General features: G+C 73.8%; 42 protein-coding genes. 29 read left to right on the top strand and 13 right to left on the bottom strand.

Annotated features, from left to right (window positions below; genetic code table 11):
• The first annotated feature begins 103 nt into the window (after nucleotides 1-103).
• The gene (locus tag ACFU5G_RS08910) at nucleotides 104-3,199 is read left to right on the top strand and encodes an FAD-binding and (Fe-S)-binding domain-containing protein (protein ID WP_377242862.1); all 3,096 of its coding nucleotides are present in this window, start codon (nucleotides 104-106) and stop codon (nucleotides 3,197-3,199) included.
• Between the two features lie 3 nt (nucleotides 3,200-3,202).
• On the opposite strand, the gene ACFU5G_RS08905 is transcribed toward ACFU5G_RS08910, so the two are convergent.
• Nucleotides 3,203-3,532 (bottom strand): cupin domain-containing protein, encoded by a 330-nt coding sequence (locus ACFU5G_RS08905; protein ID WP_377242860.1) that lies wholly within the window; start codon nucleotides 3,530-3,532, stop codon nucleotides 3,203-3,205.
• 131 nt (nucleotides 3,533-3,663) lie between these two features.
• Here ACFU5G_RS08905 and ACFU5G_RS08900 point away from each other — a divergent pair, with 131 nt between their 5' ends.
• A complete protein-coding gene (locus tag ACFU5G_RS08900; RefSeq protein WP_377242858.1) occupies nucleotides 3,664-4,278 on the top strand; it encodes a nitroreductase family protein in 615 nt (204 codons plus the stop codon).
• Between the two features lie 7 nt (nucleotides 4,279-4,285).
• Here ACFU5G_RS08900 and ACFU5G_RS08895 read toward each other — a convergent pair whose 3' ends face one another.
• Nucleotides 4,286-5,269, bottom strand: a complete 984-nt coding sequence (locus ACFU5G_RS08895; RefSeq protein ID WP_377242856.1) for an aldo/keto reductase — start codon at nucleotides 5,267-5,269, stop codon at nucleotides 4,286-4,288.
• Nucleotides 5,270-5,362: 93 nt separating this feature from the next.
• Here ACFU5G_RS08895 and ACFU5G_RS08890 point away from each other — a divergent pair, with 93 nt between their 5' ends.
• Complete coding sequence (locus ACFU5G_RS08890) at nucleotides 5,363-6,871, top strand: PLP-dependent aminotransferase family protein (RefSeq protein ID WP_377242854.1); 1,509 nt, start codon at nucleotides 5,363-5,365, stop codon at nucleotides 6,869-6,871.
• A gap of 34 nt (nucleotides 6,872-6,905) precedes the next feature.
• On the opposite strand, the gene ACFU5G_RS08885 is transcribed toward ACFU5G_RS08890, so the two are convergent.
• Together ACFU5G_RS08885 and cofD are read right to left on the bottom strand one after the other, a co-directional pair.
• The gene (locus ACFU5G_RS08885; RefSeq protein WP_377242852.1) at nucleotides 6,906-7,619 is read right to left on the bottom strand and encodes an NTP transferase domain-containing protein; all 714 of its coding nucleotides are present in this window, start codon (nucleotides 7,617-7,619) and stop codon (nucleotides 6,906-6,908) included.
• Nucleotides 7,616-8,536, bottom strand: a complete 921-nt coding sequence (cofD, locus tag ACFU5G_RS08880) for a 2-phospho-L-lactate transferase (protein WP_377242850.1) — start codon at nucleotides 8,534-8,536, stop codon at nucleotides 7,616-7,618. The genes ACFU5G_RS08885 and cofD overlap by 4 nt, the downstream gene beginning before the upstream one ends.
• Before the next feature lie 38 nt (nucleotides 8,537-8,574).
• On the opposite strand from cofD, the gene ACFU5G_RS08875 reads away from it, so the two are divergent.
• Nucleotides 8,575-8,898 (top strand): thiamine-binding protein, encoded by a 324-nt coding sequence (locus tag ACFU5G_RS08875; protein WP_121386496.1) that lies wholly within the window; start codon nucleotides 8,575-8,577, stop codon nucleotides 8,896-8,898.
• Nucleotides 8,899-8,920: 22 nt separating this feature from the next.
• On the opposite strand, the gene ACFU5G_RS08870 is transcribed toward ACFU5G_RS08875, so the two are convergent.
• Nucleotides 8,921-9,586 carry a LysE family translocator gene (locus tag ACFU5G_RS08870; protein ID WP_377242848.1) on the bottom strand — a complete coding sequence of 222 codons (666 nt, stop codon included), beginning with the start codon at nucleotides 9,584-9,586 and terminating at the stop codon, nucleotides 8,921-8,923.
• 132 nt (nucleotides 9,587-9,718) lie between these two features.
• Here ACFU5G_RS08870 and ACFU5G_RS08865 point away from each other — a divergent pair, with 132 nt between their 5' ends.
• Nucleotides 9,719-11,797, top strand: a complete 2,079-nt coding sequence (locus ACFU5G_RS08865; protein WP_377242846.1) for a hypothetical protein — start codon at nucleotides 9,719-9,721, stop codon at nucleotides 11,795-11,797.
• Nucleotides 11,798-11,814: 17 nt separating this feature from the next.
• On the opposite strand, the gene ACFU5G_RS08860 is transcribed toward ACFU5G_RS08865, so the two are convergent.
• From ACFU5G_RS08860 to ACFU5G_RS08835, 6 genes are all read right to left on the bottom strand, one after another.
• Nucleotides 11,815-12,810, bottom strand: a complete 996-nt coding sequence (locus tag ACFU5G_RS08860; protein WP_377242844.1) for a LacI family DNA-binding transcriptional regulator — start codon at nucleotides 12,808-12,810, stop codon at nucleotides 11,815-11,817.
• Nucleotides 12,811-12,929: 119 nt separating this feature from the next.
• Nucleotides 12,930-14,612, bottom strand: a complete 1,683-nt coding sequence (locus tag ACFU5G_RS08855; protein ID WP_377242842.1) for a discoidin domain-containing protein — start codon at nucleotides 14,610-14,612, stop codon at nucleotides 12,930-12,932.
• Nucleotides 14,613-14,747: 135 nt separating this feature from the next.
• Nucleotides 14,748-15,707, bottom strand: a complete 960-nt coding sequence (locus ACFU5G_RS08850; protein WP_377242840.1) for a zinc-binding dehydrogenase — start codon at nucleotides 15,705-15,707, stop codon at nucleotides 14,748-14,750.
• A gap of 55 nt (nucleotides 15,708-15,762) precedes the next feature.
• A complete protein-coding gene (locus ACFU5G_RS08845; protein ID WP_377242838.1) occupies nucleotides 15,763-16,200 on the bottom strand; it encodes a VOC family protein in 438 nt (145 codons plus the stop codon).
• Between the two features lie 40 nt (nucleotides 16,201-16,240).
• Nucleotides 16,241-17,542: a homoserine O-acetyltransferase gene (locus ACFU5G_RS08840; protein WP_377242836.1), complete on the bottom strand. Its 1,302-nt coding sequence runs from the start codon at nucleotides 17,540-17,542 to the stop codon at nucleotides 16,241-16,243.
• A gap of 77 nt (nucleotides 17,543-17,619) precedes the next feature.
• Nucleotides 17,620-18,957 carry a bifunctional o-acetylhomoserine/o-acetylserine sulfhydrylase gene (locus tag ACFU5G_RS08835; protein WP_377242834.1) on the bottom strand — a complete coding sequence of 446 codons (1,338 nt, stop codon included), beginning with the start codon at nucleotides 18,955-18,957 and terminating at the stop codon, nucleotides 17,620-17,622.
• Between the two features lie 421 nt (nucleotides 18,958-19,378).
• Between ACFU5G_RS08835 and ACFU5G_RS08830 the strand changes: the two genes are divergently transcribed.
• Nucleotides 19,379-20,794, top strand: coding sequence for an NlpC/P60 family protein (locus ACFU5G_RS08830; RefSeq protein WP_377242832.1), 1,416 nt, complete (start codon nucleotides 19,379-19,381; stop codon nucleotides 20,792-20,794).
• A gap of 68 nt (nucleotides 20,795-20,862) precedes the next feature.
• On the opposite strand, the gene ACFU5G_RS08825 is transcribed toward ACFU5G_RS08830, so the two are convergent.
• Complete coding sequence (locus ACFU5G_RS08825) at nucleotides 20,863-21,363, bottom strand: inorganic diphosphatase (RefSeq protein ID WP_377242830.1); 501 nt, start codon at nucleotides 21,361-21,363, stop codon at nucleotides 20,863-20,865.
• A 257-nt stretch (nucleotides 21,364-21,620) separates the two neighbouring features.
• Between ACFU5G_RS08825 and dacB the strand changes: the two genes are divergently transcribed.
• The 16 genes from dacB (at nucleotide 21,621) to ACFU5G_RS08745 (ending at nucleotide 42,691) form a co-directional block, all read left to right on the top strand.
• Nucleotides 21,621-23,072 carry a D-alanyl-D-alanine carboxypeptidase/D-alanyl-D-alanine-endopeptidase gene (gene dacB / locus ACFU5G_RS08820; RefSeq protein WP_377242828.1) on the top strand — a complete coding sequence of 484 codons (1,452 nt, stop codon included), beginning with the start codon at nucleotides 21,621-21,623 and terminating at the stop codon, nucleotides 23,070-23,072.
• 33 nt (nucleotides 23,073-23,105) lie between these two features.
• A complete protein-coding gene (locus ACFU5G_RS08815; RefSeq protein ID WP_377242826.1) occupies nucleotides 23,106-24,194 on the top strand; it encodes a zinc-dependent metalloprotease in 1,089 nt (362 codons plus the stop codon).
• A gap of 30 nt (nucleotides 24,195-24,224) precedes the next feature.
• Nucleotides 24,225-25,355: a tRNA lysidine(34) synthetase TilS gene (gene tilS, locus ACFU5G_RS08810; RefSeq protein ID WP_377242824.1), complete on the top strand. Its 1,131-nt coding sequence runs from the start codon at nucleotides 24,225-24,227 to the stop codon at nucleotides 25,353-25,355.
• A gap of 3 nt (nucleotides 25,356-25,358) precedes the next feature.
• Nucleotides 25,359-25,913 (top strand): hypoxanthine phosphoribosyltransferase, encoded by a 555-nt coding sequence (gene hpt / locus ACFU5G_RS08805; protein WP_121386529.1) that lies wholly within the window; start codon nucleotides 25,359-25,361, stop codon nucleotides 25,911-25,913.
• A gap of 183 nt (nucleotides 25,914-26,096) precedes the next feature.
• Nucleotides 26,097-28,136: an ATP-dependent zinc metalloprotease FtsH gene (ftsH, locus tag ACFU5G_RS08800; protein ID WP_377242822.1), complete on the top strand. Its 2,040-nt coding sequence runs from the start codon at nucleotides 26,097-26,099 to the stop codon at nucleotides 28,134-28,136.
• Nucleotides 28,137-28,149: 13 nt separating this feature from the next.
• The gene (folE, locus tag ACFU5G_RS08795; RefSeq protein WP_377242820.1) at nucleotides 28,150-28,773 is read left to right on the top strand and encodes a GTP cyclohydrolase I; all 624 of its coding nucleotides are present in this window, start codon (nucleotides 28,150-28,152) and stop codon (nucleotides 28,771-28,773) included.
• On the top strand, nucleotides 28,770-29,819 hold the full coding sequence (folP, locus tag ACFU5G_RS08790) for a dihydropteroate synthase (protein WP_377242818.1): 1,050 nt from the start codon (nucleotides 28,770-28,772) through the stop codon (nucleotides 29,817-29,819). Before folE ends, folP begins: the two co-directional genes overlap by 4 nt.
• Nucleotides 29,816-32,452: a 2-amino-4-hydroxy-6-hydroxymethyldihydropteridine diphosphokinase gene (folK, locus tag ACFU5G_RS08785; RefSeq protein ID WP_377242816.1), complete on the top strand. Its 2,637-nt coding sequence runs from the start codon at nucleotides 29,816-29,818 to the stop codon at nucleotides 32,450-32,452. Before folP ends, folK begins: the two co-directional genes overlap by 4 nt.
• Before the next feature lies 1 nt (nucleotide 32,453).
• Complete coding sequence (locus tag ACFU5G_RS08780) at nucleotides 32,454-32,939, top strand: DUF3180 domain-containing protein (RefSeq protein WP_377242814.1); 486 nt, start codon at nucleotides 32,454-32,456, stop codon at nucleotides 32,937-32,939.
• Nucleotides 32,940-32,973: 34 nt separating this feature from the next.
• A complete protein-coding gene (locus ACFU5G_RS08775; protein ID WP_377242812.1) occupies nucleotides 32,974-33,465 on the top strand; it encodes a PH domain-containing protein in 492 nt (163 codons plus the stop codon).
• Complete coding sequence (locus ACFU5G_RS08770) at nucleotides 33,462-35,015, top strand: PH domain-containing protein (protein WP_377242810.1); 1,554 nt, start codon at nucleotides 33,462-33,464, stop codon at nucleotides 35,013-35,015. The genes ACFU5G_RS08775 and ACFU5G_RS08770 overlap by 4 nt, the downstream gene beginning before the upstream one ends.
• A 3-nt stretch (nucleotides 35,016-35,018) precedes the next feature.
• Nucleotides 35,019-35,993: a Rossmann-like and DUF2520 domain-containing protein gene (locus ACFU5G_RS08765; RefSeq protein WP_377242808.1), complete on the top strand. Its 975-nt coding sequence runs from the start codon at nucleotides 35,019-35,021 to the stop codon at nucleotides 35,991-35,993.
• Nucleotides 35,990-36,910 carry a pantoate--beta-alanine ligase gene (gene panC / locus ACFU5G_RS08760; protein WP_377242806.1) on the top strand — a complete coding sequence of 307 codons (921 nt, stop codon included), beginning with the start codon at nucleotides 35,990-35,992 and terminating at the stop codon, nucleotides 36,908-36,910. Before ACFU5G_RS08765 ends, panC begins: the two co-directional genes overlap by 4 nt.
• A 4-nt stretch (nucleotides 36,911-36,914) precedes the next feature.
• Nucleotides 36,915-37,421: an aspartate 1-decarboxylase gene (panD, locus tag ACFU5G_RS08755; protein ID WP_020017944.1), complete on the top strand. Its 507-nt coding sequence runs from the start codon at nucleotides 36,915-36,917 to the stop codon at nucleotides 37,419-37,421.
• Complete coding sequence (locus ACFU5G_RS08750; protein ID WP_377242804.1) at nucleotides 37,418-39,091, top strand: L-aspartate oxidase; 1,674 nt, start codon at nucleotides 37,418-37,420, stop codon at nucleotides 39,089-39,091. The genes panD and ACFU5G_RS08750 overlap by 4 nt, the downstream gene beginning before the upstream one ends.
• A 15-nt stretch (nucleotides 39,092-39,106) precedes the next feature.
• Nucleotides 39,107-42,691, top strand: coding sequence for a hydantoinase B/oxoprolinase family protein (locus ACFU5G_RS08745; RefSeq protein ID WP_377242802.1), 3,585 nt, complete (start codon nucleotides 39,107-39,109; stop codon nucleotides 42,689-42,691).
• A 5-nt stretch (nucleotides 42,692-42,696) separates the two neighbouring features.
• Here ACFU5G_RS08745 and ACFU5G_RS08740 read toward each other — a convergent pair whose 3' ends face one another.
• Entirely contained in the window at nucleotides 42,697-44,811 is a 2,115-nt protein-coding gene (locus ACFU5G_RS08740; protein ID WP_377242800.1) for a hypothetical protein, read from the bottom strand.
• 68 nt (nucleotides 44,812-44,879) lie between these two features.
• Between ACFU5G_RS08740 and nadC the strand changes: the two genes are divergently transcribed.
• The 7 genes from nadC (at nucleotide 44,880) to ACFU5G_RS08705 (ending at nucleotide 51,495) form a co-directional block, all read left to right on the top strand.
• Nucleotides 44,880-45,809 carry a carboxylating nicotinate-nucleotide diphosphorylase gene (gene nadC, locus ACFU5G_RS08735; protein WP_377242798.1) on the top strand — a complete coding sequence of 310 codons (930 nt, stop codon included), beginning with the start codon at nucleotides 44,880-44,882 and terminating at the stop codon, nucleotides 45,807-45,809.
• A gap of 78 nt (nucleotides 45,810-45,887) precedes the next feature.
• Nucleotides 45,888-47,441, top strand: coding sequence for a lysine--tRNA ligase (gene lysS, locus ACFU5G_RS08730; RefSeq protein WP_377242796.1), 1,554 nt, complete (start codon nucleotides 45,888-45,890; stop codon nucleotides 47,439-47,441).
• Between the two features lie 38 nt (nucleotides 47,442-47,479).
• Entirely contained in the window at nucleotides 47,480-47,662 is a 183-nt protein-coding gene (locus tag ACFU5G_RS08725) for a hypothetical protein (RefSeq protein WP_121386579.1), read from the top strand.
• Nucleotides 47,663-47,836: 174 nt separating this feature from the next.
• Complete coding sequence (locus ACFU5G_RS08720; protein ID WP_020017955.1) at nucleotides 47,837-48,166, top strand: Lsr2 family protein; 330 nt, start codon at nucleotides 47,837-47,839, stop codon at nucleotides 48,164-48,166.
• Between the two features lie 112 nt (nucleotides 48,167-48,278).
• Nucleotides 48,279-49,334 carry a lactonase family protein gene (locus ACFU5G_RS08715; RefSeq protein ID WP_377242794.1) on the top strand — a complete coding sequence of 352 codons (1,056 nt, stop codon included), beginning with the start codon at nucleotides 48,279-48,281 and terminating at the stop codon, nucleotides 49,332-49,334.
• Nucleotides 49,334-50,662 (top strand): D-inositol-3-phosphate glycosyltransferase, encoded by a 1,329-nt coding sequence (mshA, locus tag ACFU5G_RS08710; RefSeq protein WP_377242792.1) that lies wholly within the window; start codon nucleotides 49,334-49,336, stop codon nucleotides 50,660-50,662. Before ACFU5G_RS08715 ends, mshA begins: the two co-directional genes overlap by 1 nt.
• 92 nt (nucleotides 50,663-50,754) lie before the next feature.
• A complete protein-coding gene (locus tag ACFU5G_RS08705) occupies nucleotides 50,755-51,495 on the top strand; it encodes a phosphoglyceromutase (RefSeq protein ID WP_377242790.1) in 741 nt (246 codons plus the stop codon).
• The last annotated feature ends 53 nt before the right edge of the window (nucleotides 51,496-51,548 follow it).

Below are 51,548 nucleotides of genomic sequence, written 5' to 3'. Positions count from 1 at the left end.
GGGCGCGGCACGCGCCCGTGAACGCCTGACGCGATCCGGCGCCTCGTGGTGCGAGAATCGCGAGGTGCCACCGCAGACCCACGACGCCCGACCCCTGAACGGCATGAACGACAAGGGTCACACCGCTGACGACGCCGAGGCCGCCCGTACCGCGCGGGAGCGGGCCGAGGCCCGCGCCGCCGAGGAGGCGGAACGCCGCCGCGCCGAGAGCGAGGAGCGGCGCGACACCGCGCGCCAGGAGGCGAGCCACGCCGCCGAGGCCGCGCGGGAGGCGGTAGCCGACGCGCTGCGCACCGTCGTCGGCTGCGAGGTCGACACGAGCACGCGCCGCCGCGCGGAGTACTCCACGGACGCGTCGAACTACCGTGTGGTCCCCGAGGCCGTGCTCTTCCCGGAGAGCACCGACGACGTCGTCGCCGCGCTCGGGGCGCTGCGCGAGCTGTCGATCCCGGTCACGGCGCGCGGCGCCGGCACCTCCGTCGCGGGCAACTCGGTGGGCCCGGGCGTCGTGATCGACCTGGGGCGCCACCTCAACCAGGTGCTCTCGATCGACCCGGAGCGGGGCACGGCGCGCGTGCAGCCGGGCACGGTCATGTCCACCCTCCAGGCCGGGGCCAAGCCGCACGGCCTGCGGTTCGGGCCCGACCCGAGCACCCAGAACCGGGCCACGCTCGGCGGCATGATCGGCAACAACGCGTGCGGCCCGCACGCCGTCGCCTACGGGCGCACCGCCGACAACGTGGTCTCGCTCGACGTGGTCGACGGCACGGGACGGCGGTTCACCGCGGGCTCCGGCGACCCGGAGTTCGCCGACGTGCCCGGCCTCAAGGAGCTGGTCCGGGACAACCTCGCGCTGATCCGCACGGAGTTCGGGCGCTTCGGCCGGCAGGTGTCGGGCTACTCGCTGGAGCACCTGCTGCCCGAGAACGGCTCGAACCTGGCCCGCGCGCTCGTAGGCACGGAGGGCACCGTCGTCACCGTCCTGGAGGCGGAGCTCAACCTGGTCGAGGTGCCCGGCGCGCCGACGCTCGTCGTCCTCGGCTACCCCGACATGGCCACGGCCGCGGACGACGTCCCCCGGCTCCTGGACCACAAGCCGCTCGCGATCGAGGGGCTCGACGCCCGCCTGGTCGACGTCGTGCGCCGGGCCAAGGGCGCGGCGTCGGTGCCGCCCCTGCCCGGGGCGGACGACCCGCAGGTCACGGGCTGGCTCATGATCGAGGTGGGCGGCTCGTCGCAGGCCGAGGCGCTGGGCCGCGCGGACGCGATCGTCGCGTCGTCGTCCGCGCTGGACTCGACCGTGCTGCCCGCCGGGCCGGACGCCACGAAGATGTGGCAGATCCGGGCCGACGGCGCCGGCCTGGCCGGGCGCACGCCCGCGGGGGAGCAGGCCTGGCCCGGCTGGGAGGACTCGGCGGTGCCGCCCGAGAAGCTCGGCCCGTACCTGCGCGACCTGCAGGAGCTGATGGACCGGTACGGCGTGGACGGGCTGCCGTACGGGCACTTCGGCGACGGCTGCGTGCACCTGCGCATCGACATCCCGCTGGAGACGTCGGGCTCGGTGCTGCGCACCTTCATGACCGAGGCGGCGGAGCTCGTCGCCCGGTACGGCGGGTCGCTGTCCGGCGAGCACGGCGACGGCCGGGCCCGGTCCGAGCTGCTGCCGCTCATCTACTCGCCCGAGGCCATCGCGCTGCTGGAGCAGTTCAAGGCGCTGTTCGACCCGAAGGACGTGCTCAACCCGGGCGTCGTCGTGCGGCCGCGGGCCGTGGACGCCGACCTGCGGCGGCCCGCCGCCGCCCCCGTGCGCACCAAGCTGCCGCTGGTCGGCAAGGGCTCCGGGCACGGCGTGCGGCGCAAGTCCGGGTACGAGGGCTTCTCGTTCGCGCACGACCACAACGACCTGACCACGGCGGTGCACCGCTGCGTGGGCGTGGGCAAGTGCCGGGCCGACAACTCGGCCGCGGGCGGGTTCATGTGCCCCAGCTACCAGGCCACCAAGGACGAGAAGGACGTGACCCGCGGGCGGGCCCGCGTGCTGCAGGAGGCCGTGAACGGCACCCTCGTGGGCGGCCTGTCGGCGCCCGAGGTCCGCGAGTCGCTCGACCTGTGCCTGTCGTGCAAGGCGTGCTCCAGCGACTGCCCGGCCGGCGTGGACATGGCGCAGTACAAGTCGGAGGTGCTCTACCGCACCTACCGCGGCAAGCTGCGCCCCGTCGACCACTACGCCCTGGGCTGGCTGCCGCGCTGGGCGCGGCTCGCGGGTGCCGTCCCCGAGCTGGTCAACGCTCTCCTGGGCGTGCGGTGGATCGGCAAGGCCGTGCTGTGGGCGGGCGGCATGGACACCCGCCGGTCGATGCCGAAGTTCGCCGAGGTGCCGTTCCGGCAGTGGTGGGCCCGCGGCGGCGCGACGCACGGCGTTCCCGGGCTGCCGGTCACGGGCGAGCCGGGGCGCGAGGGCAGGACGGCGGCGCGGCTCGCGACCAAGCCCAAGGTCGTGCTGTGGACCGACTCGTTCAGCGACGCGCTCTCGCCCACCGTGCCGCAGGCGGCGCTGAAGGTGCTGACCTCCGCCGGGTTCGACGTCATCGTGCCCGACGAGCAGGCGTGCTGCGGCCTGACCTGGATCTCCACCGGGCAGCTCGACGGCGCCCGCCGTCGGCTCCTGAAGCTCCTGGAGGTGCTGGGCCCGTACGCGGTGAACGGCATCCCGATCATGGGCCTGGAGCCGTCCTGCACCGCGGTGCTGCGCTCCGACCTGCTCGACCTGTTCCCGGACGACCCGCGCGCACAGGCCGTGGCCCGCATGACGCGGACGGCGGCCGAGCTGCTGACCTCTGACGACACCCCCGACGAGTGGGAGCTGCCCTCGCTGGCCGACGTCTCCGCCGTCGTGCAGCCGCACTGCCACCAGCACTCCGTGATGGGGTACGCGGCCGACCAGGCCCTGCTGGAGCAGGGCGGCGCGCATATCGAGGTGCTCGCGGGCTGCTGCGGCCTGGCCGGCAACTTCGGCATGCAGAAGGGGCACTACGAGACGTCGGTCGCGGTCGCGGAGAACGCGCTGCTGCCGGCCCTGCGGGACGCCGCCCCGGGCACCACCTACCTGGCCGACGGTTTCTCCTGCCGCACCCAGGCGCTGGACCTGATGGGCGTCGAGGGCAAGTCGCTGCTGGAGGTCATCGCCGACCGGTTGTGAGGGCTACTCCAGCCACTCCGTCTCGAAGCGGTCGTTCGCGTGGATGTGGACGGCCTCGTAGAGGTCCGCGCCGAGGGTGCGGAACTTGTGCGGCACCATCGCCTCGACCACGAGGATCTGGCCGCCCACGGCCTCGAACTCGTTGCCGTCCACGGTGAACAGCGCCCTGCCGGAGCGGATCACGAAGGTCTCGGAGTAGGGGTGCCGGTGCAGCCGGGGGCCGGTGCCGTCCTGCGCCACCTTCTCGAAGATGACGGACACCTCGGACCCGTGGAGGTAACCCTCGAAGTTCCCGTACGGCAGCGTCGCCTGCTCGATCGCCTGAAGAGTCATGCTGCCCAGACTGTCTGCCGGGCGACCGCCAGGCAACAGCATTCGTGGGTGGCCGAACGTAGGCCTGGTCGCACTCTGAGCGGCCATGGAGCGACTGTGCCTACGTTCGACGCCGGAGGACAATGCGGGCCATGGAGTTTCAGGATGTTGTGCGCACGCGGCGGATGCACCGCAGGTTCACCGGTGAGCCCGTCTCGGCCGACGCCGTCGACCGGATCACCCGCAACGCCGTCCGGGCGCCGAGCGCCGGGTTCAGCCAGGGCTGGGCGTTCGTGGTGCTGGACACCGCCCAGGACCGGGACCGGTTCTGGGCGGCGTCGACCCCGGGCACCGCGGAGCGCTCGGCGCGCGACATGTCGGCCTGGCTCGCCGGCATGCGCACCGCGCCCGTGATCGTGCTGGCGCTCGCGTCCAAGGGCGCCTACCTGCGGCGCTACGCCGAGCAGGACAAGGGCTGGGAGGACCTGGACGAGGCCCGCTGGCCGGTCCCGTTCTGGCACGTCGACGTCGGCATGGCGTCGCTGCTGATGCTGCAGACCGCGGTCGACGAGGGGCTGGGCGCCTGCTTCTTCGGCGTCCCGCCGGAGCACGTGCCGGCGGTGCGGGCCGAGCTCGGCATCCCGGACGAGTACGAGATCACCGGCGTCGTCGCCGTCGGGCACCCGGCCGACGGCGGGGCCAAGGGCTCGCCCACCCGCCGCCGGCGCAAGCCCCTGGACGAGGTGGTGCACCGCGGCGGGTGGTGACCCGGCGTCACGCGGCGTCGAGCCGGGCCCGCACCTCGTCGTCGAGCACCAGGTCCGCCGCGCCGAGCGCCTCGTCGAGCTGCGCCACGCTGCTCGCCCCGAACACGGGGACCACCGGCACCTCGCCGCCCAGCAGCCACGCCAGCGCCACCTGGTTGGGCGTCGCGCCGAGCTCCGCCGCGACGGCCCGGAGCTCGGTGATCCGGGCGCGGGACCCCGCGTGGTCCGCGCCGTCGTAGAAGGGCTTGTCGTCCCGCGTGAACACGCCCTGGTGCAGCGGGGAGTACGCCAGCACCGTGAGCCCCGGCCGGCCGTCGGTGCCGGCGGACCGGGCGTAGTCGAGCAGCTCGGGCGAGGCCCAGTTGGTCCGGACCGGCTGCGGCCGCGGGTACAGGTAGCTGTGGCACTGCTGTACCGCCCCGTAGGGGGCGACGCCGAGCCGGGCGGCGGTCTCCCGCGCCTCGACGACGCGCCACAGCGCGACGTTCGAGATGCCCGGGATGCCGACGATCCCCTCGTCGACCAGCTTGCCGAACGCGCCGACCGTCTCCTCGAGCGGCGTCTCCCGGTCGTCCACGTGCCCGTACAGCACGTCGATGTGGTCGACGCCCAGGTGGCGCAGGCTCTCGCGGGCCTCCCGGTCGACCGTCGCGGCGGCCAGGCCCTGGAAGTTGGTGGGCGGCGTGTTCGACAGCGGCAGCGCCGGGTCCTTCTTCGCCGCGCCCAGCTTGGTCGCGATCCGCAGGTCGTCCCGGTTGCCGCGGGCGGCCAGCCAGCGGCCCAGCACGTCCTCCGAGTCGCGGCCGTAGCCGTCGCCCCAGTCGTTGTAGTTGTTCGCCGTGTCGAGGAACGTGCCCCCGGCCTCGACGAACCGGTCCAGGATCGCGAACGACGTCTCCTCGTCGGTCCGCGTGCCCATCCACATGGTGCCCAGGCACAGCGTCGACACCTCGAACGACGTGTGCCCGTTGTCCAGCGTGCGGTACTGCATGGTCAGCTCCTTCGGCAGCTCTGGTCCCGGGGGTCGCCCGCCCGGCACGCACCACGCTAGGAGCGAATCGGTCTGGTGCTACGGTCCAATGCCATGGCGCAGGACCAGACCAATTCCGCGGACGTGCTGATCGCCCTGGCCCCCGGCACCGGCGCGCTGCGGCAGCGGCTGGAGCAGGCGATCCTCGGCGACATCGCCTCCGGCCGCCTCGCGCCCGGCACGGCGCTGCCGCCCAGCCGCACCCTCGCCGACACGCTCGGCATCTCCCGCTGGGTGGTCACCGAGGCGTACGGGCACCTGGTGGGCAAGGGGGTGCTGGAGGCGCGGACCGGGTCGGGTACGCGGGTGGCGGCGGTCGCCCCCGGGGAGTCGCTGGTCGAGCCTGTCGAGACCCGGTTTCGACAGGCTCAACCTGCCGTTCGGGGTCCGGGGCTGGAACGCGCCCCCGACCGCGCCACCCACGACCTTGCCCCCGGCGTGCCCGACCTGCGGCACGTGCCCCGCGAGGCCTGGGCCCGCGCCGCCCGCGACGCGCTCGCGGAGGCGACGAACCAGGACCTCGGTGCGCAGCCGCCCGCCGGGCACCCGGCCGCCCGCGCGGCCGTCGCGACCCACCTGCGGCGCTCGCGGGTCGTCTCCGGGCCCGACGACGCCGTGGTGCTCACCCGGGGCGCCGCCGACGGGATGTCCCGGATCGCGGCGGCCCTCTCCGCCGCCGGGCACACCCACCTGCTGGTCGAGGACCCGAGCTGGGCCGCGCTCCGCGACGTCGCCACGGGCGCGGGCCTGGTCCCGGTCCCCGTCCCGGTGGACGACGCCGGGATCTCGCCCGACCGGCTGCGCGTCGAGGCCGCCCGCACCGGGGCCCGGGCCGCGCTGCTCACCCCGGCCCACCAGTTCCCGCTCGGCGCCGCGCTGTCCGACGAGCGGCGTTCCGGCCTGCTCGACTGGGCGCGCGAGGTGGACGGGCTGATCATCGAGGACGACTACGACGCCGAGTTCCGCTACGACCGCCGCCCCGTGCCCGCGCTGCAGGGTCTCGACCCCGACCGGGTGCTGCTGCTCGGCTCCACGAGCAAGACCCTCGCCCCGGCGTTCGGCATCGGCTGGATGGTGGTCCCGCAGCGCTGGCGCGCCCCGGTGCTCGACGTCTCCGTGCGCCGCGGGCCCGCACCGGGCCCGGCCACGCTGGACCAGCTCACGCTCGCCCGGTTCGTGGCGGACGGCGCCTACGCCCGCCACCTGCGCGCGGCCCGCACCCGCTACGCCCGACGCCGCGCCGCCCTGCTGGCGGGCCTGGACCGCGAGCTGCCCGGCGCGCTGGTCGGCGGCATCGCGGCCGGGATGCACGTGACCGTGGACCTCGCCGGGGTGCGGGTCGGGGCGGACGCGGCCGCCGTCGACGCCGTGGTCGACGCCGCCGCCGTCGTCCGCGAGGGGGCGGCCCGCGACGTCGCGCTGGTGGACCTGCGGCGGTACCAGGCGACGCCGTCGGCCCGGTCGACCGCGCTGGTGGTCGGCTACGGGAACCTCGCCGACGCGCGGCTGGCCGAGGCGCTGCGGTGCCTGCGCGCGGCGGTGGAGGCGGCGGTGTCGGGCTAGATCCGGAGCGTCCCCCGGCCGGGACTCGCCCGGCCTACAGCAGCTCCGGCACCTCGTGGCGCACGGCGGACCGCACCTCGGCCGGGAGCTGCGACCAGTCGTCGGCCGTGTCCAGGTCGACGGCGGTGCCGGGCCGGTCCACGACCGAGGCCTCCAGCCCCCGCGCGTCGGCCTCGGCGAGGTGCGCCGCCAGCGACCCGACGCCGAACCGGAACCGGAAGCCCCCCTCCGCTTCGAGGCCCGAGTTTCTCCTCTTTGCGGCCGCCGAAAGCGAAGAAACCCCGGCCTCGAAGGGGACGAGCAGCAGGTTGGTGCCCGACCTGTACCGGTCTGTCGCGATCACCACTGGGGCTTCCACAGCGAGGAGGGCCGTCACGTCCGCCGGGGTCAGGGCCGGCAGGTCGGCGTGCGCGACCAGGAGACGAGGGCGCGAGGGCCCGTCGGCCTCCGCCGCCGTGCCGTCCGCCGCCAGCACCTCCCGGGCGTGCTCCAGCGCGCCGTTCAGTCCCGGCCGGTCCGCCGGCTGCTCCAGCACCTCGACCGCCAGGCCGCCCAGCGTCTCCCGCGTGAAGACCGGGTCCGCCGTCACCACGACCACCCGCTCGATCTCGTCGGCGGCGAGCAGCGTCGACACCACGTGCCGCGCCAGCACGCGCACCAGCCGGCGCCGCGACCCGGCGTCGAGCACGGCGGCGAGCCGGGACTTGCCCGAGACGCCGTCGCGCAGGGGCACCACCGCCGTCGTCACGCCAGCGCCAGCAGCTCGCGGGCCAGGCGCTCGCGGCCCGGCGCGCCGCCCATGATCGTGTCGGTGACGTGCACCGACAGGCCGAGGTCGGCCACAGGGCCGGCGAGGTGCGCGTCGCGCTCGTCGATCACCATGACGTCCACGAGGCCGGCGTAGATCCGGGCCACGCCCAGGGCCGAGACCTCGTGCCCGAGCGACTCGAGGATCTGTGCGGCCGGACCCTTGATCGCCTGGCCGCCGACGATCGGGCTGACCGCCACGCGGCGCCCGCGGGCCCCGGTCAGCGCCTCGCGGACACCCTGGACCGCGAGGAGCGGCTCGATCGACAGGAACGGGTTGGACGGCGCGAGCACCACGAGGTCGGCGGCCAGGGCGTCGAGCACGCCGGGGGCCGGGCGGGCGGCGTCGGCCCCGTCGAAGTGCAGGCCGAGGACGGCGTCCGCGTGCTGCCGCCCCACGAAGTACTCCTGGAAGCCGAGCCGCCCGGACGGGGTGTCCACGAGGGTCGCGAGCCGGTCGTCGGTGGCGGGCAGCACGCGCGGGCGCACTCCCATCGAGCGGGCCAGCTGCGCCGTGACGGCGGACAGCGGCTCGCCGCGACGCAGGCGCGCGGTGCGCACGATGTGGGTGGCGAGGTCCTTGTCGCCGAGGGTGAACCAGGTGTCCTCGCCCAGCTCCTTGAGTGCGGCGAGGGTCGCGTAGGACTCGCCGCGCAGGCCCCAGCCCCGCTCCTCGTCGTTGAGCCCGGCGAGGGTGTACAGGACCGTGTCGATGTCTGGCGAGATGGCCAGGCCGTGCAGCTCGGTGTCGTCGCCGACGTTCACGACGACGGTGAGGGAGGGGGCGTCGAGCGCGAGATCGAGGCCGTGCGCGAGCCGCGCACCGCCGACCCCGCCCGCGAGAAGGGTGACGTTCACGCGTCGAGCCTACGTGCGCCGTGGGGGAGGATGGGTGCATGGCCGTCTTCGCGTTCTCCGTTGCCCCCATGACCGCCGGCGAGTCCGTCGCCGAGCAGGTCGCCGAGGCCGTCCGCATCGTCCGGGAGTCCGGTCTCCCGAACCGGACCACCTCGATGTTCACCGAGATCGAGGGATCCTGGGACGAGGTGATGCCGGTGATCCAGCGCGCGACCGACTCCGTGGCGCGCGGCGGGCATCGGGTCTCGCTCGTCATCAAGGCCGACATCCGCCCGGGTGCCGCCGCCGGGCAGATCGACAGCAAGATCGCCCGGGTCGAGGAGCGCCTCGCGGCCGACGAGTCGGAGACCGGCCACTCCTGAGCGGCCCGGCGGCCGGCCGGCGTCAGCCGACGAGCACCACGACCGCCAGGACCACCATCAGGGCCGACGACGCCAGCGCCGTGCCCAGCCGCCCGCGCGGCCCCGACAGCACGCGGCCCAGGAGCGTGCCGCCGAGGGCCAGCGCGAGCTGCCACGACGCCGACGCCACGAACGCGGCGAGCCCGAACACGACGGCGGCGGTTGTGCTGCTCCCGCCCGCCGTCGTTTCGGGCAGCAGCGCGCCGCCGGTCACGACCACGGCGAAGAACAGCACGGTGCCCGGGTTGATCGCGGTGATCGCCACGAACCGCGCGAAGGCGCGCGGCGCGGTGAGCGGGTCGGCGCGCGTCTCGCCGTCGGACGCCGCCCGCTCGCGCCAGGCGGTCAGCGCGCCGTGTGTGGCGAGCACCACGAGCACACCGGCGGACACGATCCGCAGCGGTCCCGCCACGGGCCGGACGAGGTCGGCGACCAGCGTGCCGAACAGGCCGGTGACCAGGGCGTACGCGCCGTCCACCGTCGCGATGCCCAGCGCGCCCGCCACGCCCACGCGCCAGGGGTGCCGCGCGGCCAGCCCCACGAGGTAGGACGCCACGGGGCCCACGGGCAGCGCGACCGCGTACCCGGCCACGAGGCCGGCGACCAGGACCGGCCACAGCGCCGGCAGCGACGCCGCAGCGCTCGTCATGGGCGGGACCCCAGGCGGGCCACGACCCGGGGGACAAGTCTCACTAACCCTTCACCCCCGTGTTTCCGGACTCTTGCCAGCGGCCTTTAGGCTAAGGCGGACCGATGCCGCAGGACCCGGGGAGATCACGAGATGCCATTGTTCGAGGTCGATACCCAGCGGCCACTCCTCGTGACGTCCGCGAACGGCCCGGACGGCGGGGAGCCAGGTCTCAAGACCACGGCCAACCAGGTGGTCGACTCGCACATCGACGGCCTCCTCGGCGAAGAGGTCTTCCCGATCGCGCAGGGCTCCGGCCCGGACGAGCCCCACCTGCTGGCCCTCGACGCGTCGGGCTCGCCCGTCGTCGTGGAGCTCGTGGCGGACCTCGACCGCGAGAACCTCGCCAAGGCCCTGGACCACGCCGGCGCCGCCGGCCGGCTGACCCGCGCCGAGCTCGCCGCGCGCTACCGCGGCGGGGCCAGCTCCTTCCAGCACGACGTCGCCGCGTTCTACGACAGCGTGCCGATCACGCGCACGCAGGCCGGGAAGAACGGCGGCGGCGGTGCGCGGCTGATCATCATCTGCCAGAACGCGCCCGACGAGATCCTCAACGCCGTCGACTTCCTGCGCCAGCCCTCGATGCCCGTCGAGGTGCTGAAGATGGGCGTGGTGAACTCGAACGACGGCCGCAAGTTCCTCGACGTGTCGCCGCTGGTGGTGCACCTGCCCCCCGGCCTGCCGGCCCCGAAGTCGGCGCCGATCGGCGGCACCATCACGAGCTCGATGAAGGGCTCGGTCAGCACGTCCATGGACACCGGCGTGACCGGCGGCGTCACCGGCGGTTCGTCGGGGCCCAAGGACGCCTTCGAGGAGGGCGTCAAGGTCGGCTACGCCCTCACGGGCAAGATGCCGGTCGTCGCGCAGGCGCCGCAGTCCCGCGCCGAGCGCCCCGCACCGCCCAAGCCGCCCGTGGCCGACGGCCCGCCGGCGCCGCCCGCCGGTCCGACCAACGCGGCGACCGGCCTCCGGTCCGGGCTGCGTGGCGCGGGCACCCGCGCGGGCCGCAGGGCGCAGGCCGCGGCCGCCTCGTCCGAGGCCGCGCCCGCCCCGGTGCCGACCGCTCCGCCCGAGGCCGCCGCGCCGTCGAGCGCCCCGGTCCCGCCCGTCCCGCCGCCCGCTCCGCGCGCCGCCGTGCCGCCGAGTGCCCCGGTCTCCCGGGTGCGCCCCGGCACGGAGTCCCGCCCGACGCCGAGCACGCCGCCGCGCCTGTCCGCGAGCCGCTCGTCGCTCGGCGCACCTGGCGCGCCCGGCGCGCCCACGCCGCCGCCCGCACCCCGCGCCGAGCCGCCGGCCGAGCCGGCGCCCACGGTGCGCCGCCGCTCGCGCACCGACCGGTTCGCGGCGTCCAGCCAGCCGGACGAGCCGGCGTCGGGCTTCCCGGCGTCCGGCCCCACGCCGTCCGCGGAGGCGGCCTACCCGCCGCCGCCCGCGGCGGACGCGCCGTACTCGCCGCCGCCCGTGCCGCAGCCGGTCGAGGAGAACCTCTGGCAGCCCGCGCCGTACGACGACGCGCCCGCCTACGGCGGCAGCGCCGCGAGCGAGCCGGCGGACTTCGAGATCACCCAGCCGCGGTACGAGCGCGAGTCGTCGACGTTCGCCCCCGCGCCCGCCGCGCCCGCGTACGACTACTCGGCGGAGGCCGCCGGTGGTTACGGCGACCAGGGTGGTTACGCCTACGCCGAGCAGCCCGGCTACGCGTCGCCCTACGCCGACGGCGGGGCCGCGGTGGTCGTGGAGCAGAGCCCCTGGGAGTCCGGCGGCTACATGGCGGGCCCGGACGACGGCTACGGGCAGACGGCGTTCGCCTCCGACCCGTACCCGACGAGCGCCCCCGAGGCGCCGGCCCGCCCGGTGCCGCCGGGCGAGAGCATCCGGGCCAGCACGCCCATGCTCTTCGAGGAGGAGGACGACCCCGACCTGGAGGCGCTGGCGCGCAGCATCGGCACGCCCACCCGGATCGTGTGGTCGCGCCCGCGGCGCAACCAGCACTTCGAGGCGATGCTCCTGCCGGACGGCGCCATCGAGCTGGCCAACGGCGCGCGCTACCGGCACCCGGACTCGGCGGCCACCGCGGCGTCGGGCTCGTACACCGCGGACGGCTGGAGCGTGTGGCGCCTCGGCGACACGGGCCCCACGCTGGTCGAGGAGTTCTCCCGCCGGTTCGCCTGAGCCGGCCGGCGTACCGCTCAGCCCGACGCACGCACCACGAGCTCGGGCACGAAGGTCGCCGACCCGCCCGGGGGCTCGCCGTCGAGCGCGGCGAGCAGCAGCCGTGCCATGGCGCTGGCCATGTCCTCGACGGGCTGCCGCACGGTCGTGAGCGGCGGGTGGGCCTGGGCGGCGACGCTCGAGTCGTCGAAGCCCACGACGGCGACGTCGCGCGGCACGTCCCGGCCGGCGGCCCGGAGGGCGGTCGAGACGCCGTCCGCCATCAGGTCGTTCGCCGCGAAGACGCCGTCGACGTCGGGCCGGGCGGCCAGGAGGGCGCGGGCCGCGGCCTCGCCGCCCGGGCGCGTGAAGTCGGCGGGGACCACCTCGGGCTCGCGCAGTCCCGCGGCGCGCACGCCGTCGAGGAAGCCCTGGAGCCGGGCGTGCCCGAACGGGGCGTCGGCGGGCCCCGCGACCACCGCGAGCCGGGAACGGCCGGCGCCCGCCAGGTGCTCGGCCGCGAGCCGTCCGCCGGCGGCCTGGTCCAGGTCGACCCAGGCGACGTCCGCCAGGTCGGTGCGCGTGGACAGCACCAGCGGCACGGCGAGGCCGGCGAGCCGCCCCGGCAGCGGGTCGGCGGAGCTGGACGTGATGAGCAGCACGCCGTCGACGTGCCCCTGCCGCACGTACCGCACCACCTGGTCGTGGGCGGGCGGGTCGGCGGGGATGATCGCGAGGTGGATGTCGCGGGGCCGCAGCACCTCTTGCGCCCCTGCCGTCACGCGGCCCAGGTAGGGGTCCGTGAAGAGGCGCTCGAGGAACGGCAGCGGCGAGCGCTGCTCCGGCGGCTCCGAGACCACGAGGGCGACCGAGCCCGTGCGCCGCGTCACGAGCGAGCGGGCCGCGAGGTTGGGCACGTAGCCGGTCTGCTCGATCGCCCGCCGCACGACCTCGGCGATCTCGGGGTCGACCGTGGGTACCTCGTTGATCACGCGCGACACGGTCGCGCGTGACACCCCGGCAACGGAGGCCACGACCTCCAACGTAGGACGAGCTGGCACCCGCCCTTTATACCCGTCCCCGTCCGCAGCCGAGTGCCGGGTCTTCGCCGTCTGTACCGGCACGGCGAAGACCCAGCACCCGACGAGGCGGGCTACTGGTAGACGCGGACGTAGTCGACGAGCATGCGGGACGGGAACGGGGTGCTCGCGTCCGGCGGGCCGGGCCAGTCACCGCCCACCGCGAGGTTGAGGATCAGGTAGAACTCGTGGTCGTAGATCCATGGCCCGCGGGTGGACTCCACGGTGTCCTTGTCGGCGTAGAAGACGTCGCGGCCGTCGAGCGAGAACTGGATGCCCTCGCTGTCCCACTCCGCGGCCCAGGTGTGGAAGCCGTCCGAGATCTTCGAACCGTCGGGCAGGGCGTAGGCCCCGCCGTAGCCCCCGCCGCCGTTGTACGCCGGGGCGTGCAGCGTGGAGTGGGCCTGGGTCGGGTTCTGGCCGATGAACTCCATGATGTCGATCTCCCCGTTGTACGGCCACGGGCGGCCGTCGAGGAAGTCGGCGCCCATCATCCAGAACGCGGGCCACAGGCCGCGGCCCTCGGGCACCTTCACGCGGGCCTCGAACCGGCCGTACTGCGCGTGGAACTTGTTCGAGGTGTTCATCCGGTGCGACGTGTACTGCCGCCCGTCGCGGTCCTCCCGCCGGGCCTCCAGCACGAAGTTGCCCTGGCCGTCCTGGAACCCGTTGCCGCTCGGGGTGTAGACCTGCTGCTCGTTGTTCTGCGGCAGGCCCGCGTCGATGGTCCACTTCGCGCCGTCCGCCGCCGTGCCGGCCGGGCCGTTGAACTCGTCGCTCCAGACGAGATCGAGGTCGTCGAAGTCGGGGTCGGCGGGCTCGGCCGGGGGAGCGGTGGGCGCGCCGCCGGTGCCGTAGACCTGGAACTCCCACAGCGAGTAGCCGTAGGGGCCGCTCCGGTCGCGCAGGTGCACGCGCACGTGCCGGCCGTCGGCGTCGAGCGGGACGGTCTGCTTGAAGCCGGTGCCGCTCGTGGTGCTGTGCACGGTGCGCCACGTGGTGCCGTTGTCGGACACCTCGATGTCGTAGGCCGTCGCGAACGCCGGGTCCCACTGCAGCACCACGCTGGTCACGTGCGCGGCGGCCCCGAGGTCGACGGCGATCCAGCCCTCGTCGACCCAGCCCGTGTCCGGGCTGACGGCCCAGCGGCTGGCCGGGTCCAGGTCGAAGGCCTTGTCCGGCGAGCAGAGCCAGCAGTTGCCGTCGTTCTGCGAGCTGGAGGCGCTGCCCTGCTTGCCGTAGGAGAGCAGCGAGGTGTCGGTGGGCGTGCCGCCCCCGGTGCCGAACACCTGCAGCTCCCACAGGGAGACGCCCCACTGGGTGGCGCGCTGGGTGACCCAGAGGCGCAGGTAGCGGCCGGAACCGTCGACGTCGAGGTTCTGGTCGCCGCCCGTGCCGGTTGTGGTCGAGTAGACGGTGGACCACGCGGCGCCGTCGGCGGAGGTCTCGATCCGGAAGCCGGACGCGTACGCGCCCTCCCAGTCGAGGACGACGCGGTCGATCGCCTGGACGGAGCCCAGGTCGACGCGGATCCACTGGTTGTCGGCGGCGGCGCTGGACCAGCGGGTGCCCGGGTCGCCGTCGACGGCGTTGTTCCCGGTGCTCCAGTCGAACTCGGTGCTGGAGGTGGTGACGGGCCGGCCCTGGGAGAGCGGTTCTGCGGCGGCCGATGCGGTGGTGACCTGGGTGATCGCACCCAGGGCGAGCAGGGCCGCGGCGGTGGTCGCCGCCGCGAGCAGGCGGAGGTGTCTGCGCATGTGACGTGCTCCTTCGAACGTCGGTCTGGCACGTTGAGCCATCTGAGAGAGCGCTCTCTGAGATGGTCGCGGACATTCCGGACTCCGGTCAAGACTTTCGGCGAAGTTTGCTGACCGACCTGTAAGTGAAGGGGCCTAAGGCCGGACGACGATCTTGCCGAACTGCTCGCCCTCGTCCAGCCGCGCCAGGCCCTCCGCGGCCTTCGCGAGCGGTACCTCGGCGTCGATCACCGGACGCACGCCCGTGCGCGCGCAGAACCGGGCGAGCGCGCCCAGGTCCTCGCGCGAGCCCATGGTGACGCCCTGGACCCGGATCTCCTGGAAGAAGATGCGGGTCAGCTCGGCCGGGGGAGCGTCGCCCGACGTCGCGCCGCACACCAGCACCGAGCCGCCCGGGCGCACCGAGCGGATCGAGTGGGCCCACGTCGCCTGGCCCACCGATTCCAGCACGGCGTCCACGCGCGCCGGCAGCCTGGCGCCGGTCTCGACCGCTCCCGCCGCGCCCAGCGCGACGGCCCGCTCCCGCTTCTCCGCGGAGCGCGACGTCACCCAGACCTCCAGGCCGGCCGCCGCGCCCAGCGTGACCGCCGCCGTCGCCAGCCCGCCGCCGGCGCCCTGCACGAGCACGCGGTCGCCGGGCGTGAGCCCGCCCTTCGTGAACAGCATGGAGTAGGCGGTGAGCCACGCCGTCGGCAGGCACGAGGCCTCCTCGAACGACAGCTCGGCGGGCTTCGGCACCAGGTTCGCGGTGGGCACCGCCACGCGCTCGGCGAGGGTCCCGGGGTAGCGCTCCGAGAGCAGCGACCGTGGCTCCTTCGGCCCGACGCCGTGGCCGTCGGCCCCGATGACGCCGTGCACGATCACCTCGGTGCCGTCCGGTGCCACACCCGCGGCGTCGGTGCCGAGGATCATCGGTAGCTGCTGCTCCTTGAGGCCGACGCCGCGCAGCGACCACAGGTCGTGGCGGTTCAGGCTCGCGGCCTTCACCTCCACCGTGGTCCAGTGCTCCGGCGTCTCCGGTTCGGGACGGTCGCCCACCTCCAGGCCGTCGAGGGGGCTGTCGGGCGCGAAGTGGGTCACATAGGCGGCGAGCATCCGTTCAACCTACCCGGCCCACGGTGCCGGCCAGGTAGGTCGAACGAACGGAAGATCACCTTCCGGACTGCTCCGTGCCGATGTCGAACATCCACGAGATGCCGAACCGGTCGGTGAGCGCCCCGTAGTAGTCGCCCCACGGGGCGAGCTCGAGCGGCTGGCCCGGGGTCGCGCCGTCGGACAGCTTCTCGTAGGCGCCCTTGATGTACTCGTGGTCGTCCGGGCCGCCGGTCAGGGAGACGGTGACGCCGCTGGTGGGTGCCACGTACTCCATGAACGACGGCGTGTCGGCCGCCATGATCGTGAGGCCGCCCGGTGCGTCGAGCTGCCCGTGCATGACGAGGGCCTTGTCCTCGTCGGGGGTCGGCATACCCTCCATCGGGTTCTCGCCGAAGGTGCTGACGGTGAGCTCACCGCCGAGCACGGACCGGTAGAAGTCCAGGGCGTCCTTGGCCTCGGACTTGAAGCTGAGGTACGGATTGAGCTTTGCCATACGGCCACGCTAAGCCTGGGCCGCGCGGTCCGCGCGACGGTTACCCGAGGAACTCGCTCACCATGGGGCCGATCTGGTCGGCCTCGACCAGGAACCCGTCGTGGCCCACGTCGCTCGTCACGATCCGCAGCGGCTCCGCCTGCGGGATCCAGCGCGCCAGCCGCGCGGACTGCGTGGGCGGGAACAGCCGGTCGCTGTCCACCGCCACGACCAGGGCGCGCGCGGTGATCTGGCTGAGCGCGCCCTCGACGCCGCCGCGGTCGCGCCCCAGGTCGTGCGACAGCATCGACTCCGTGAGCACCAGGTAGGAGTTGGCGTCGAACCGGCGGGCCAGCTTGTCGCCGTGGTGCTCCAGGTAGGACTGCACGGCGAACCGGCCGCCCGCGAACGGGTCCTCGCCGCCCTGCGGCAGCCGGCCGAACCGCTGGTCCAGCTCGTAGCTCGTGCGGTACGTCGTGTGCGCGATCTGGCGGGCGATGCCCAGGCCGGTGTGCGGGCCGTCGTCGTCGGCCGCGTCGTAGTAGTCGCCGCCGCGGAAGCGCGGGTCCACGCGGATCGCGGCGAGCTGCGGGTGCGCCCACGCGATCTGGTCGCCGCCGGTCTGGGCGGTCGTCGCGATGGCCGCGACGTTCCGCACGGGGATGCCCGACTCGGGCCCGAGCAGCGCCCACTCCAGCACGCGGAGCCCGCCCATCGAGGCGCCGATCACCAGGTCCCACGACCCGATCCCGAGCTCCCGGGTCAGCGCGATCTCCACGGCCACCTGGTCGCGGGTCGTGATGTAGGGAAAGCGGCCGCCCCAGGGGCGCCCGTCGTCCGCCGTCGACGACGGCCCGGTGGTGCCCTGACAGCCGCCCAGCGCGTTGGGCGCCACCACGAAGTAGCGGTCGGTGTCGATGGGCCGCCCCGGGCCGACCATCTGCGCCCACCAGCCGCTGGTGACGTGTCCCGGCCCGGCCTCGCCCGTGACGTGGGAGTCGCCCGTGAGGGCGTGCAGCACCAGCACGGCGTTCGAGCCGTCCGCGTTCAGCGTGCCCCACGTCTCGTAGGCCACGCGGACGGCGGGCAGGCGCCCGCCCGCCTCGAGCTCGAAGGAGCCGACGTCGGCGAACTGCCGCCGCCCCGGGTCGTCGCCCTCCCGCCACGCGCCGCTCGGCGGCACCGGCGGCTTGCTCCGGGCGCGCGAGGTCTCGACGGGTCCCGCCGGACCGGGCCGGGCGACGTCGCCCGTGTCGGGCCGGCCGCCGCCGTGGGCGTCGTCCGACACGGAGAACGGGACGCTCGCGGTGCGGAGGGTCTGGTCGGGGGCGCCGTGCTCGGCCTTCGGGGTGGTGATGGCCATGGCTTCTCCTACGGCTCGGGGTGCGGAGCGGGCACCGGAGGGTTCCCCGGTGCCCGCTCCAGGTACGGACGGGACGATCAGCTGGTCTCCTCGCCCAGGAGGTTCTTGGCGGCGGTGAAGCCGAGCTCCAGGTCCGCCAGGATGTCCTCCACGTTCTCCAGGCCCACCGCCAGGCGCACCAGGCCGGGCGTGACGCCCGACAGCGCCTGCTCGTCCGGCGTGAGCTGGGAGTGGGTCGTGGAGGCGGGGTGGATCACGAGCGACCGGACGTCGCCGATGTTCGCCACGTTGGAGTGCAGCTGCAGCGCCGAGACGAAGGCCTGGCCCGCGTCCGCGCCGCCGTCGAGCTCGAAGGCGAGCACCGCGCCGGCGCCCTTCGGTGCGTACTTCTGGGCGTTGGCGTGCCACGGCGACGTCGCCAGGCCGGCGTAGTGCACGCCGCGGACGTCGTCCCGGGCCTCCAGCCACCGGGCGACGTGCTCGGCGTTGGCCACGTGCCGCTCGATCCGCAGCGACAGCGTCTCCAGGCCCTGGGCGAGCAGGAACGCGTTGAACGGCGAGATCGCGGCGCCGAGGTCGCGCAGGAGCTGGACGCGCGCCTTGAGCACGAAGGCCAGGTTGGCGCCGAGCGCGCCGTCCACGCCCAGGTCCCGCGCGAAGACGATGCCGTTGTAGCTCGGGTCCGGCGTGTTGAAGCCGGGGAACCGCTCGGGGTCGGCCGCGAAGTCGAACCGGCCGCCGTCGACGATCACGCCGCCGATCGCGCTGCCGTGCCCGCCCAGGTACTTCGTCGCGGAGTGCACCACGATGTCGGCGCCGTGCTCGAACGGGCGGATCAGGTACGGGGTGGCCACCGTGTTGTCCACGATGAGCGGGACGCCGGCCTCGTGGGCCGCGGCCGCGACACCCTCGATGTCGAGCACGTCGGCGCGCGGGTTCGGGATGGTCTCGCCGAAGAACGCCTTCGTGTTGGGCCGGACGGCGGCGCGCCAGGCGTCGAGGTCGTGCGGGTCGTCCACGAACGTCGTCTCGATGCCGAACTTCGGCAGCGTGTGGTGCAGCAGGTTGTACGTGCCGCCGTAGAGGCTCGCGGAGGCGACGATGTGGTCGCCCGCCTGCGCGAGGTTCAGGATCGCGAGGGACTCCGCGGCCTGGCCGGAGGCGACCAGCAGCGCGCCGACGCCGCCCTCCAGGCTGGCGATGCGGTCCTCGACGACCTGCTGCGTCGGGTTGCCGATGCGCGTGTAGATGGGCCCGAGGTCCTTCAGGGCGAACCGGTCGGCCGCGACCCCGGCGTCGGGGAACACGAACGAGGTGGTCTGGTAGATCGGCAGGGCGCGTGCGCCGGTCGTGGGGTCGGGCTCCTGGCCGGCGTGGATCTGGCGGGTCTCGAACGACCATTGGGGCTGCGTCATGGCTCTCCTGCTTCCTGTGCGGGGTGGCGTGCTTCTGGCTGAACTGACCGAGCTGAGCCGCGGCATGCCCCGTGGGGCCTGCGCATCAGGAGGGGTCCGCGGCGGGTCGAGGGCGCGCACGCGGAAGTCGGCCGGACGGCCGAGGGCAGGCGAACGTGCGCTGGATCAGCAACAACACATTCGACGAGTCATGGTGCGACCGTAGACGGCCGCGGGCGAGGGCGAAAGCCATGTCTTGAATCGTGAGATGCAGAAATGAGACAGGGTGGGCGACTCTGGTCCCGTGTCGGCGTATGCGCCGTTTTGCCTTCCGGATGCGCACTTCGGAGGCTCGGGGCACATTTGATCCCGTAACAACGGAGTGATTCACAGGATCTGCGCAAGGCGACACGCCGGAGTGGTGCGGATCGGAAGGGGGATCATGCGACGGATCCAAGCTCTGGACGAGTCCGCCGGGTCGGAGCAGCACCGGCACGGCGGCGTGCTGGCGTTCCGTGCCCTCGGATCGGCGGTCCTCGCCTTCAGCCTGGTGTTCCCCTGGGGCCCCAGCGCCGAGGCGGAACCGCCTGCCGACCCGCCGTCGGCCCAGGACGTGCAGGATGCCCGCGACGCCGTGGCCGCCGGGACCCTGGACGTCCACGAGGCCGAGGCGGCCCTGGTGGCGCTCCGCACGGAGCTTGAGGCCGCGCAGGTCCGCGTCCAGGTGGCCGGCGCCGACTACGCCGAGGCGCAGCAGGCGGTCGAGCAGGCGAAGGCGGAGGTCGCGACGGCCCGGAAGGCAGCGGCGAAGGCGCACCGGGGCGAGGTGACGGCGCGGGGGAGCCTGGCCGAGGTCTACCGGGCGTCGTCGCGCGACGACGGCCTGGGGCCGCTCGGCGTGGCCCTGCGCGCCGACTCGGTGCCCGACCTGGTGGGCCGCAGCGCGGCCGAGCGCGCGGTGCAGCGCAAGGTCGGCGGCGCCCTGGCCGGTTACCAGGACGCGCGCGCCGCCTCGGAGTCCGCCGACGCCCGCTGGTCGGCGGCCAAGGAGGAGCTCGACGCGGCGGCGGAGCGCGCCGAGACCGCGTACGACGCCGCCCAGACGGCCGCCGCGGACCTCGAGGCGCGTACCCGCGCGGCCGAGGCCGAGCGGCAGGCGCTCGTGGAGCGGCTCGCGGAGCTGCGGCAGACCAGCGTGCGGATCGAGCGGGAGCGGGAGGCCGCAGAGGCCGCCGCCGCGGAGGCGGCCCGCGAGGCGGCCGCGCGGGCGGAGCTCGAACGGCAGCAGGCGGCGCGGGACGCCGCCGAGGCCGAGGCCGAGGCGCGCGCGGCGGAGGCGGCGCCCGCGGAGCGCGGTTCGGGTGGTTCCGGTGGTTCCGGTAGCTCCGGCAGCTCCGGTGGGGGCAGCGGTTCCGGCGGGGGCGGCGCGGCCTCGGCGGGCCCGCGCGCGCCGGCCGTCCAGCCCACGTCGGGGGTCACCGTCGGGTCGGCGGGCCGCGGTGTCGGCGCCGTGACCTGGGCCCGCACAAAGATCGGGGCGCCCTACCTGCTGGGCGCCGCGGGGCCGTCGTCGTACGACTGCTCGGGGCTGACGATGATGTCGTGGGCGAGCCAGGGCGTCGACATCACGCGGACGTCGCGGTCGCAGTACCTGGCGGTCGGCAAGGTGGGCTACGGCGCGCTGCGGCCCGGCGACCTCATCTTCTACGGCTCGAACCCGAGCGACCCGTCGTCGATCTACCACGTGGCCATGTACACGGGCGGCGGCATGATGATCGAGGCGACCCTGCCCGGGCACCCGCTCTCGGAGAACCCGCTGCGCCTGTCGGGCGCGATGCCCTACGCGGGCCGGCCCTAGCCGGAAGTGTCAGACGCCCAGGTCACCGGGGTGACCTGGGCGTCTGACAGGTGGTGCTGCGGGCTGCGTCAGTGCTTGTCGTAGTAGCCCGTGTCCTTGGCCCGCTGGATCGAGCGGACGATCTCGGCCTCGGCCTCGGAGCGGCCCACCCAGTGGGCGCCCTCGACGGACTTGCCGGGCTCCAGGTCCTTGTAGACCTCGAAGAAGTGCTGGATCTCCAGGCGGTGGAAGTCCGAGACGTCGTCGATGTCCTGGCGCCACGCCGCGCGCTGGTCACCGGTCGGCACGCACAGCACCTTGTCGTCGCCGCCGGCCTCGTCGCGCATGCGGAACATGCCCAGGGCGCGGCACCGGATCAGGCAGCCGGGGAACGTGGGCTCCTCCAGCAGGACCAGGGCGTCCAGCGGGTCGCCGTCCTCGCCGAGGGTGTCCTCGATGAAGCCGTAGTCGTCCGGGTAGCGCGTCGAGGTGAAGAGCATGCGGTCGAGGCGGATGCGTCCGGTCTCGTGATCCACCTCGTACTTGTTCCGCTGACCCTTGGGGATCTCGATCGTGACGTCGAACTCCACGCCGATGTGCTCCAGTTCTCGATGATGGTCGCCGAAGTGTCTTACCGCGGCGGCGGTCTTGCGCCTGTCCAGTGTGCCATGTGTCTTGTATCCCGACCGTGACCTGTGGTCAGAACCACTGCCCGTGTTCGGCATAATTCGCAGCGTGCGCGACACGCGCGGGAATCGACGGCATATGTGGGTGAAATTTCCCGTGAATCGCCGCTGTCGTACACGCCGCGTGGTTTGCCGCGACTAGAGTTGGCGATGGCTTTCACGTGACGATCGAGAGGATGCCCATGGAGTGGGGGTTGCGCTCCGGCGCTGCCGTCGCCGCGGTCGTCGCACTGTTCGGTGGGTACCTGGTCGCGGACGCGTACGACGTCGTCCCCGGCATGCTCACCACTGCCGCACCCTGGCCCGAGCCGAGTCCGTTCCCGTCCGCGCCCGGCGCCGTCGACGGGCCCGAGCCCGCCGGGCTCCTGAGCGACCTGCCGAGCGACGCCCCCGTGCCGGACAGCGTGGAGATGCAGCGCCTGGTGAGCGACCTGGCCAAGGACAAGCGGCTCGGCTCGCGCGTCGGCGTGGTCGTGGCGGACGGCACGTCGGGTCAGGTGCTCGGCTCGTCCAGCCCGGACAAGCTGATGACCCCCGCCTCCACGCAGAAGCTCTTCACCGGCGTCGCGGCGCTCTCGTCGTCCATGGCGAACAGCACCCTGCAGACCAAGGCCGTGCTCGTCGACGACAACACCGTGGTGCTCGTGGGCGGCGGCGACATGATGCTGGCCGAGGGCAAGGGCGACCCAAACGCGGTTAACGGTCGTGCCGGGCTCGCCGATCTCGCCCAGCAGGTCGCCGCCAAGATCAAGGTCACCGGGGCCACCGAGGTGCGGGTCGCGCTCGACGACACGCTCTTCACGGGCGACGAGATCGCCCCCACCGTCGCGAGCCCGGACATCGCCGCGGGCTACATCGCGCCCGTCTCGTCCCTCGGCATCAACGTCGGGCTGCTGGGCGACGGCTACACGGACAACGGGCCCCGCGCCTCGGACCCGGGCAAGTACGCCGCCGAGGCGTTCTCCGCGGCCCTGGAGAAGCAGGGGCTGACGACGGCCGGCGCCGTGATCGACGAGACCGCGCCGGACGACGCGCGCGTGCTCGGCGAGGTGAGCTCCGCACCGCTGGCGGACGTCGTCGGCTTCGCGATGCAGTACTCCGACAACACCATCACCGAGGTGCTCGGGCGCCTGGTCGCGGTGGACGCCGGCCTGCCCGGCTCGAACGACGGCGCCACCCAGGCCGTGATCGCCCAGGCCAAGCGGCTCGGCGTCGACATGACCGGTGCCCGGCTGCGGGACTGCTCCGGGCTCGGCGACGGCTCGTACCTCAGCGGGCAGCAGCTCGTGGACCTGCTCGGCGTCATGGTGGACCCGGCGAACCCCGAGCTGCGCAGCGAGGCCGTCGGCATGCCCATCGCGGGGCTCACCGGCACGCTCGACGTGACCCACGGGCGCTTCACGGGGGCCAACGCCGCCCGCGGCCTCGCCCGGGCCAAGACCGGCAGCCTGCCCAAGGTGCGCGCGCTCGCCGGGACCGTGGTCACGGCCGACGACCGGCTGCTCGTCTTCTCCGTGCTCGCCGACTCCATCCCGGCCAAGCAGACGGCGGGCGCCACGTCCATCTACGACGGGTTCGTGGGCGACCTCGCGGCGTACTCCACCCAGGGCTGACGCGGCAGCACCCCGGGCCGTTACCGTGGTCCGGTGACCCAGGCCTCCGCATCCCCACAGATCGTCGACTGGTCAGCAGCGGCACAGATCGCGGCGCGCCTCGCCGCGCCCGGCCCCCTGGCCGGACGGGACGAGCTCGCCGCCCTGGTGAGCGGCCTGCGGACGGCGGCGGGCGACGCCGTCGGGCACGTGTTGGAGACCACGCGGATGACGCCGGCCGGCACCTACGGGGCCGACGGGGCCGGCCTGAGCCCGGTCGCGGTCGTGGACCGCGCGAGCTGGGCCCGCGCGAACACCCAGTCGATGGCCGTCATGACCGACGGGATCGGCACGGCGGTCGCCGAGATCTCCCGGAGCGCCACCTCCGCCGGTGCCCAGATGGCCGGCGCCGCCGAGATCGGGGCCGTGCTCGCCCTGCTCAGCGGCCGCGTGCTGGGGCAGTTCGACCCGTACTCCGGCCCCGGCCGGCTGCTGCTCGTGGCCCCCAACGTGCTGCAGGCCGAGCGCGCGCTGCAGGTCCCGGAGCAGGACTTCCGGCTCTGGGTCTGCCTGCACGAGCAGACGCACGCCCTCCAGTTCGCCGCGGCGCCCTGGCTCGCCGGCCACCTCAGCGGACGCACGCGGGGCCTGGTCTCCGGCATGGCCCGCACCTCCGCCGAGCTGGCCAAGGCCCGGTTCGACCGCAAGCTCGCCGTGATCGGGCGCAGCGTGCTCGACGCCCTGCGGGGCGAGGGCGGCACCCTCATGGACGGCATGCTCACCCACGAGCAGAAGGCCGAGCTCGCCGACATCACCGCCGTCATGGCCCTCCTGGAGGGGCACGCGGACGTGATGATGGACGCCGTCGGGCCGCGCGTGGTGCCGTCCGTGCGGCGCATCCGCGCCAAGTTCGAGCGGCGGCGCGACGGCGAGGGCCGCAGCACCTTCGACGTCGTGGTGCAGAAGCTGCTGGGCATGGAGGCCAAGCTCGCGCAGTACCGCGACGGCGCCGCGTTCGTGCGCACCGTGGAGCGCACCGTGGGCCGCGACGGCCTCAACGCCGTCTGGGCCGGGCCCGAGAACCTGCCGAACGCCCGGGAGATCGCCGACGCCCGCGCGTGGGTGCGCCGGGTGCACGGATGAGGGTGCGCGGATGAGCGGGGACGCCTGACCGTGGCCCGCGTCGACCCCGCCGTCGCCGCGGCGCGCAACGCGGTCCGGGCGGCGCTCGCGGGCCTGGGCCCCGACGACCTGGTGCTCGTCGCCTGCTCCGGCGGGGCCGACAGCCTCGCGCTGGCCGCGGCGACGGCGTTCGAGGCCCGCCGCGTGGGTCGCTCGGTGCGCTCGCGCGGCTACGCCGTCCGCGCCGGCGCCGTCCTCGTGGACCACGGCCTGCAGGCCGGGTCGGCCGACGTCGCCGCCCGCGCCGCCGAGCAGTGCCGGGCGCTCGGCCTCGACCCGGTGCTGGTCCGGTCCGCCGACTGGTCCGGCACGGCGCTCGACACCGAGGGACCCGAGGGGGCCGCCCGGACCGCGCGGTACCGGGCCCTGGAGCAGGCCGCCGCCCGGACGGGGGCCGCGCGGGTGCTGCTCGGGCACACCCTGGACGACCAGGCGGAGCAGGTGCTGCTCGGCCTCGCGCGCGGGGCCGGCGCCCGGTCGCTCGCCGGGATGCCGCGGGAGCGCGGGATCTTCCGCCGGCCCCTCCTCGGCCTGCGCCGCGCGCAGACCGAGGCCGTGTGCGCGGCGTCGGGCCTCGGCTGGTGGACCGACCCCACCAACCTGCTGCCCGACGCCGAGGCCGACGCCGGGGCCGCGGCCGGCGGGTTCACGCCCCTGCGCTCGCTGGTGCGGGGCCGGGCGCTGCCCGTGCTCGAGGACACCCTCGGGCCCGGCGTGGCCGAGGCGCTCGCGCGCACGGCGGACCAGCTGCGGGACGACGCCGACCTGCTGGACTCCCTCGCGGCGGAGCTGCTGGCGCGGGCTCAGGCCGAGAGCGCCGAGCCCGAGGCGGGGGAGCAGGCGCTCGACGCCGAGGTGCTCGCCCGGGCCCATCCCGCCCTGCGCCGCCGGGCCCTGCGCCTCGCCGCGCTCGCGGCGGGCTCCCGGCCCACGGACACCACTACCCGGCACGTCGACGCGCTGGACGCGCTCGTCGTGTCCTGGACCGGCCAGGGTCCCGTGCAGCTCCCGGGCGGGACACGGGCACGGCGCGCGTGTGGCAGGCTTTTCCTGCGCGCCGCGCCGACCGGGAACTCGGACGGCTGGACCGGCGTCAGACCCCCCACCACAACTCAGGAGTGACTCGTGGACCAGTCCGACGTCGGACCCGACCTCGCAGAGGTGCTGCTCACCGAGGAGCAGCTCAGCAAGAAGCTCGACGAGATGGCCGCGCAGATCGACGCGGACTACGCGGGCAAGGATCTGCTCCTGGTCGGTGTGCTCAAGGGTGCGGTCATGGTGATGGCCGACCTGTCCCGCCGTCTGCACCACAAGGCGCAGATGGACTGGATGGCGGTCTCCTCCTACGGCTCGGGCACCAAGTCCTCCGGGGTGGTGCGCATCCTCATGGACCTGCGTTCCGACCTGACCGGGCGCAACGTGCTCATCGTCGAGGACGTCATCGACTCGGGCCTCACGCTGTCCTGGCTGGTCTCCAACCTGCGCTCGCGCGGCCCGGAGTCGGTCGAGATCGCCTCGATGCTCCGCAAGCCGGACGCCGCGCAGGCCGACGTGGACGTGAAGTACCTCGGGTACGACATCCCCAACGAGTTCGTCGTGGGCTACGGCCTGGACTACGCGGAGAACTATCGGAACCTGCCGTTCGTTGCCACCCTGGCACCGCACGTCTACGGGGGCTGACCCCCTCAGCCCACGAGGCGCCGCGAGATGCCCGTCCCCGGCGGTTCGTCGCGTCTGGGCGAGTGTGGTCCAGGAGTCACATGCTCTGGGCGAACACTCGGGGCTCCTCTCAGGGAGACCATGTAGTTTCGACGGATACATACTGCGCGAGCGGAGGGAAACGGGGCCTAGTCCCCGTCGCCGATGAACATCAAGAAGCTTCTGAGTGGGCCCGTCATCTGGATCCTGGTCGCCTTGGTCGTGGTGACGCTGGCCATCTCAGCACTGAACCAGCCCAACGTCTCGCGAATCGAGACGTCACAGGGGATCGAGCTGCTCCAGGGCAGCACGGTGAAGCATGCCCTCATGGTCGAAGGCGAGCAGCGGGTCGAGCTCGAGCTCACCAAGGCGTACAAGTCGACCGAGGGTGAGGGCGACGCCGCCGAGGAGGTCGACCACGGCAAGACGGTCGAGTTCTTCTACACGCAGCCGCAGGGCGACCGGGTCGACGACGCGATCGTGAAGTCCGCCCCGGCCGACGGGTTCGACTCGGAGGTGCCGCAGCCCAGCTTCTGGTCCTCGATGCTGTCCGTGCTGATCCCGTTCCTCCTGATCGGTGTCGTGTTCTGGTTCCTGCTGTCGCGGGCCCAGGGCGGCGGCAACCGGGTCATGGGCTTCGGCAAGTCCAAGGCCAAGCTCGTCAGCAAGGACACCCCGCAGGTGACCTTCGCCGACGTCGCAGGCGCGGACGAGGCCGTCGAGGAGCTCCAGGAGATCAAGGAGTTCCTCGCCGAGCCGGCCAAGTTCCAGGCCGTGGGAGCCAAGATCCCCAAGGGCGTGCTGCTGTACGGCCCGCCCGGTACCGGTAAGACGCTCATCGCGCGCGCCGTCGCCGGCGAGGCCGGCGTGCCGTTCTACTCGATCTCCGGCTCGGACTTCGTCGAGATGTTCGTCGGCGTCGGCGCCAGCCGCGTGCGCGACCTCTTCGAGCAGGCCAAGCAGAACTCGCCGGCGATCATCTTCGTCGACGAGATCGACGCCGTCGGCCGCCACCGCGGCGCCGGCATGGGCGGCGGGCACGACGAGCGCGAGCAGACGCTGAACCAGATGCTCGTCGAGATGGACGGCTTCGACGTCAAGACGAACGTCATCCTGATCGCCGCGACGAACCGCCCCGACATCCTCGACCCGGCGCTGCTGCGCCCGGGCCGCTTCGACCGCCAGGTCGCCGTGGAGGCCCCGGACCTCAAGGGCCGCGAGGCGATCCTCAACGTGCACGCGCAGGGCAAGCCGATGGTCCCCGAGGTCGACCTCGCGGCCGTGGCCCGCCGGACGCCCGGGTTCACGGGCGCCGACCTCGCCAACGTGCTCAACGAGGCCGCGCTGCTCACCGCCCGCAGCGGTGCCCAGCTCATCGACGACCGCGCGCTGGACGAGGCCATCGACCGCGTCGTGGCCGGCCCGCAGAAGCGCACGCGCGTCATGCAGTCCAAGGAGCAGAAGATCACCGCGTACCACGAGGGCGGGCACGCCCTGGTGGCCGCCGCGATGCGGTACACGGACCCCGTCACCAAGGTGACGATCCTGCCGCGCGGCCGGGCCCTGGGCTACACGATGGTCATGCCGCTCGAGGACAAGTACTCGACCACCCGCAACGAGCTGCTCGACCAGCTCGCGTACGCCATGGGCGGGCGCGTGGCCGAGGAGATCGTGTTCCACGACCCGACCACGGGCGCCTCGAACGACATCGAGAAGGCCTCGGCCATCGCCCGCAAGATGGTGACCGAGTACGGCATGAGCGAGCGCGTCGGCGCCATCAAGCTCGGCACCAGCTCGGGCGAGCCGTTCCTGGGCCGTGACTACGGGCACGAGCGCGACTACTCCGAGGCCGTCGCCGGCACCATCGACAACGAGGTGCGCAAGCTCGTCGAGGCCGCGCACGACGAGGCGTGGGAGGTGCTGACCCAGTACCGCGACGTGCTCGACGAGCTGGTGCTGCGCCTGCTCGAGAAGGAGACGCTGAACCAGAAGGAGCTCGCGGACGTCTTCGCGCCCGTCGAGAAGCGCGCGGCGCGCGACGTCTGGCTCTCCAGCGAGCAGCGCACCGTGCACACGCGCGGCCCGGTCCTGACGCCCAAGGAGGTGGCGGCCCAGAACGGCCACACCGACGTGGTGCCGCAGGACGAGGCCGTCGTGGACGCGGCGACGCCGTCGGACAACGCCCACCCAGACTCGTCGAACTGACCGGAGCACCACGATGACCGACGGGTCGATCACACCCTTGTCGACGCCCGTGCGGCGTGCGGCGGACGTCCCGCCGTACGACGCCGCACGGGCCGAGGCGGCAGTGCGCGAGCTCCTCCTCGCCGTCGGCGAGGACCCCGAGCGGGAGGGCCTGCGTGAGACGCCGGCCCGCGTCGCCCGGGCGTACCGGGAGATCTTCGCGGGCCTCCGGCAGGAGCCCGAGGACGTGCTGACCACCACCTTCGACCTCGGTCACGAGGAGATGGTGCTGGTCAAGGACATCGAGGTGTACTCCACCTGCGAGCACCACCTGGTGCCGTTCCACGGCGTGGCGCACGTGGGGTACATCCCGAACGTGGACGGGCGCATCACCGGGCTGAGCAAGCTGGCCCGGCTGGTCGAGGTCTACGCGCGCCGACCGCAGGTGCAGGAGCGCATGACCACGCAGATCGCGGACTCGCTCGTGGAGATCCTCGAGCCGCGCGGCGTGCTGGTCGTCGTCCAGTGCGAGCACCTGTGCATGTCGATGCGCGGCGTGCGCAAGCCCGGCTCCCGGACCGTCACCTCCGCGGTGCGCGGTGTCATGCGGGACGGTGCGACGCGAGCCGAGGCGATGAGCCTCATCCTCGGGAAGTGACGGTGTCCGCCGTCCCGCCCCACATCGCCCGGGACGCCCGGGTGCACGGCCTGCCCGAGCTTTCCGGGGCAGGCCGTACCCTCGTCATGGGTGTGGTCAACGTCACGCCGGACTCGTTCTCGGACGGCGGCGAGTGGTTCGAGCCGTCGGCCGCCGTGGCGCACGGGCTGGAGCTGCTCGGCGAGGGCGCGGACATCCTGGACGTGGGCGGGGAGTCCACCCGGCCCGGGTCCGTGCGCGTGCCGCAGGACCAGGAGCTGGCCCGGGTGCTGCCCGTGATCGAGCAGCTCGCCGCGCGCGGCGCGGTCGTGAGCGTGGACACCACGCGCGCCGCCGTCGCCGAGCGCGCCGTGGCCGCCGGGGCGCGCATCGTGAACGACGTCTCGGGTGGCCTCGCCGACCCCGAGATGGGGCGCGCCGTGGCCGAGACCGGTGCCGCCTACGTGGCGATGCACTGGCGCGGCCACGCGGACGTCATGGACGACCTCGAGGTGTACGACGACGTCGTGGCCGACGTCCGCGACGAGCTCGCGGCCCGCATGGCCGCGCTGCACGACGACGGGGTGCGGCCCGACCAGGTGATCCTCGACCCGGGCCTGGGCTTCGCCAAGGCAGGCGTGCTGAACTGGCCGCTGCTGGCCCACCTCGACGCGCTCCACCAGCTGGGGCGGCCGGTGCTGGTCGGCGCCTCCCGCAAGCGGTTCCTGGGCCACCTGCTCGCCGACCCGGCGGGGCGTACCGCTCCGCCGCGGGCGCGCGACGACGCGACGGCCGCCATCTCGGCGCTGTCGGCGGCCGCGGGCGCCTGGTGCGTGCGCGTGCACACCGCACGGGCGAGCGTGGACGCCGTCAAGGTCGCTGCCGCGTGGTCTGCCGCGGAGGGCGCACCGCGGGTAGGGTCGCCGGGTACCTCTTCCCCATCCGCACCGGAGGCATTGACTTCCACCGTGGCCTTGACCACAGAATCGTGGACGGCCGGGGGACAAGACATGCCAACCTGGCAGGATTCCGGTGCACGCAACGACGATGGGGGAGGACCACGGTGACCACAGCGTTCGGAACGGGCGTCACAGGCCCGGACGGCCGCGCGCTGGACCAGATCCAGCTGAGCGGCGTGAGCGCGCGGGGGTACCACGGTGTGCTGCCGTCCGAACGGCAGACCGGCCAGGAGTTCCGGGCCGACGTCGTGCTGTACATGGACACGCGCCCCGCTGCCGCCGGTGACGACCTGGCGCAGACCGTGAGCTACGCCGACGTCGCGGCCGACGTCCACGACATCCTGAAGGGCGACCCCGCCGACCTCATCGAGACGGTCGCCGAGCGGATCGCCGCCGCGGTGCTGGCGCGCCCGCAGATCGAGGCGGTGGACGTGCGCGTGCACAAGCCGCACGCGCCCATCCCGGTGCCGTTCGCCGACGTCGAGGTGGCCATCCGCCGCGACCGCACGCGCATGCCCGTCGTGGCCGTGCCGGCGGGGCTGCTCGCCGCGCACCCGGTGCCGGAGCCGGTGGCCGAGGCCGCCCCGGCCGAGCCCGAGCCGCAGGACTTCGAGCCCGTGGCACGCCCGGTCGCCGAGGAGCCGGAGCCGTTCCGGCCCGAGCCGTACGAGCCCTACCAGCCGGCCGAGCCCTTCCAGCCGGCCGAGCCGGCGCAGTTCGGGTCCGAGCCGTTCGGGTCCGAGCAGTTCGGCGCCGAGAAGTACGAGGCCTTCGAGGCGGAGCCGCTCGTCGAGCGCGCCCCCGCCGCCCCGGCGGTGGAGACCCCCGTCGAGGAGCCCGAGCCGCTCCCGGTGCCCGAGCTCATCGCCCCCGAGCCGCTGCAGGTCATCCCCGCGGCGTGGGAGGTGCAGGCCGAGGCCCCGGCGGAGGCCGAGCAGCGCCCCGGCAAGGAGCCCGTGTTCCAGCAGGGCGACCAGTTCCAGCAGGCCGAGCAGTTCAAGGCCGAGCCCGCCTTCGAGCCGGAGCCCGTGTTCGAGCCGGTCCAGCAGTACGAGTCCCTCCAGGGTCTCGACCAGCAGCCGGGCCCCGACCAGCCGAACGCCTTCGAGCCGCAGCAGTCCTACGAGCCGGCCCAGCCGGCGTTCCAGCAGCAGTCGTTCGAGCAGCCGCAGTACGAGCAGCCGCAGTACGAGCAGCCGCAGTACGAGCAGCCGCAGCGCGACGCGCAGCCGAACCAGTACGACCAGATGTTCGAGCAGCAGTACGACCAGGGCGACATGGAGGCGACCCGCGTCTCGGCGGCGGTCCCCGACTCCGCCGTCGGGCAGCCGGAGCCGGTGTTCGCGCAGGAGCAGCCCTACCAGGCCGAGCCGCGCGACCGGTTCGACGAGATGCCCGCCGGGTACGTGGACGTGGTCATCGCGATCGGCGCGAACCTCGGCGACCCGCAGGCCACCATGCGTTCGGCGGTCGCCGAGCTGGACCGCGTGCCGGGCGTGCAGATCACCGACGTCTCGCCGCTGGCCCGCACGGCCGCCGTCGGCGGGCCGGAGGACCAGCCCGACTACCTGAACGCCGTCCTGCTGGCCCGCACCACGCTCTCGGCGCGCGGGCTGCTGCACGCGTGCCTGGAGGTCGAGAACCTGCACGGCCGCACCCGCGACGAGCGCTGGGGCGCCCGCACGCTCGACGTCGACCTGATCACCTACGGCACCCTGACCGACGCCGCCGAGGACATCGAGATCCCGCACCCGCGGGCGCACGAGCGTGCCTTCGTCCTGGAGCCCTGGTCGCAGATCGCCCCTGAGGCCCTGCTGCCCGGCCTGGGCGGCGGTCCCGTGGGCCAGCTCGCGGCGACGGCACCCGACCGGACCGGCATCCGCTGGCTCGCGCTCGACTGGCTGACCGACCCCGAGCCCGAGCAGGGTGGCGGCACCACGGCCTCGAACCACCCCGCGGTGCCCGACGACGCCGGGCAGGACGCCCACCCCGTCGAGATGCCCCCGGCCCTGCCGCCGTCGCTCCCGCCGAGCGGGCGCCCGCAGGCCTCGCCCGGCGGCCCCGTGGTCGAGGTGCCCGGCGGCGGCCAGCCGCAGACGCACCACAGCGGTCCCGTGGACCTCGACGGCCCGAACGGCAGCCCCCAGGACCCCTACCAGGGCGGTCACCCGCAGGCCTACTCCAGCGGACCCGTTCCGGGCCCGGGCGGCTCCGTGCCGATCCCGCACCAGGCCCAGGCGGCCCCCCTGCCCCCGCGGCCGGCCCAGCCGATCGGTGTGCCCGGCAACGGGGCCGTCGTGCCGCCCCCGGAGGAGGCGCTCGTCCCCGCGCCGATCGCGCCCCGCGCGGTCCGGGACACGGCGCACGAGGAGCCGGAGCGCGAGACGCCGCCCCCGGCGTCCGCGGCGCCGGCCAAGCCGGTGTTCGCCCCGGTCAACCCGTCGCGGCAGCAGAGCGGCGTGTTCCCGCCGATGAACGGTGCCCCGCAGGAGCCCGCCGCACCCGTGTTCGCCCCGGTCGGCAACCCGCCGCAGGGCGCGCCGGAACCGGCGTCGAACGGGCACTCGAACGGCCAGCCCGCCGGCCACTCGAACGGGCAGCTCCCGGGCTACGACAACGACCACACCGTGATCCGGGTCCCCGGCTACGCGACCGAGCAGTCGATCGCGTCGTCCGACGGCCCGATCGACTCGGTGCCCTCCTGGGTGCCGGTCCGGGACGAGCGGGGGCGCGACGCCTGAGATGCGCAGAACCCCGGTCAGGACCCTGATCGCAGTCCTCGTCGCGGTCGCCGTCGTCGGCTGGCTCGTGCTGCGGGCCCTCGAGTCGCGGGGCGTGTACCTGCCGGTGGTGCCCTGGCTCGTCGACGTGGCGATCCTGGCGCTGGCCGGCGTGGTGTTCTGGATGGGCTGGGCCGTGCGGGCCTACCAGAAGGGCAAGCGGCCCTCGCTCGACGGCATCCGGGCCGCCCGGACGCTCGTCCTGGCGAAGGCCGCCGCCCTGACGGGCGCCCTGCTCGGCGGCTGGTACCTGGCGCAGGTGCTGGTGGTGCTGGGCGACCTCGCGATCGAGCCGCGCCGCGACCGCGCGGTGGCGGCGGGTATCGCCGTGCTGTGCTCGGTGGTGCTCGCCGTGATCGGTCTCGTGGTGGAGAAGTTCTGCGAGCTGCCGCCGTCCGACAAGGACCGCAGCGGCTCGGAGGAGGGCGAGTCCCCGGCCCCGGCCTGAGGCCCGCTACCCAGCGCAACCGGTCTGCGGAACAATGGCCATCATGACCAGCCCATTCGAACCGCACGACGTGACCTGGAACAGCGTGTCCCCGCGACTCGTGACGGCCCGGCTGGTCCCGGGCACGATCAGCCTCGGGATCCCGGCGGTCGCGGGTGTCGCGCTCGCGGTCACCGTGAGCCCCTGGTTCTGGATCCTCGCCGGGGTGCCCGCCGTCTTCCTGCTGTGGTCGATCCTCCTGGTCCCGCGCCAGGTCCGGGCGATCGGCTACGCCGAGCGCGACGACGACCTCCTGATCCGCAAGGGCGTCATGTTCCGGTCGATGGTCGTGGTGCCCTACGGCCGCATGCAGTACGTGGACGTCGAGGCGGGCCCGCTCGACCGCAGGCTCGGCCTGGCCAAGGTGCAGCTCCACACGGCGTCCGTCGGCACGGACGCCCAGATCCCCGGCCTGCCCCCGGACGAGGCGGCGCGCCTGCGTGACCGCCTGGCGTCCCGTGGCGAGGCCCGGCTGGCGGGGCTGTGAGCACGCCGGAGCACGAGGTCGACCGGGCCCCGGCGCAGCCCACCCAGGACACCACCGAGGAGCTCGAGTGGCGGCGCGTCCATCCCATCACCCCGCTGGTGCGGGGCTGGGCGGTGGTCGGCGCCGCCGTGGTGATCCTGGGGCAGCAGAGCCTCGACGGCGGACCGCGCGGCGGCCTCATCACGCTGGTGTCCAGCGGCTACTGGTGGACGCTGCTCGTCGCGCTGGGCGCCGTCGCCCTGGTGGGCTGGGGCTACTCGGCGCTGGCCTGGCGCATGACGTCGTTCGCCGTCGGCGAGGAGACCGTGCACCTGCGGCGCGGCATCCTGTTCCGCCAGCAGCGGCACGCGCGGCTGGACCGGCTGCAGTCGGTGGACATCCGGCAGCCGCTGGTGGCCCGGTTCTTCGGGCTGTGCGAGCTCACGCTGGAGACGGCGGGCGGCACGGACTCCGGCGTCGCCATCGGGTTCCTCAAGGGGTCCGACGCCGACGAGCTGCGCGCCGAGCTGCTCGCCCGCGCCGCGGGTCTGAAGGTCGCCGGCAAGCGGCCGGCGGTCGCCCAGGCGCCGTCCGACACGGCGGCCGCCCCCGAGGGCGCGCCGGTCGCGGACCTCGCCGCCGGGCCCGACGCCGAGGCGCCGCTGCCCGTGGGCAGCCTCGAGGCGCCCCAGGTGCCCGTCCTCACGGTGCCGCTGGGCCGCCTGATCGCCTCCGTGGTGCGCTCCGGCGCCATGATCACGCTGCTCCTGTGGGCGGCCGGGGTCGTGGTGGTCATGATCGTCACGGGCGAGTTCGCCGTCATCTCGGCGTCGCTGCCCGCGGTGCTGGGCGCCGGCGGCTACCTGTTCAACCGGGTCACGGGCGAGTTCGACTTCCGGGTGGCCATCTCGCCCGACGGCGTCCGCCTGCGGCACGGCATGCTGGAGACCCGCTCCCAGACGATCCCGCCCGGCCGCGTGCAGGCCGTCCGGCTGGTGCAGAGCGTGCTCTGGCGGGACCGCGACTGGTGGCGCGTCCAGCTCAACGTCGCCGGCTACGGCGGGGGCGAGAGCGAGGAGAAGAACAGCGTGCTGCTCCCGGTCGGCACCCGCGAGGAGGCCCTCACGGTGCTCTCCCTCGTGCTGCCCGACCTGGGCGTCGACGAGCCGCGCCGCGTGCTCGACGCGGGCCTGGACGGTGACTCGCGCAACGAGAGCAGCTACGTCACCGCGCCCCGGCGCACCCGCATACTGGATCCGGTGGCGTGGCGCCGCAACGGGTTCACCGTGACCGGCCGCGCGCTGCTGATGCGCCGGGGCCGCATGGTCAAGATCCTGGACGTGGTGCCGCACGAGCGCACGCAGTCGCTGGCCCTGAGCCAGGGCCCGTGGCAGCGCCGGCTCGGCGTGGCCTCGTTCCAGGTGCACTCCACGGAGGGCCCGGTGCACCCGGAGGTGCCGCACCTGGACGCGGCGGACGCGGCGCGGCTCATGACCGAGCAGGCCCGGCGCGCCCGCACCGCACGTGCGGCTGCGGGCCCAGAACGATGGATGGAAAGACAGGGGGAGTGACCGGTGAGTGACCCCGACGAGGTGGGCCGCAGGCCCGGCCGGCTGGGTGTCGGTGTGGTCGGAGCGGGTCGCGTGGGGGCGGTGCTCGGCAACGCGCTGCGCGCCGCCGGCCATGCGGTGGTCGGCGCGAGCGGCATCTCGGAGGACTCCCGGGAGCGCATCGAGACGCTCCTGCCGGGAGTGCCCAACCTGGAGGTGCCCGACGTCCTGGAGCGGGCCGAGCTGGTGCTCCTCGCGGTGCCCGACGACGCCCTGGGCCCCCTGGTCTCCGGCCTCGCCGACACCGGGGCCTGGCAGCCGGGGCAGCTAGCGATCCACACGTCCGGCCGCTACGGCACGGACGTGCTGGAGCCCGCCCGGGAGGGCGGCGCGATCCCGCTCGCGATCCACCCCGCGATGACCTTCACGGGCACGTCGCTCGACCTGGCGCGCCTGGAGGGCTGCACGTTCGCCGTGACCGCGCCCGCGCCGGTGCTGCCCATCGGGCAGGCGCTCGTGGTCGAGATCGGCGGCGAGCCGGTGGTCGTGGACGAGCACGCCCGCGGCCTCTACCACGCGGCCCTCGCGCACGGCGCGAACCACCTCGTGGTGCTCGTGGCGCAGGCCGCGCAGGCGCTGGAGGCGGCCGGCGTGGAGCTGCCCGGCCGGGTGCTCGCGCCGCTGCTCTCGGCGGCCCTGGAGCAGGCGACCCGGTCCGCGGACGCGCGCGACGGCGTCGGGCCGGGCGCGATCTCCGCGCTCACCGGACCGGTCTCCCGGGGCGACGTCGGCACCGTGCGCAGCCACCTGACCGAGCTCAGCGCGCTGGCCGCCGCCAGCGGCGCCACCGACATCCCCGACAGCTACACCGAGCTCGCCCGCGGGGCCACGCGCCGCGCGCTGGCGAGCCACCGCATCGGCGACACCGCCGCACAGGCCCTCCTGGACGCGCTCGACGGCGCCAGCGGGGAGTCGCACGCCGGAAGGAAGAAACAGTGAGCACCGAACCTGCCCAGCGCACCCCGCTCGTGGTCCGCACGCGTGAGGAGCTGCGCGACGAGCAGATGCGCTGGGCCCTCGCGGGGTCCCTGGAGGCCGGCGACGAGCCCGGCCGGCGCGCCGTCGTCATGACGATGGGCGCCCTGCACGAGGGCCACCTGGAGCTCGTGCGCCGGGCGCGCGCTGAGGCCGGCCCGGCCGGCCAGGTGGTCGTGACGATCTTCGTGAACCCGCTCCAGTTCGGCGCGGGCGAGGACCTGGACAAGTACCCGCGCGACCTGGACGGCGACGTCGCCAAGCTCGCGGAGGTCGGGGCCGACGTCGTCTTCGCGCCCACGCCCGACGTCGTCTACCCAGAGGGCGACCCGGTGGTGCGCGTGTCCGCCGGCCGGATCGGCGAGGTGCTGGAGGGCGCGTCCCGGCCCGGGCACCTGGACGGCGTGCTCACCGTGGTGCTCAAGCTGCTGCACCTGGTGCGGCCCGACGTCGCCCTGTTCGGCGAGAAGGACGCGCAGCAGCTCCTGGCCGTGCGCCGCATGGTGCGCGACCTGGAGGTCTCGGTCGAGGTGGTGGGCGTGCCGACCGTGCGGGAGAGCGACGGGCTGGCCCTGTCCTCGCGCAACGCCTACCTGTCGCCGGAGGAGCGGGAACGGGCGCTGGCGCTGTCGCGCGCGCTGCGGGCGGGGGCCGCCGCCGCGGACCGCGGCGCGGCGGGTGTGATCAACGACGCGCGCGAAGTGCTGGACGGCGCCGACGGCGTCGTGGTCGACTACCTGGCGCTCGTCGACCCGGTGACCGTGGACGCGGTCACCGACGACTTCTCCGGCCCCGCGCTGCTGCTCGTGGCCGCACGGGTGGGTTCCACCCGCCTGATCGACAACCAGGCCGTCGAGGTCTCGCCAGAGGTCCAGAGGTAACACCATGAGCACCACCGAGCACCGTCCGCCCGTCGGCCGTCCCGCCTCGCTGCAGCGGCCGATGATGATCTCCAAGATCCACCGCGCCACCGTGACGCAGGCGGACCTGCACTACGTCGGGTCCATCACCGTGGACGCCGACCTGCTCGACGCCGCCGACCTCGTGCCCGGCCAGCAGGTCGACGTGGTCGACGTGACCAACGGCGCCCGGCTGACCACCTACGTGATCCCCGGCGAGCCCGGCTCCGGGCAGATCTGCATCAACGGCGCGGCCGCCCACCTGGTCAGCCCGGGCGACGTCGTCATCCTCATCGGGTACGGCATGCTCTCGGACCACGACGCGCGCACGTTCCTGCCGCACGTCGTGTTCGTCGACGGGGACAACCGCATCGTCGAGATCAACGACGAGCCCGGCCACGTGCCCGACGGCTACGGGCTGGAGGAGAGCGGCCTGCCGATCGAGCCGTTCCAGCACGCGGGCCTGGTGCGCACGGCGTCGGGCCGGGCGTGAGCACCACGCCCGGACCGGGGCCGCGCCTGGCGCGGTCCCTCGCGGCCCCCGCGCCCGGCTGGACCGTCGAGGCCGACGCGATCGTCGTCGGCTCCGGGATCGCCGGCCTGACGGCGGCGCTCGAGCTGCGCACCCGCGTGCCCCGCGTGGTGCTCGTGACCAAGGGCGAGCTGTCCTCCGGCTCGACCGTGTGGGCGCAGGGCGGCATCGCCGCCGCGCTCGACCCGTCCGACTCGCCCGAGGCGCACCTGGCGGACACGTTGGCCGCCGGCGGCGGCCTGGCCGACCCCGAGGCCGTGCGGGTGCTGGTCACCGAGGGCCCGGAGCGCGTCCGCGAGCTCGTCGCGCGCGGCGCCGTCTTCGACAAGGCGGCCGACGGCGACATCGCGCTCACCCGCGAGGGCGGCCACCACGCCGACCGCATCGCGCACGCGGGCGGCGACGCCACCGGCGCGGAGATATCCCGGGCGCTGGTCGCGCAGATCGAGGCCGTGCGGCACGACCCGGGCATCGAGGTCGTGGAGAACGCGCTGGTGCTGGACGTGCTGACCACGGCGTCGGGCCGGGCCTGCGGCGCCACCCTGCACGTGCGGGGCACGGGCTCGCGCGACGGCGTCGGCGCGGTACTGGCCCCCGCCGTCGTGCTGGCCACGGGCGGGATCGGGCAGGTGTTCCGGTCGTCCACCAACCCGGCCGGCGCCACGGGCGACGGCATCGCCGCGGCCCTGAGGGCGGGCGCGGTGCTGGGCGACCTGGAGTTCGTCCAGTTCCACCCGACGGTGCTGTGGCTCGGGTCCGGCGCCAAGGGCCAGCTCCCGCTCATCTCGGAGGCCGTCCGCGGCGAGGGCGCACTGCTGCTCGACGTCACCGGGCACCGGTTCATGCCGGGCGTGCACGAGATGGCCGAGCTCGCCCCGCGGGACGTCGTCGCGCACGCGATCGTGCGGCAGCTCGCCGCGACCGGGGCCGACAACGTGCTGCTCGACGCCCGCCACCTGGGCCGGGAGTTCCTGCGCACCCGGTTCCCGACCATCAACGCGCGGCTGCTGCAGGCCGGCATCGACTGGTCCGAGGAGCCCGTGCCCGTGGCGCCCGCCCAGCACTACCACTCGGGCGGCGTGGTGACCGACCTCGACGGGCGGTCCTCGGTGGACGGGCTGTACGCGGTGGGCGAGGTCGCCTGCACCGGCGTGCACGGCGCCAACCGGCTCGCGTCGAACTCGCTGCTGGAGGGCATCGTGTTCGCCTCGCGCGCGGCGCGGGACATCGTGGCGCGGTTCGACGCGGGCGAGCTGAAGCAGGACCAGCCGGCCGAGCGGCCCGGCGGGTCCGCGCTGGTCGCGGCCGCCGCCCGGTCGCGGATCCAGAAGGTCACGTCCGCGGGGGCCGGCGTGATCCGCTCGGCCCGGTCCCTGGCCGAGGCCGACGAGCGCCTGGGCGCCGTCCGCTCCGACGCGCACCTCGCGGCCGAGGTGGTCGCCCAGCCCCAGGCCGCCGAGTGGGAGACCACCAACGTGCACATGGTGGCGCGGGCGCTGACCCGCGCGGCCTGGCTGCGCGAGGAGACCCGCGGCGGCCACTACCGCACGGACTTCCCGCGGCCGGACGACGCCTGGCGGCGCCGGGTGCGGGTGCGGCTGGACGGGGAGGGGGCGCTGACGGTCGTCTGACCTAGCATCAGCGGCATGGGCTGGGAATTCTGGATCGACCGGGGTGGCACCTTCACCGACGTCGTCGCGCGGCACCCGGACGGGGCGCTGACGACGCACAAGCTGCTCTCCGAGGACCCTGACCGATACGCCGATGCGGCAGTGGCCGGCATCCAGCGGGTCCTGACCACGGCAGGGCCAGCGGATACCCAGCCCGTGGACGCTGTCCGGATGGGCACCACGGTCGCGACCAACGCCCTGCTGGAGCGGGCGGGCGAACCCACAGTGCTGGTGATCACCCGAGGCTTCGGGGACGCCCTGCGTATCGCCTACCAGAACCGCCCGCGCATCTTCGACCGGCACATCGTCCTCCCCGAGCCCCTGTACTCGCGGGTCATCGAGGTCGACGAACGGATCGACACGACCGGCACCGTCCTGCGCGCGCCGGACCTCGACGCGCTGGCGGTCGAGCTCGACCAGGCATACCGCGACGGCTACCGAGCGGCCGCCGTCGTCTGCGTCCACGCCTATCTGTACCCGGACCACGAGCGTGCGATCGCCGAGCTGGCAACCCGGACCGGCTTCACCCAGGTCAGCCGCTCCGCCGAGGTGAGCCCGCTGGTCAAGCTGGTCCCGCGCGGCGACACGACAGTGGTCGACGCCTACCTCTCCCCGGTGCTGCGCCGCTACGTGGATCGAGTGGCGAGCGACCTGACCGGGGTGCCCCTCCAGTTCATGCAGTCGAACGGCGGGCTGACCGAGGCGCACCGGTTCCGCGGCAAGGACGCGATCCTGTCCGGCCCGGCCGGCGGGATCGTCGGCATGGTGCGGATGTCGGCGCTCGCGGGTCTCGATCACGTGATCGGATTCGACATGGGGGGCACTTCGACCGACGTCTCGCACTATGCGGGTGAGCTCGAGCGGGTCTTCGACACCGACGTCGCAGGGGTGCGGGTGCGCGCCCCGATGCTGGACATCCACACCGTCGCCGCGGGAGGCGGTTCCGTGCTGCACTTCGACGGCAGCCGGTACCGCGTCGGCCCCGACTCCGCGGGCGCCGTCCCGGGTCCGGCCTGCTATCGCGGCGGCGGTCCGCTGACGGTCACCGATGCGAACGTGCTGCTCGGCCGGATCCAGACGGACCACTTCCCGTCCGTGTTCGGCCCTCGGGGCGACCAGCCGCTCGATTCCGATGTCGTCCGGCGCAAGTTCGTCGAGCTCACGCAGGTCATCAGCGACGGCAGGTCGCCCGAGCAGGTCGCCGAGGGCTTCCTCGCAGTGGCCGTGGCGAACATGGCCGGTGCGGTCAAGCGGATCACAGTGCGCAAGGGGCACGACGTCACGCGGTACGCGCTGACGACGTTCGGCGGCGCGGGCGGGCAGCACGCGTGCGCGGTCGCTGATGCCCTGGGCATCGAGACGGTCCTGGTGCCCCCGATGGCGGGCGTGCTCTCAGCGCTGGGCATCGGTCTGGCCGACACCACGGTCATGCGCGAGCAGGCGGTCGAGACCCCGCTGGAGCCCGCGGCGCTGTCCGGGCTCGACGAGACCGCTGGCGCCCTGGAGGCCACCGCACGCGCGGACCTGGCGGAGCAAGGCGTGGCGGCGCACGCCGAGGTGGTCGTCAAGCGGCGGGTCCACCTGCGGTACGACGGCACCGATACCACCGTGGTGGTGCGGCTCGACCGTCTTGACGCGATGGTGGCCGAGTTCGAGGCCGCGCACCGGACCATGTACTCGTTCCTGCTGGACCGGGCGCTCGTCGTCGAGGCGATCTCCGTGGAGGCGGTCGCGCTCACGCCGCAACCCGACCTGTCCACGGCCGGCGCGGGGTTCGGTGGCGCCGTCCCCGAGGCGTCGGCGGAGACCGTCCGGGTCTTCGCGGGCGGTGCATGGAACGACTGCCCGCTGTACAGGCGGGAGAACCTGGCACCCGGACAGGTCGTGACCGGGCCGGCGGTCCTCGTGGAGGACAACGCCACCACGGTGGTCGAGCCGGGCTGGCGCGCCGAGGCGGCGGACACGGGTCACCTGGTCGTCCGCAGGGCCGAGCCGCGGGCCCGCGACGAGGTGTCCGCGGTCGCCGACCCGGTGCTCCTGGAGATCTTCAACAGCCTGTTCATGTCGATCGCGGAGCAGATGGGTTCGCGGCTGGAGGCCACGGCCCAGTCGGTGAACATCAAGGAGCGGCTCGACTTCTCGTGCGCGCTGTTCGACCCGGACGGCAACCTGGTGGCCAACGCGCCCCACATCCCGGTGCACCTCGGTTCGATGGGCACCTCCGTCAAGGAGGTGATCGCCCGCCGGCACGGGACGATGCGGCCCGGTGACACGTTCGCGGTCAACGATCCGTTCCACGGCGGGACCCACCTACCGGACATCACCGTGATCACACCGGTCTTCGCCGAGACCGGCGTCGGGCCCGACGAGATCCTGTACTACGTCGCCTCCCGCGGCCATCATGCCGAGATCGGCGGGATCGCCCCGGGTTCGATGCCCGCGAACAGCACGGACATCCACCAGGAGGGCGTGCTCCTCGACAACTGGCTGCTCGTCCAGGGCGGACGGTTCCGCGAGCCCGAGACGCGCGACCTGCTGGCCTCGGCGCGCCATCCCTCCCGAGGGATCGACACGAACCTCGCCGACCTGCGTGCCCAGGTGGCGGCGAACGCCAAGGGGGTCGAGGAGATCCGGGCGATGGTGGCCCGGTTCGGGCTCGACGTCGTCCAGGCCTACATGCGGCACGTCCAGGACAACGCCGCCGAGGCGGTGCGCCGCGTGATCGACACGCTGTCCGACGGCCGGGTCGAGTACCCGACCGACGGCGGCGCCACGATCGCCGTGGAGGTCAGGGTCGACCGGGCCGCCCGGCGGGCCACCATCGACTTCACCGGCACGTCCGACCAGCTCGCGACCAACTTCAACGCGCCGTCGTCCGTGGCCACCGCCGCGGTCCTGTACGTGTTCCGGACGCTGGTCGCCGACGACATCCCGCTCAACGACGGCTGTCTGCGGCCCCTGACCATCGTGATCCCGCCCGGCACCATGCTGTCCCCGCAGTACCCGGCCGCCGTGGTGGCCGGCAACGTCGAGACGAGCCAGGCGATCACAGGTGCGCTGTATGCGGCACTCGGCGTCCAGGCCGAAGGCTCAGGGACCATGAACAACCTGACGTTCGGTGATGCCACGCGCCAGTACTACGAGACGATCGCGTCCGGCTCGGGAGCGGGTGACGGGTTCGACGGGGCGTCGGCGGTCCAGACGCACATGACCAACTCACGCCTCACCGACCCAGAGGTCCTGGAGCTGAGGTTCCCGGTGCTGGTGCGGGACTTCTCGGTGCGGACGGGCTCGGGCGGCGCAGGCCGGTGGCACGGGGGCGACGGCGTGACGCGGGCCCTGGAGTTCCGCGAGCCGATGAGCGCCAGCCTGCTCACCGGCCACCGCCTCGTGCCGCCCTACGGCATGGCCGGGGGCGCCCCCGGAGCGCTCGGGAGCAACGGGGTGCGCCGGGCCGACGGCACCGTCGAGCACCTCGCCGGCTGCGACCGCGTCGAGCTCGGAGCAGGGGACGTGCTGATCATCGAGTCCCCGGGTGGGGGTGGCTACGGCGCCGCGTAGCGGCGTCAGCCGCGGACCCGGCGCCGGACCTCGGAGCTCAGCCGCCTCGCCAGCTTGCCCAGCGGTCGCGGCAGCACGGCCATGCGCTCCAGCAGGCGAGCGACGGCGCCCACCAGAAAGAGCCAGGCGAGGACGGCCGGCGCGGTGACTATCTGTGCGACCTCCGGCCACTGCCAGACGAAGAGGATGATTCCGGCACCGCCCAGGACCACTCCCAGGGCGAGCGTCCAGGAGACCACGGTCCCGATGACGATGACCGGGCCGAGTCGGGCACGCCTCGCCCGCTCGGACTCGACGGCCGTCTGGAGCGCGCGATTCCGCGCGGCGAGGGAGGCCGCATGGCGGTGGTCGTCGCCCGGGCTCCCCTGGGGGACATGGTCGAGCGCCGCCGCTGCGACGAGAGTGTCGAGCACCAGCGGGGCCACCGACTCCATCGCGGCAAGCGCCTGACCGTAACGGGCGGCGGCGCTCAGGTTGGCCTCCGAGGTCAGGATCTCCTGGTACTCGGTGCGCAGGCTCGCCACGGACCGCGCGATGGACTGCAGGTCGCCGGGATCCTGGCTGACCGCCGCGGTGGCCAGCGCCACCGTGGCCGTCCCTTCGTGGCTGAGCCAGACGTCGTCGTCCGCCGTGACCTTGCGCAAGGAGCTCACGAGCCGGGCCACGGTTCCACGGAGCACGGGAGCGGCGCCTTCGACGTCCAGGACCAGTACGAGGAACCCGACCCAGTCGAGCAGGCGCAGGATCTCGGGTGCGCTCAGCTCGGACCGGTCCAGCCCGTCCATGCCCTCGGCGAACGCGCGCACGTCCGCGCCGCTCGCCGCAGCCTCACAGCCGAGGAGCAGGACCGCCGAGAGCGCATCGCCCGGGGACAGCGCCCGGACCCGTGCGACGGCGTCGGCGGTCAGGCCCGCCCGGGCGCCGACCGCACACAGGATCTGGACGGTGGCCAGCGCCGACGAGATGGTCATGCCGTCGTAGAACAGCGACGGGAGCAGGGCGTGCAGCTCACGGTCGTGCCGCGGGTCCCACTGCTCGGTGCGCGTGGACGGGACCGTTCGGCAGTAGTAGCGGGCCGCGACCACGACGTTCCGGGTCGGGAACGGGTCGAGCGTGGGCCCGCGAAGCACTGCGGCCGGGTCGGCCGCGAAGAAGTCGCGTGCCAGGACGTGCTGCCGAGCACTGGCCCGTCCCGTGAACCGGACGGTCCCGGCGGCGTCGGTGGCCTGCGTGGCGAGCACCAGCCCGCCGTCACGGGTCGCTTCGATGAACCTGTCCGGGTCCGCCGTATCGCCCGCGGACACGACGTGGAGGGTAGGCCGGGCGCGCAGCCAGGACTCGGCCGGATCGCCGGGCCGGACCCGGTGCGCGTTCCGCAGGTGACCCAGCGTCGCGGCCAACGGGGTGTCGTCGCTCGACGGCCAGACGACGACCTCGGGGGTGCCGGCGCACGCGTACTCGATGCAGTTGGCGAGCAGCCCGACGGCCTCGTGCCAGTCCAGGGGCATCGCCGAGAGGACCACACGCCAGGGCACGTGTTCGGCGGAGACCGCGAGCAGCGGCTCGCCCTCAGCGCTCTCGACGACGGTCAGCAGCCCGGAGAGCGCCGACTGCGGGATCGAGAGCCACGACCCGAGGTCGCCGAGCTGGCCGGAGCTGCTCAGCTCCGCGTCCAGGTCGATGTCGAACGGGTACCGCACGATCGGACTGGCCGGCTCGGCGGTACGGGGCAGCGCCGAGGCCGCCCCACGGCGGTCGAACCGCAGCGGTGTGCCGTCCGGTGTCTCGAGGTGCAGGTCGGCAGTCGTGAACTGGTGCAGCAGAACGAGACCCCTGCCCCGCCGGAGGAACGCGGCGATCTCCGCGGCGTGCTCCCGGACAGCTGCCCCGACCCGCCCGTCGGGGTGCCGCAGCGCGTTGGAGGCGAAGACCACGGCGTCGTACCGCGACCGGCTCAGTGTCGCCAGGAGAGGGCCGCACTCGGCGTCCCGCACGACGTCCACGGCGACGGGCTTGCCGGCCGCGGTGAGCCTGGCGCTCGCGTCGACCACCGATCGCCCGTCGTCCGCGTGGTACTGGCGGGTCGATTCCAGGCCGTCCACGAGCAGGGCGATGCGCACGCCGCTCAGGCTAGCCGCTGACCTGGTCGGGGACCGGCTCAGACGCGTGGGACGGATACGGTGACCCGGTGAGCACCCTCCCCGTCTTCGCCACCCCCTCCACGGTCGTCCCGGGCCTCGACCCCGCCTGGGTCGCCGGCACCGTGCGCATCGCCCTCGACGAGGACCTGGGCACCGCCCCGGGCCGTGACGTGACCTCGCAGGCGACCATCCCGCCGTCGGCCACGGGGGTGGCCGACCTGGTGGCGCGCGAGGACGGCGTGCTCGCCGGCCTCGTGGTGGTGCAGGAGGTGCTGGACCAGGTCGCGGACCGGCTGGCGCTCCCGGCCCCGGAGGTCGTCTTCCACGCCCAGGACGGTGACGCCGTCGTCGCGGGCCAGGTCCTGGCGAGCCTGGCGGGCCGCACGCAGGTGCTGCTCGTGGCCGAGCGCACCCTGCTCAACCTGGCCAGCCGCGCGTCGGGCGTCGCGACGGCGACCCGGGCGTTCGCCCGCGAGCTGGAGGGCACGGGTGCCCAGGTGCTCGACACCCGCAAGACGACGCCGGGTCTGCGCGCCCTGCAGAAGTACGCGGTGCGCGCCGGGGGCGGCACCAACAAGCGCATGGGCCTGTACGACGTCGCCATGGTCAAGGACAACCACGTGGTCGCCGCCGGGTCGGTCGCGGCCGCGATCCGCGCCGTCCGCGAGATGTTCCCCGACGTCCAGATCCAGGTCGAGGCCGACACGACCGCCCAGGCGCTGGAGGCTCTGGCCTCGGGCGCGGACTTCCTGCTGCTCGACAACATGGAGCCGGCCCGCCTCGCGGAGACGGTCGCCGCCGTCCGCGAGCGGGAGGGGAAGGACGGCGTCCCGGCGCACGTCGAGCTCGAGGCCACCGGCAACCTGACGCTCGGCAGGGCGCGCGCGGTAGCCGCCGCGGGCGTGGACTTCCTCTCGGTGGGCGCCCTGACGCACAGCGCGCCCATCCTGGACCTGGCCCTCGACCTGCGGGCCTGATCCTTTTTCTCCGGGATTCCTGGATATCCGCCGGGTCCGGTGTGTCCAACCGGGCGGATAAAGAGAACTCGGCGGGTGATGCGCACCGATAGAATCGCATCCGTGACGACCGAGAACCCCGCTGCCTCCAGCGCCGCGACCCCGCCGACCGACGACCTGCCCGAGCAGCTGCGGATCCGGCGCGAGAAGCGTGAGCGCCTCCTGGCGCACGGCACCGAGGCGTACCCGGTCTCCGTCCCGGTCACCCACACCCTCGCGGAGGTCCGCGAGAAGTACGACCACCTCGAGGCGGGCCAGGAGACCGAGGACGTCGTCGGCGTCGCCGGCCGCGTCGTGTTCGTCCGCATCGGCGGCAAGCTCTGCTTCGTCACGCTGCAGGACGGCGAGGGCAACCGCCTCCAGGGCATGCTGAGCCTGGCCGCCCTGGGCGAGGAGGCGCTGGCCGCCTTCAAGACCGACGTCGACCTGGGCGACCACCTCTTCCTGCACGGCCACGTCGGCGCGTCGAAGCGCGGCGAGCTGAGCATCTTCGCCGACGAGTGGCGCATGGCGGCCAAGTCGCTGCGCCCGCTCCCGGTGCTGCACAAGGACCTGTCCGAGGAGGCGCGCGTCCGTCAGCGGTACGTGGACCTCATCGCGCGCCCCGCGGCCCGCGACATGGTGCGCCTGCGCTCCGGCGTGGTGCGTTCCCTGCGCGAGAACTTCTATCGCCGCAGCTTTCTCGAGGTCGAGACCCCGATGCTGCAGACCATTGCCTCGGGCGCCACGGCGCGGCCTTTCTCGACGCACATGAATGCGTACGACCTGGAGCTGTTCCTGCGCATCGCGCCGGAGATCTTCCTGAAGAAGGCGGTCGTCGGCGGGGTCGAGAGGGTTTTCGAGATCAACCGAAACTTCCGTAACGAGGGCGCGGACTCGTCGCACTCGCCGGAGTTCGCCATGCTCGAGGCGTACGAGGCCTACGGCGATTACAACACCATCGGCGCGCTCACCCAGGATCTGGTGCAGACCGCGGCGCAGGACGTTCTCGGCACCACCCTCGTGACCCTTCCGGACGGTTCGGAGTACGAGCTGGGCGGCGAATGGGCAAATCTGCGGATGTACGACTCGCTCTCCGAAAGCCTGGGCGAGGAGATCACCGCTGCCACGTCGGTCGAGGAACTCGAGAAGATCGCGGAGCGCCTCGATGTCGAGGTCGGCAACAAGAAGATCCTCAATCACGGAAAGCTCGTCGAGACGCTCTGGGAGCACCGGGTGGGCGACCACCTGACCGCGCCGACGTTCGTGCGGGATTTCCCGGTGGAGACCTCACCGCTCACGCGCGACCACCGCACGGAAAAGGGTCAGGTCGAGAAGTGGGACCTGTACGTGCGCGGCTTCGAGCTGGCCACGGGCTATTCCGAGCTCGTGGACCCCGTGATCCAGCGCCAGCGCTTCGAGGCGCAGGCCAGGATGGCCGCGGCGGGCGACGACGAGGCCATGCTGCTGGACGAGGATTTCCTGACGGCCATGGAATTCGCGATGCCCCCTTCGGGCGGAATGGGCATGGGGATCGACCGCCTGCTCATGGCGCTGACGGGCCAGGGAATCCGGGAGACCATCCTTTTCCCGCTGGTCAAGCCGCAAGCCTGAGATATCGACCGCCCAGATGAGTTTGTGAGGATCTTGTGATGGATACGACGCTTGCGGTGCTCGCCGGGCTCACGCCCTCAGTTGGCGTGGGTCTGCTGTTCTGGTTTGCGATGCGCAAGATCCTGCGGGCGGACCGGCACGAGCGTGAGGCACTCGAGCGAATGGATCGCGAGGCCATGGCGGCAGCGGCGGAAAACGCCAGGAATTCCGCTTCGCACTGATCCGCGCGGGCGAGATTATCGGGGTGGGCCTGCGGGATCAAATCCCCGCTCTTCACGTACCCGGGTGAAGTTTTCGTGATCGGTGTCACATGCCCATTATTGACATGTCAATATTGAGTGCGGCATGCTCGCGAACTAACCCCGGAATTTGTGGCGCGGAAGGGAAGTACCCGTATGGTTCAGAAGGTTCAGCTTGTTCTCGAAGACGACATCGATGGCGGTGCCGCCGACGAGACCGTGAACTTCGGCCTCGACGGCGTCTCCTACGAGATCGACCTCAATGCCGAGCACGCGGCCCAGCTGCGTGATTCGCTCGCTTCGTGGGTCGGCCACGCTCGCAAGGTGAAGTCCGCGGTCGCGCGGACCACCACCACGCGCCGGTCCCGCTCCGGAAGTGACACCGCCGCGGTCCGTGAATGGGCCAAGGCGAACGGCTACACGGTCAGCGACCGCGGCCGGATCGCGGCCGAGGTCCAGGACGCCTACGCGAAGGCGAACGGCTGACGCCGACGTACGCACGACGTTGGATTGCGCCCCGGCGCCCCTCGACGAGGGGCGGCCGGGGCGCCGTGCTTTTGCGGCAAGAGCACCCGTCCCACGTCATTAGGCTGATCGCATGAGCAACCCCACCATCGCCCTGTGGATCGGCACCTATCCGAAGTCCGACGCCGCACCGGGCACCGGTGAGGGCGTCTGGCGCGTCGGCATCGGCGCCGACGGACGGTTCGCCGGCGGCGAGCTCGCCGCCCCGGTCGCCTCGCCGTCGTTCCTCGCGCTCGACGCGGCGGGACGCACCCTCCTGGCGGTCACCGAGACCGAGCCGGGCACGCTCACCTCCTTCCGCGTGGCCGACGGCGGCGCGCTCGCCCCCGTGGCCACGGCCACCTCGGGCGGGTCGAGCCCGTGCCACGTCGTGGCGACGCCGGCCGCGGCCTGGGTCGCGAACTACGGCGACGGCGTGGCCGCCGTCGTGCCGCTGGCCGAGGACGGCGCCCTCGGCCAGCCGCGGACCTTCCCGCACGCGGGCACCGGGCCGGTGACCGACCGGCAGGAGGGGTCGCACGCCCACTTCGTGCACGTGTGGGGCGACCGCGTGCTCGTCGCCGACCTCGGCACCGACGAGCTCCGCACCTACCCGCTGGACGGCTCCGGCGCGGGCGAGGTCGCCGCCGTCCTGCCGCCCGGCACCGGCCCGCGCCACCTGGTCGAGCTGCCCGACGGCACGATCCTGCTCGCCGGCGAGCTGGACTGCCGCCTGCACGTCCTCGTCCCGGCAGGTCCGGGCCGGCTGGAGCACGTCGGCTCGGTGGCGATCACCGCCCGCACCATGGCCGACGGCGCCCCCGGGTACCCCTCGCACATCACGGTCGCGGGCGACCTGGTGCACGTGGGCGTCCGCGGGCCGGACGTCCTGTCGGTGCTCAGGGTGCGTGCCGCCGGTGCGGGGGACCGGGTGACCGGCCACCTGGCCATCGAGAACGTCGCCGACGTCGACCTCGGCGCGGGCGCCTGGCCCCGCCACCACGCGGTCCTGGCCGACGGCGAGCTCGTCGTCGTCGCGGCGCAGAACACCGACGAGCTGCTCGCGGTCCGGCTGGACCGCGCGTCGGGTCAGGGCGAGATCACCGACCGGCTGGAGCTGCCCGTGCCCGCGTGCGTCCTGGAGGCGTGATGCGCGACAGCCTGCCGCCCGATCTCGTCGAGCCGGACGCCGCCCGGCCGCTCCGGATCGCGATGGTCTCGGTGCACACGTCACCGCTGGAGCAGCCCGGGACGGGCGACGCCGGCGGCATGAACGTGTACGTGCTGGAGCTGTCCAAGGCGCTGGCCCGCCGCGGCGCGCAGGTGGAGATCTACACGCGGGCGACGTCGTCGGCCCAGCCCAAGGTGACCGACGCCGAACCCGGCGTCCGCGTCATCCACGTGGCCGCCGGGCCGTACGAGGGGCTGGACAAGAACGACCTGCCGGGGCAGCTCTGCGCCTTCGCCGCGGGCGTGCTGCGCGCCGAGGCGCACCGCCCCGAGGGCTGGTACGACGTGCTGCACACGCACTACTGGCTGTCGGGCCAGGTGGGCTGGATCGCGGCGGAACGCTGGGACGTGCCGCTGGTGCACACGATGCACACCATGGCGCGCGTCAAGAACGCGTCCCTCGCCCCGGGCGACGCGCCCGAGCCGCAGGGCCGGATCATCGGCGAGGAGCAGGTGGTCGCCGAGGCCGACGCCCTGGTCGCGAACACGGAGCAGGAGGCCGCCGACCTCGTGCGCGACTACCGGGCGGACCCCGCCCTGGTCCGCGTGGTGCAGCCGGGCGTGGACCTCGGGGTGTTCGCGCCGCCGCGGTGCGCGGCGGACCCCGCGGAGCGCGACCGGGAGCGGGCCGAGCTGCGGGAGCGCCTCGTGCTGCCCGCGGACCGCAAGATCGTGCTGTTCGCGGGCCGTGTGCAGCTGCTCAAGGGGCCCGACGTGCTGGTCCGGGCGCTGGGGGAGCGGGTGTGGTCCGAGGGCGACGGGCAGCCGCCGCTGCTCGTGGTGCTGGGCGGGGCGTCCGGGCGACCGACCGCCGTCCGCGAGCTCGAGGCGCTCGCCTACCAGGAGGGTGTGGCCGCCCACGTGCGCGTACGGCCCCCGGTGCCGCAGGGGACGCTGGCCGACTACTTCCGCGCCGCCGACCTGGTCGCGGTGCCGTCGCACAGCGAGTCGTTCGGCCTGGTCGCGGCCGAGGCCCAGGCCTCGGGCACGCCCGTGGTCGCGGCCGCGGTGGGCGGCCTGTGCACGGTCGTGGACGACGGCGTCTCCGGCGTGCTGGTGCCCGACCACGAGCCCGAGACGTGGGCCCTGGCGCTCAAGAGCCTCCTGGACGACGACGAGCTGCGCGCGCGGCTGGCCGCCGGTGCCCGGCACTCGGGCACCCGGTTCGGCTGGGACCGCGCGGCCGACGAGATGCTGGACGTGTACGAGCGGGCCCGCAAGCACCACGCCGAGGCCCGCCCGGCCTGAGGCCCGTCCGGCCCGGGCCCGCGCAGGTCCAGGGGCTGAGACCACTGCCTGCGGCTTCGTCGACGCCCCGGGAAGTGCGGCAGGATGGAGCCATGACCTACACCCTCGTGCTGCTCCGCCACGGCGAGAGCGAGTGGAACGCGAAGAACCTGTTCACCGGCTGGGTGGATGTCGCCCTCTCCGAGAAGGGCGTCGAGGAGGCCAAGCGCGGTGGCGCCCTCCTGAAGGAGGCCGGGGTGAACCCGGACGTGCTGCACACCTCGCTGCTGCGCCGCGCGATCATGACCGCGAACCTGGCGCTCGACGTCGCCGACCGCCACTGGATCCCGGTCAAGCGCAGCTGGCGCCTCAACGAGCGCCACTACGGCGCCCTGCAGGGCAAGGACAAGAAGCAGACGCTCGAGGAGTTCGGCGAGGAGCAGTTCATGCTCTGGCGCCGCTCGTACGACGTGCCGCCGCCGGAGATCGAGCTGGGCTCGGAGTTCAGCCAGGACGCCGACCCGCGCTACGCCGACGCCCCCGTCGTGCGCACGGAGGCCCTCAAGCTCGTGCTCGACCGCGCCCTGCCGTACTGGGAGAGCGAGATCGTCCCCGACCTCAAGGCCGGCAAGACCGTGCTGGTCGCCGCGCACGGCAACTCCCTGCGCGCGCTCGTGAAGCACCTCGACGGGGTCTCTGACGAGGCCATCGCCGGGCTGAACATCCCGACGGGCATCCCGCTGGTCTACGAGCTGGACGAGGAGACGCTCGCCCCGGTCAAGCCGGGCGGTACGTACCTCGACCCGGACGCCGCGAAGGACGCGATCGCCGCGGTCGCCAACCAGGGTCGCTGACCCGGTAGGACGACGAGAGGGTCCCGCCGGGCCCGGCCAGCGATGGCCGGGCC

The organism is Promicromonospora sp. NPDC057488 (genome assembly GCF_042802395.1).
Lineage (GTDB): Bacteria > Actinomycetota > Actinomycetes > Actinomycetales > Cellulomonadaceae > Promicromonospora.
The sequence above is the reverse complement of the archived record's forward strand: the minus strand, read 5'-3'. Positions and strand labels throughout refer to the sequence as shown.

What these genes read in the sequence shown, in the direction of transcription:
- ACFU5G_RS08910 (WP_377242862.1), top strand. Translation starts at nt 104, where the DNA reads ATGAACGACAAGGGTCACACCGCTGACGACGCCGAGGCCGCCCGTACC.
- ACFU5G_RS08905 (WP_377242860.1), bottom strand. Translation starts at nt 3,532, where the DNA reads ATGACTCTTCAGGCGATCGAGCAGGCGACGCTGCCGTACGGGAACTTC.
- ACFU5G_RS08900 (WP_377242858.1), top strand. Translation starts at nt 3,664, where the DNA reads ATGGAGTTTCAGGATGTTGTGCGCACGCGGCGGATGCACCGCAGGTTC.
- ACFU5G_RS08895 (WP_377242856.1), bottom strand. Translation starts at nt 5,269, where the DNA reads ATGCAGTACCGCACGCTGGACAACGGGCACACGTCGTTCGAGGTGTCG.
- ACFU5G_RS08890 (WP_377242854.1), top strand. Translation starts at nt 5,363, where the DNA reads ATGGCGCAGGACCAGACCAATTCCGCGGACGTGCTGATCGCCCTGGCC.
- ACFU5G_RS08875 (WP_121386496.1), top strand. Translation starts at nt 8,575, where the DNA reads ATGGCCGTCTTCGCGTTCTCCGTTGCCCCCATGACCGCCGGCGAGTCC.
- ACFU5G_RS08870 (WP_377242848.1), bottom strand. Translation starts at nt 9,586, where the DNA reads ATGACGAGCGCTGCGGCGTCGCTGCCGGCGCTGTGGCCGGTCCTGGTC.
- ACFU5G_RS08865 (WP_377242846.1), top strand. Translation starts at nt 9,719, where the DNA reads ATGCCATTGTTCGAGGTCGATACCCAGCGGCCACTCCTCGTGACGTCC.
- ACFU5G_RS08855 (WP_377242842.1), bottom strand. Translation starts at nt 14,612, where the DNA reads ATGCGCAGACACCTCCGCCTGCTCGCGGCGGCGACCACCGCCGCGGCC.
- ACFU5G_RS08850 (WP_377242840.1), bottom strand. Translation starts at nt 15,707, where the DNA reads ATGCTCGCCGCCTATGTGACCCACTTCGCGCCCGACAGCCCCCTCGAC.
- ACFU5G_RS08845 (WP_377242838.1), bottom strand. Translation starts at nt 16,200, where the DNA reads ATGGCAAAGCTCAATCCGTACCTCAGCTTCAAGTCCGAGGCCAAGGAC.
- ACFU5G_RS08840 (WP_377242836.1), bottom strand. Translation starts at nt 17,542, where the DNA reads ATGGCCATCACCACCCCGAAGGCCGAGCACGGCGCCCCCGACCAGACC.
- ACFU5G_RS08835 (WP_377242834.1), bottom strand. Translation starts at nt 18,957, where the DNA reads ATGACGCAGCCCCAATGGTCGTTCGAGACCCGCCAGATCCACGCCGGC.
- ACFU5G_RS08830 (WP_377242832.1), top strand. Translation starts at nt 19,379, where the DNA reads ATGCGACGGATCCAAGCTCTGGACGAGTCCGCCGGGTCGGAGCAGCAC.
- ftsH (WP_377242822.1), top strand. Translation starts at nt 26,097, where the DNA reads ATGAACATCAAGAAGCTTCTGAGTGGGCCCGTCATCTGGATCCTGGTC.
- folE (WP_377242820.1), top strand. Translation starts at nt 28,150, where the DNA reads ATGACCGACGGGTCGATCACACCCTTGTCGACGCCCGTGCGGCGTGCG.
- ACFU5G_RS08780 (WP_377242814.1), top strand. Translation starts at nt 32,454, where the DNA reads ATGCGCAGAACCCCGGTCAGGACCCTGATCGCAGTCCTCGTCGCGGTC.
- ACFU5G_RS08775 (WP_377242812.1), top strand. Translation starts at nt 32,974, where the DNA reads ATGGCCATCATGACCAGCCCATTCGAACCGCACGACGTGACCTGGAAC.
- panD (WP_020017944.1), top strand. Translation starts at nt 36,915, where the DNA reads ATGAGCACCACCGAGCACCGTCCGCCCGTCGGCCGTCCCGCCTCGCTG.
- ACFU5G_RS08745 (WP_377242802.1), top strand. Translation starts at nt 39,107, where the DNA reads ATGGGCTGGGAATTCTGGATCGACCGGGGTGGCACCTTCACCGACGTC.
- lysS (WP_377242796.1), top strand. Translation starts at nt 45,888, where the DNA reads ATGCGCACCGATAGAATCGCATCCGTGACGACCGAGAACCCCGCTGCC.
- ACFU5G_RS08725 (WP_121386579.1), top strand. Translation starts at nt 47,480, where the DNA reads ATGGATACGACGCTTGCGGTGCTCGCCGGGCTCACGCCCTCAGTTGGC.
- ACFU5G_RS08720 (WP_020017955.1), top strand. Translation starts at nt 47,837, where the DNA reads ATGGTTCAGAAGGTTCAGCTTGTTCTCGAAGACGACATCGATGGCGGT.
- ACFU5G_RS08715 (WP_377242794.1), top strand. Translation starts at nt 48,279, where the DNA reads ATGAGCAACCCCACCATCGCCCTGTGGATCGGCACCTATCCGAAGTCC.
- mshA (WP_377242792.1), top strand. Translation starts at nt 49,334, where the DNA reads ATGCGCGACAGCCTGCCGCCCGATCTCGTCGAGCCGGACGCCGCCCGG.
- ACFU5G_RS08705 (WP_377242790.1), top strand. Translation starts at nt 50,755, where the DNA reads ATGACCTACACCCTCGTGCTGCTCCGCCACGGCGAGAGCGAGTGGAAC.